Here is a 57,671-nt window from a genome sequence, read left to right as displayed (position 1 = left end):
ATCCTCACTCGACCAGCGGTGGAAGCAGGAGAAAGTCTTGGTTTCTTACCAGGCGATCTCAAGGAGAAGGTGGACCCATACTTGCGTCCAGTTTATGATGCTCTCTACCAGATTTTGGGTAAGGAACAAACCACTCGACTTATGGAGCGTGAAATCATAGAAATTGCGCCGCTAGCTTACATGCGTGGTCGCACTTTGGAGGATGCCTTTGTTATCTTAGATGAGGCACAAAATACAACCATCATGCAGATGAAGATGTTCTTGACGCGTCTGGGCTTCAATTCTAAAATGATTGTCAATGGTGATATTAGCCAGATTGACCTACCGCGCAATGTCAAATCAGGTCTGATTGATGCCAAAGAGAAATTGCAAAAAATCCAGCAAATTGATTTTGTCTATCTGTCAGCTAAGGATGTGGTCCGTCATCCAGTAGTCGCTGAGATTATCAATGCCTATGAGAAAGAAGAAAACTAGCTCTGGTTCAGGGCTCTTTTTGTAGTTTTTTTAGATAGAGTTGCTTTAGATAAAGTCGAATGAATTAGTATATTTAGACTAGGAATGGAGATACAGGAGGCTAGGCAAAAAGTTCAGATCTCTAAGGTAGAATTCGGTATAATACCGAAACCTAGAAATTGGGACATGAGAAGAACTCTTTTGATTTGTCGAGTGCTGTCCACTCCTAAGTAGAAAACGAGGACGTATCAAATGACCATAATAGGAGAAAAGAGATGTTTGCCTTAACTGAATCGCAGTTGGATCATGCCCGGATCCTGACAAGAGAGGATATACCACTAGTCCTAAAATTATATGAGTCTAATCCCTTGTACTTCTACTATTGTCCACCTACTCCTAGCGGAGTCGAGGTGTGGGAAGATATGACTCGTCTACCTCCAGGGAAAAGTTCGGAAGACAAATTTTTCCTTGGTTTTTGGAAAGGAAGAGACCTGGTAGCGGTCATGGATTTTGTATATGGCTACCCAGATAAGGAGACTGTCTTTATTGGTTTGTTTATGGTAGACAGTTCCTGGCAAGATCGAGGAGTGGGAAGTCGTCTCATCGTGGATAGTTTGACCTTCTTTTCTAAGAAATATCATAAGGTTCGCTTGGCCTGTGTGAAGGGGAACCCGCAGTCAGAGAATTTCTGGAAAAAACAGGGCTTTTTGCTAACAGGAGAAGAGGGTCAGGAGTCAACGTATTCTGTTTATTTAATGGAAAAATTCCTGAAATGAAAACATTATTTTCAGGAATTGATGAAAGTCTATGAATATTCTGTAAATGCTTTCAATCAATCTGAAGATATGCTAAAATGTTGATAATAGATTAACGTTGGGGAGGCTTTTATGGCAGATTTGGCTAAATTGCAAAATGGTTCAGACATTCGGGGAATTGCGATTGCAACGGATGAATGGCAAGTAAATTTGACAGCAGAGGCAGTCAAACGCATCACATCTGGGATCATCAAATGGTTGCGTCAATCGAATGAAGAGGAGTATCAGGCTGGCCGCTTACGAATCGGGATTGGCCGTGACAGTCGGCTGAGTGGGCCAGATCTAGTTGACAATATGGTGAAGCAAGCACTGGCAGAGGGAGTTGAAGTTCTTGACTTTGGTCTGGCAACAACACCAGCCATGTTTATGGCAACTCAGTATGAGGAATTTGTCTGCCATGCTGGTATCATGATTACAGCTAGTCACCTGCCTTATTATTTCAACGGCATCAAGATTTTTAGTCAAAAAGGCGGAGCTGAGCATGAAGATATTGATTATATCTTAGCTCATACGGAAGCCAATTCAAATGAGAAAAAAGGCTCGGTAACGACTGCTGATATCCTCACTCCTTATTCGGCGGACTTGGTTGAGAAAATTCGTCAAGGATCAGGAGTGGACAGTGATAAGCCACTTGCAGGCATGAAAATCATTGTTGATGCTGGAAATGGAGCTGGTGGCTTCTTTGCAGATTCTGTCCTGGAAGTGCTTGGAGCAGATACGTCAGGGTCTCAATTTTTGGAACCAGATGGTAGCTTTCCAAATCATATTCCAAATCCTGACAATAAAGAAGCTATGGCCAGCATCCAGTCAGCTGTTTTAGAACATAAAGCAGATATGGGGATTATCTTTGACACGGATGTGGATCGCTCTGCAGTCGTGACCAGTAAGGGCGAGATCCTGAACCGCAATAACTTGATCGCCATCCTTAGCCAAATTGTATTGGCAGAGCATTCTGGCACCAGTATCGTGACCAATTCACCGACATCCGATCATCTTAAGGATTTCATTGAGAAATTGGGAGGTCAGCAGATTCGCTATATTTCAGGTTACCGAAATGTCATTAATCGAGCTATTGCTGCCAATGAGGCTGGTGTAGATTGTCAGTTGGCCATTGAAACCAGTGGGCATGCAGCCTTCAAGGAAAATTATTTCTTGGATGATGGAACCTATGCAGTAGCTAAAATTCTCATGCTTTTGCCACAATTGACTCAAAAAGGCCAAAAAGTGGATGATTTGATTGCAGATTTGAAACAACCCGTGGAAACGCAGGAAGTGCGCTTTAAATTAGAAACGGAAGAATTTAAGGCACTGGGGCGTCAGGTCATTGCTGACTTGGAAGATTATTCAGTGACAGGTTGGACCTTTAATCCAGAAAATGAAGAAGGCATCCGTTTTATTCTCTCTGAACCTTTTGGTAAAGGTTGGTTCTTATTGCGTCTTAGCCTCCATGAACCGTTGCTTGTCTTGCAAGTGGAAAATGACCAAGCAGGACTTATACCAGCTGTCCTCAAGGAAATTAAGACCTTTCTTGACTCTTATCCTGAGGTCAACCAGACGAAATTATTAGAATTAGTGTAAGAAAAAAAGAAGCAATTGAGGTTGCTTCTTTTCAGTTGTTGACGATTAAATCAATTCCAAAATATCCAAATACTCTCTTCCCAGTCCTTCCGCAACCGGTTGGTTGGTGATGTTTCCTTTGTAGGTTGTAACACCTTGAAGCAGGCCTTTGTCTTCTTGGATAGCTTTCTTGAAGCCTTTCTTAGCCAAGTTAAGGATATAAGGGAGAGTGACATTGGTTAGGGCCAAAGTTGATGTACGAGCTACAGCACCAGGGATGTTGGCAACGGCATAGTGCAGAACACCATACTTCTCATAGACAGGTTGATCATGAGTGGTCACCTTATCAGCAGTAGCGATGACACCACCTTGGTCTACTGCCACGTCTACGATAACCGAGCCAGGGCGCATAGATTTCACCATTTCATCTGTTACTAATTTCGGTGCTTTCGCGCCTGGAATGAGAACGGCACCGATGACCAAGTCTGCATCCTTGACAGCTTCAGCGATATTAAAAGGATTGGACATGAGAGTTTGGATTTGATTGCCAAAGATGTCTTCCAATTCAGCCAAACGCTTGGCTGAAATATCTAGGATGGTTACTTTTGCACCGAAACCAAGTGCAACACGCGCAGCCTGTGTTCCAACGACTCCTCCACCGATAATTGTGATATGCCCTTTTTCTACACCTGGTACACCTCCTAGGAGAACACCAGATCCACCTTCTTGTTTGGTTAAGAAGTGAGCCCCAATCTGCACAGACATACGACCAGCTACCTCACTCATCGGAATTAGCAATGACAGTTGGCCAAATGGATTGCGAACAGTTTCATAGGCGATACCTGTTGTTTTTGCTGTCAACATAGCCTCTGCCAATTCTGGAGCTGGAGCCATGTGCAAATAAGTAAAGAGAAGGAGATCATCCCGTAAGTAGCTATATTCAGCTGCCAAAGGCTCCTTCACCTTGACTACCATTTTCGCTGCCCAAGCTTCTGAAGCAGTCGCAACGATTTGAGCCCCTTGCTGACTATAATCAGCATCTGTAAAACCAGAACCGAGTCCTGCATTCGTTTCCACAAGGACGGTATGCTCCTCCTGTACAAGGGCATAGACACCTGCTGGTGTCATGCCAACACGATTCTCGTGGTTCTTAATTTCTTTTGGAATTCCAATAATCATGGAGTCACCTCGACTTTCTATATCTTATATTTTAAAGAAAATGGAATAACAATGCAAGTCAGGGCCTGAAAAACATGCTTTTCAGTAGTTTTACTTGAGAAAAAACCGTTGACAAATACGAATGATATGGTACAATAATATGGTATTGCTGGTTTAGCTCAGTCGGTAGAGCGCATCCATGGTAAGGATGAGGTCGCCGGTTCGATCCCGGCAACTAGCATATCATAACTCTAAAACCCTTGTCATTCAAGGGTTTTTGTTATCGTTGCCCCAAATCTGCTCGTTCAGATTTTTTTCTTTGTAAAATAACTTGACATGAAAGCGTTTTGTGTTAAAATAGACAATAGAAATAACCATTGAACAGGGGCTTTGCCTTTGTATCTTAAAGAAAGGAGAACTGAATAATGAACATGACATTTTTTGTATGCCGTCCATTTATGAATAATCTCCTTTCTAAGAAGCTCCATTAGTCATTTTTTCTGTTTGCTAAAATGAATCAATCAAGCCCATAGTGAGGAGTAGGAACACTATGGGCTTTTTGCGTGCTTTTGAGAGGTAATGAGGAGAGAAAGAGGATTATTTTGTTTAAACTTGTTTTAGATTATGTGAGAAAGAATAAGTGGGTTTATTTGCTGGTAGCAGTGACCCTTATTATCTACGACGCTACCTTGGTCATTCCGACTCAGGTGGTGCAGCGCTTGGTGGATGCTATTACCAAGCAAACCTTAACGGAAAAAGGATTGTTGGCAACGGTTGGATTTTTAGTCCTGGCAACCGTCATCAACTATGGTTCAGCCTTTATTTGGCATTTGAAATTGTTCCAGCAGTCCATTCATTTTAAATTTGATATGCAACAGCGGGCCTTTCATAAGTTAGTCGCTATGCGGACGCCTTTTTATGAGAAATTCCGCTCTGGTGATATGATGACGCGTTTTTCGACAGATGTGGAAATGCTGCAAGACATGGTAGGCTATGGTCTGATGATTATCCTCTATGCAGGCGGTATGATTGCCTTTGTCATCCCAGTCATGTTTCTGATTTCATGGCAAATTGCCCTTTTGGGGATGGTACCTATTGTTCTTATGACCTACGGAACCTATCGGATTTCCCAACCCATGGAAAATATGATTGACGAGGCGCGTGATGCGATTTCGGAACTTAGTAATGAGGTTTTGGAGACGGTGGAAGGGATTCGAGTGACACGCGCTTATAGCAAAAAAGCCAATCAGTCCAGTCGTTTTGCCCAAAAAACAGCTGCTCTAGCAGATCGCTGGAATGCTATTGCTCGTTACCGGGCACTCTATATGCCCATGTATGGGGTGATGCTGGGGCTCAGTACGGTCTTGATTTTGGGGTCGGGTGTTTATTTCATGAAGGCTGGGCAAGTGACCTTGGGGCAGGTGGTCGCCCTGCAACTCTATGTGGTTTCCTTGGTGGAACCCTTTGCCATGCTTTCAGATTTTATCTTGGTCTATCAAACCGGAAAAACTTCCTTTGGGAAACTCCAAGAATTGATTGAAACGGGAGATGATTTGGAAGAAGATGGGAAAATAGAGATTGACCATCTGGAGGATATCTGCCTGAAAGATTATCATTTCGCCTATTCTCAGGCTTCCAAGAAGAGTTTGGAAGGGATTCGTCTGCATCTGACATCCGGTCAGACCCTAGGCATTGTCGGCAAGACTGGTTCTGGGAAGACCAGCTTGATTCGTCAATTTTTGCGCCAATATCCGGTTGGAGAAGGTATTTTTACTATCAATGGATTGCCAGTGACAGCCTATTCTCGTAAATCCCTAGAGGCTTTGATTGGCTATGTGCCACAAGAGCATATCCTTTTTTCACGGACTGTTTGGGAGAATATCGCCATGGGGAAAGTGGATGCCAGTAAGGATGAGATTCATCAGGCGATTGCAACAGCTGCCTTTGAAGAGGATTTGGAGCGGATGTCTGATGGGATAGAAACCACTATTGGCGAGCGTGGAGTGTCTATTTCAGGTGGCCAGAAGCAGCGGATTTCCATTGCGCGTGCCTTTATTGGGGAGCCTGAACTCTTGATTTTAGATGATTCCTTATCGGCTGTCGATGCTAGAACCGAGCGTCAGATTATTCAAAATATCCAAGCGGAGCGAGCAGGGAAAAGCAATATTATCATTACCCATCGTTTGTCTGCAGTGAACCATGCGGATTGGGTCTTGGTACTAGATGACGGTCGAATCGTCGAGGAAGGGACACCCGATCAATTGCTGGCTCAGGAGGGCTGGTACTACGAACAATATCAACGGCAACAAGCCCAAGGAGAGGAGGAATAAGATGCACCTTATTTTATCGTTATTAAAAGAACTAAAGCATGCTAAGGGCATTTTTATAGCCGGCCTATCCCTTCTCTTGCTTGCAACAGCAGGAGGTCAGCTGGCTCCCTTACTGTTAAAAAATATAATTGACCAAGATTTGACAGGCCTATCCAATGGCTTGGTCTTGCATCATGCTGATTTTCTGAGAAAACTAGCTATTTATATGGGGCTCTTGGTCTTTGCGGGACTCTTTCGCTATGGTTCCTTTCGTGTCCTCATTGCTTGTGCTAATCAGGTGGTCACCAATCTGCGTAATCGCGCCTATGAGGTCATGCAACGTCTGCCGATTTCCTATTTTGATGACAAGCCAGCTGGGAAGATTGCGACCCGAATTGTCAACGACACAGAAACCTTGCGCAATCAGTTTTACAATACTCTCCTGTCACAGATTGTCATTACTCTGATTCAAGTGGTCTTCATCTATGGGGTGCTGATGACCTTGGATGTGAAGGTTGGTCTGATCTTGCTCTTGCTCATGCCGATTTTCTATGGTCTTCAGGTTCTGTATAAAAAAGCTACCGATAAGCCTATGAAGGACTTTTATGATGCCAGAAGTGATGTCAATACCTTGGTCAATGAGACCATGAGTGGGGCGAGTATTATCCAACTTTACCATCAGGAAGAAGGGGTGTTGAAGAACTTTGATCAGGTAGCGGGTAAGATGCGTGCCGCAGATGATCGGGTTGTCTTGGTCGACTCGATTGCTTCCTGGACTTTGACGGAGCTCTTGAAATATACAGTCATTGCAGGAATTTTGACCTTTATCGGCTACCAATTTCTGGGTGGCAATCTAGCTGTAACAGCTGGCCAGCTTTTTATCTATATCAATTATATCACCACGCTGTTTGACTTACTGGGCATGTTGGTACGACAGCTACCGAACATTCAGCGGTCTTTAGCGACAGGTCGGAGATTGATGGAGTTGCTCAATGAAGAGCAGGAAGTCGATGCGGATGCAGCATTGGAAGTGACAGATGGAGTGGTTGAATTTGACGACGTTAGTTTTGGCTATGATGGTGAACATCAGGTTCTGAAACATATTTCCATTCATGCCAATCACGGAGAAACAGTAGCCTTGGTTGGGCATACGGGTTCAGGAAAATCTTCCATTATGAACTTGCTCTATCGCTTTTATGATCCTCAAGAAGGCCAGATTACCATCGATGGTCAGAAGATTTCGGACTTTTCTCGAGAAAGCATTCGCAGTCAGATGGGGATTGTTCTTCAAGACCCGTATCTTTTCACAGGCACAATTGCCTCTAACGTAACTATGGATAAGGATGATTATTCGGATGAAGAGGTTGTCCAGGCACTAGAAAAAGTTGGTGCTGGGGCTATGTTGGCACGTTTGGACAAGGGGATTTATGAGCCAGTTGTGGAAAAAGGCTCTGCCTTCTCAAGTGGAGAAAGACAGCTCATCGCCTTTGCGAGAACCCTGATTGCCAATCCTAAGATTCTCATTTTGGACGAGGCAACTTCTCACATTGATACGGAAACAGAAGAAATTATCCAAAAAGCTATGGAAGTGGTCAAGAAAGGACGAACCACCTTTATCATTGCCCACCGACTCTCTACCATCCAAAATGCAGATCAGATTTTGGTACTGGATGCGGGTCAAATCATCGAACGCGGCAATCATGACCAACTCATGCGATTAGGCGGCCGCTATGCAGAAATGCAAAAGATTCAGCAGAAGGTGTAATGCAGGAACTCCCGGGGGAACTCGGGAGTTTTTTAGCACTTACGCAACCTATGTTCCTTATTGTCTTTAGCCGTTACGAACTTGAAAATAACAATTAGGATACAATGAGATTCAAAGAAAACGAAAAAGACAGTCACTTGAATAAAGTTTGATAGATTGTCACTATCGGCAGGCTCTAGTCTAGTTGGGAGAAGCTTGGTTCCTTCTATTTCCAAGTTCAAACAATCTATTCGCAGACGGTTTAAGCTGCCTGAACCTTTGCATCTAGTCTTAAACATACTAATTCATTCCACTATAAAAAGAAAAAGGAATAATCATAGTTTTATAGATGTCATAATTTTCACAGAGTATGAGCCCAGTACTTACTTGGATTATTTTACTCCTCCGGACCATAATTCGCTTCTTCGTTTTCAAGCTCATGAAAAATGGTCTCCCGGAGCCGATTCGCTTCTTCGTTTTCAAGCTCATGAAAAAATGGTCCCCCGGACCATGATTCGCTTCTTCGTTTCCAAGCTCATGAAAAAATGGTCCCCCGGACCATAATTCGCTTCTTCGTTTTCAAGCTCATGAAAAAATGGTCCCCCGGAGCCAATTCGCTTCTTCGATTTCAAGCTTATGAAAAAATGGTCCCCCGGACCATGATTCGCTTCTTCGTTTCCAAGCTCATGAAAAAATGGTCCCCCGGACCATGATTCGCTTCTTCGTTCTCAAGCTCATGAAAAAATGGTCCCCCGGACCATGATTCGCTTCTTCGTTCTCAAGCTCATGAAAAAATGGTCCCCCGGACCATTTTTTTATGCTACAATAGTTTCATGAAAGCCATTATTTTTGATTTAGATGATACTCTTTACAATCAGATTCAGCCATTTGAGCGGGCGGTCAGACAATTTTTGGAAATTCCTGACGAGCTCATGGAGCCTCTTTATATTGCTTTTCGCTATCGAGCTGATGAGGTCTTTGAAGAATCGGTTTCCGGAGAGATGTCTATGAAAGACATGTACACTTATCGAATGAAGGCAGCTTTTGCGGATATAGGGATGAGGGTTTCAAGTGAGACCGCTCTTGAGATTCAGCAAGTCTATGCCTACAATCAGGGACATTTGGAACTGACAGAAGGCGCTCAGGAACTCTTTGCTTTTTGCAAAGAAAAGAATCTCAAAATCGGACTAATTACAAATGGTCCTCATTTGCATCAGCTCAAAAAGATTCAATCTCTAAAATTAAGTCGATGGATTCCTGAAAATTTGATTATCATTTCTGGTCAAGTTGGCATCACTAAGCCTAATATAGAGATTTTCAGACTCATGGAAGGTCGTCTGCACTTGCCGCCTGAGAACGTGGTATATGTTGGTGATTCCTATGAAAATGATGTTATCGGAGCTAAGGCAGCAGGTTGGAAAGTCATCTGGTACAATCATCGTGAGCGGCTAGTCGAAAATCAGGTTTTAACTCCAGATAAAACTGTCAAAGATCTAGCATCCATCAAAGAATGGATTGTGTCTGAATTTTTAGAATAGAAGCTCATATCTAGTATGGATAGTCTCTGAATAATCAATAAGGAGGAAAAGATGGACCAAGCATTGAATAAAAGCAGTATCGAAAAAGAGTTGGAAGCGACCTTATTAGCTGGTCGTCTGCTTATGGAGAGTGGGGCTGAAATTTACCGCATTGAGGAAACCATGTTTCATATCGCTCGAGCTTTCGGATTAGCAAAGTTTGAAGTCTTTGTAATTAGCCGTGGGATTTTTGCATCGGCCTTGAATCAGAATGGTTTTTCAGAAGCTAAAGTTAATACAACTAAAGAAACCTTTGTTAATCTTCGCAAGTTAGAAGAAATCAATCGACTTTCTCGTCGTCTTTCTGCTGAAAAAAATATGTCGGCGGATGATCTTATTGAAGACTTGAATGCTATAGATAATAAAAATGACTACGCAGCCTTGCCTAGACTGTTCGCTTATTTTCTTGGTGCAGGCTCTTTTGCTTTCGCCTTAGGGAGTAGTTGGCAAGACTCTCTGGTATCTGCTGTCACGGGTTTGCTTATTGGAGTCAGTCTACACTTTGTCCATCGGTTCATTAAAACAGATTTGATTCTGACGATTATTGGTAGTATTGTTGCAACCTTATCTGTCAATCTCATGCATTTAGTGGGAATCGGGGAATACCGAGGTCTGATTATTTTAGGAGCTCTCATGGTTCTGGTCCCAGGTGCCTTTTTTGTCAATTCTATACGAGAATTTTCTCAAAATAACTATGCGACAGGCCTATCCTTGATGGTATCTGCTCTCTTAACCTGTATTTCCATTTCAGTTGGAGTAGCAGCAACTATTGAAGCTCTGCCCTTTGCAGACCAGATGACCGGTGTCTTTTCAGTTTCAGCTCCTACAATTGGGATCCTCCTCCAGCGATCACTCATGGCGGGCATAGGAACCATTTCTTTTTCTCTGCTCTACTCAACACCCAAACGTTTCTTTTTAGATTTAGGCTTACTGGGTGGTACTACTTGGATGCTCTATCTCTTATTGCTGGACTGGAGTCATTTTGATGTCGTGGCTATTTTTTTATCTAGTTTACTAGTCATTTTTAGTTCCCGTTTCTTGGCAGTTAAACGAAAATCACCAGCCTCTATCTTTCTATCAACGAGTATGTTTCCCCTTATTCCTGGCATCAGTTTCTACAGAGCAGTCTATTTTCTATTAACGGGGTCGAATGACTTGGCTATGGAATACTTGCGAACCTCTTTTGTAACGGCTTTTACAATTGCCCTAGCCATCATCATTGTGCAACAATTTCCCATGAAATTGTTTCCAAGAAAATCATAAACCAAGGTCAGTAAAGTTGGTTTTTTCTAAAGCTTGCTGTTTCTTGTTGAGCTCTAAAGAATAGAAATTAAAAATAGCGTCAAGGAGATAGGAGTCCTTGACTTTTTTAACTTTCCTTTAGTTTTTATGATATAATGAGGTCAGAGTATGTTAGTGAAAGAAGAACGGAACAATGTATGTAGAAATGGTGGATGAAACTGGTCAAGTTTCTCCAGAAATGATGAAGCAAACCCAAGATTTACTAGATTTTGCAGCAGAAAAATTGGGTAAGGAAAAAAAAGAAATGGCTGTGACCTTTGTGACCAATGAACGCAGTCATCAATTGAATTTGCAGTATCGGGAGACTGACCGTCCTACAGATGTTATCAGCTTAGAGTACAAGCCAGAAATGCCTTTTTATTTTGATGAGGAAGATTTGGTAGAAAATCCAGAGCTGATAGAGATGCTGGATGAATTTGACAGTTTCATCGGTGAGCTTTTCATCTCAGTAGATAAAGCTCGCGAGCAAGCAGAAGATTATGGCCACTCCTTTGAGCGGGAGATGGGCTTCCTAGCAGTACACGGCTTTCTTCACATCAATGGCTACGATCACTATAGCCCAGAGGAAGAAAAAGAAATGTTCACCTTACAGGAAGAGATTTTGACAACTTATGGACTTAAGAGACAATAACCCACAGAAGAAGTGGAAAAACAGAGATTTGGTCACCAGCATGGAGTTTGCCATCACCGGTGTACTGACAGCCTTTAAGGAAGAACGCAACATGCGTAAGCACATGGTTTCAGCTATTTTAGCTATGCTTACCGGACTGATTTTTCAAATCTCTGCTATTGAATGGCTCTTCCTACTCCTGGCCATCTTTTTGGTCGTCATCTTTGAGATTGTCAACTCCGCCATTGAAAATGTAGTGGATTTGGCCAGTGGCTATCACTTTTCTATGTTGGCAAAAAATGCAAAAGACATGGCGGCAGGTGCCGTCCTAGTAGCCTCCGGCTATGCCGTCTTGACTGGCTTGATTATCTTTATTCCAAAGATTTGGCAATTCATTCTAAAATAAAAACAGTAAAAATTGAAAGGGAAGATAGTGAGCTTGCAGTAACAAGACAAGTTTCCTATCATAGAAACATATGACATTTAAATCGGGCTTCGTAGCCATCTTAGGTCGACCAAATGTTGGGAAATCAACATTTTTAAATTATGTAATGGGGCAAAAAATTGCCATCATGTCGGACAAGGCACAAACTACCCGTAATAAAATTATGGGCATCTACACGACAGAGGCAGAACAGATTGTGTTTATTGATACACCTGGTATCCATAAACCCAAAACAGCCCTGGGCGATTATATGGTAGAATCAGCTTATTCCACTTTGCGAGAAGTTGATACAGTACTTTTCATGGTTCCTGCCGACGAAAAACGTGGCAAGGGTGATGATATGATTATTGAACGCCTGAAATCAGCTAAGATTCCAGTTATTTTAGTGGTCAATAAAATTGACAAGGTTCACCCTGACCAACTCTTGGAACAAATTGACGATTTCCGAGGTCAGATGGACTTTAAAGAAATTGTCCCGATATCTGCTACTCAAGGCAATAATGTTAATCGCCTCATGGAGTTGATCAAGGAAAACTTGGAAGAAGGTTTCCAATATTTCCCAGATGACCAGATCACCGACCATCCAGAACGCTTCTTGGTATCCGAGATGATCCGGGAGAAAATCCTCAAGTTGACGGAACAAGAAGTACCCCATTCTGTTGCGGTAGTCGTTGAATCTATGAAACGCGATGAGGAAAGTGATAAGGTCCATATCCGTGCCACTATCATGGTGGAGCGCGATAGCCAAAAAGGCATTATCATCGGTAAACAAGGCGCCATGCTCAAGAAAATTGGAAAAATGGCCCGAAGGGATATCGAGATTATGCTAGGCGATAAAGTCTACCTTGAAACCTGGGTCAAAGTCAAGAAAAAATGGCGCGACAAAAAGCTGGACTTGGCTGACTTTGGCTATAATCCTAAAGAGTATTAAAAATACCTTGATTAAGGTTAGAGGAGGTTATCATCTGACCTTTTTCTTATAGATTTAAAGCTCCCACTTGATAAAAAGCGAGAAATGCAATGGAACTACTTTCCGTTAAAGAATACGGTCAAACCAATACTCAAACCATTCTCTTTTTGCATGCTACTGGTTCCAGCAGTCACATGTGGCAGCACCATATCCGGGCGCTTCAAAGTGATTTTCACTGTATCACAGTTGATTTGCCTGGTCATGGTGACAGTTATGGTCTTGAGTGGACATCATTTGATGATGTGGCCGATTTGCTGGTTCAAATCATTAAGAGCAAGGTGCACGGCAAACCCCATCTTGTAGGACTCTCTTTGGGCGCTTCCCTTATTCTCAAACTCTTGGAGAAGCATAGTCAACTGATAGATAGGGTGATTGTGGATGGAGCCAGCCACCAGCCTATTAAAGGCTATCGCAAAATTATCATTGGTGTCTATCTTGCCTCCCTTTTTAAAAACAGCAAAATGGTTACCAATATGATGGTCAAAATGATGAAAGCAGATGGAGGTCCTCAAGAAGATTATGAGCTCTTCATAAGGGATATGAAAGGCACGACCAGAAAATCTTTTAGAAGAGCCATGTCTCAGGCTATTAGGCTTAGGATAGAAGGAAGTTTTGACAATCCAGTCTTCTTTGTTTCTGGCCAAAAGGAATCAGAAGAAATCCATCAATCACATCGGTTTCTGGTTCAGAAAAACTCGTTTTCAGAGTTTGGAGTCTATCCAAAAAAGGGTCATGCTTGGCTTTTCAGCGATGTGCAAACTCATATTCAATTGGTAAGGTACTTTTTTCAGGGGGCCACATTCCCAGAAAGATTACAGCGATTAATGTAAAATAGTAGGCTTAATCGATTGATTACAAAAAAAGAAAGGTATTTGATTCATGGACTATATTTCCTACATCCGATCTAAAGTCGGGCAGGATAAGGTTATCCTGAATTTTTCAGGTGGTATATTGGCTGACAGTGAGGGAAAAATTCTTCTCCAACTCAGAGGCGATAAGAAAACCTGGGCTATCCCAGGTGGGGCTATGGAACTGGGAGAATCTTCGGTCGATACTTGCAAACGGGAATTTTTTGAGGAAACGGGTATTCAAGTAGAGCCTCTTCGTTTTCTCAATCTCTACAGTAATTTTGAAGAAATCTATCCAAATGGAGACAAGGTTCAAACCATTGTATTTCTCTATGAGGTCAAGGCTGTTGGTAATATTAAGATTGCCGACTTCAAGAATGAAGAAACGCTGAAATTAGGTTTTTGCTCTCAAGAAGAAATTACTCAACTAGATTCAGTCTCCACCAAACATCGCCTTATGTTGGAGGAATACTTTGCCAATCAGTTTGAGATGGGGAGATAGGTAAAGATATGAAGCTTATTTTGATGAGACATGGAGAAACTGATTGGAATGTTGAAAGAAGGATCCAAGGTAGTCAAGATATCGCATTGAATCATAATGGGATTGGGCAAGCTGAGGATGTAGTGGAGCGGCTAATGAAAGATTTTCGGATTACAAAAATTTATTCGAGTGATTTGGTTAGAGCAGTTCAAACAGCAGAGACTATTAATTTACAATTAAATGTTCAAATAATTAAAACATCTAAATTAAGAGAAATAAACTTTGGAGAGTGGGAAGGGAAAACTTGGACGGAAGTTTCAAAAGAGTATGGTACAGAATTTACGGAATGGAAATTAAATAGAAGATATGCAGTACCGCCAAACGGTGAAAGTTACCAAAGTTTACTTGAGAGAACCATTGAAGTTTTAGCGGAGATTACTGGGACTGAAGAAGGAACTAGCGAAGTTTTGATAGTGACACATGGTGCTAATATTATGGTTTTAAAGTCTGCCCTGAATGGTACTGATTTTTCAAAGATGACCAAATATAAAGAAGGGAATGCGTCGTTCACAGTTTTTGATGATAAAGACATTGAAGATATGATTTCCTTATTAACTGTGTAGAAGAATTACGCAACTATCCGCAAATTTTTTGGGGGTGCAATGAAGCACCTAGTTGAACTGGGTAAGTTAATGGAACTTGCCAGATGATTGTTTCAGAAAAAGTCGTTCTTCTCTAAGTTTTTTGTCACCTTCGTCAATGATAAAATAAGTTAGAAAGGAATTGCGAAAGGGTTGTAATTGAACCCGAGCGGAAAAGCTAGTGAAAAAGATGCCGATACTAGAAAATCAGGATTTTCTGTCTCGATCCTATTTTCAAAAAATAATTAGAAAGGATAAGGATGAGTTCGTGTTTGCTTTGAACACGGACTAAAGGCTCTATAAAATAGATAGGTCATTTCAGAAATCAGGATTTCTGATGACCTCCTCATATTGAAAAAATAAGTAGAAAGGAAAAGAGAAAGGGTTATAATTGAACCCGATCGGAAAAGCTAGTGAAAAAGATGCCTGAATTGCCTGAAGTGGAGACGGTGCGGCGTGGATTGGAGCGTTTGGTGGTTGGAAAGACTATTCAAGCGGTAGATGTGCGCGTGCCTAAGATGGTTAAAACAGATAGTGAGACCTTTGCTTTGGACCTAATGGGTTTGACCATCGAGGCTATTCGTCGTCGTGGGAAATACTTGATTTTTGATTTCGGGAAGCAAATTCTTATTTCTCATCTGAGAATGGAGGGTAAGTATCTGCTTTTCTTAGATGAGGTTCCACAAAACAAGCATTTTCATTTTTTCTTTAACTTGGATGATGGATCGACCTTAGTGTATCAGGATGTCCGCAAGTTTGGCACCTTTGAACTGTTGGCCAAATCAGCAGAAGAGACTTATTTCATATCCAAAAAAATAGGACCTGAGCCGACCAAAGAAGACTTCAAATTAGCCCCATTTGAGCGTTCGGTTCTCTTGTCTAAAAAATTCATTAAGCCCCTCTTATTAGAGCAAAAGTTAGTTGCTGGTCTCGGAAACATCTATGTGGATGAAGTGCTATGGGCCGCTAAGGTACATCCTGAGCGAGTCGCTAGCTCACTCAAAAAAGCTGAAATCAAGCGTCTTCGTGATGAGACGATTCGTATCTTGCAACTGGGGATTGAAAAAGGTGGCTCCACCATCCGCACCTATCGCAACGCCCTAGGCTTAGATGGTAGCATGCAAGATTACTTGCAGGTATATGGTAAAGCTGGATTTACTTGTTCCCGTTGTGGAGCTCTTATAAAGAAGATTCAAGTAGGAGGAAGGGGCAGTCATTTCTGTCCTAAGTGTCAAAAAAGATGACAAAAATAATTGGAATTACAGGTGGTATTGCCTCTGGGAAGTCAACAGTTGTTGAGGAAATCCGTCGGTCAGGCTACAAGGTCATTGACGCAGATGCAGTGGTTCATGATTTGCAGGCCAAGGGTGGTAAACTCTATCAGGCTTTGGTTGGCTGGTTCGGTCAGGATATTTTGATGGCAGATGGTCAGTTGGACAGAATCAAACTTTCACAAGAAATTTTTTCTAGTTCTGAAAATTTGGCTAAATCTGCTGATTTGCAGAATCAAATCATCCGGCAAGAATTAGCTGAACAACGGGATTGTTTGGCGGAGACAGAAGAAGTCTTTTTCATGGACATTCCACTCTTAATTGAACTGGATTATCAGGCTTGGTTTGACCAAATTTGGTTAGTTTATGTGGACGAGGATACCCAAATCAAACGCCTTATGGAACGAAATGGATACAACTTGGATCAGGCTCATGCTCGAATTGCTACTCAAATGCCTTTTCCTGAAAAGAAAAAATATGCTAGCTTAGTTTTGGACAACAATGGAAGTCTCGAAGACTTAAAAAAACAAGTCCATACAGCTTTACAAAAAGTATAAGTAAGGAGAAAATACCGTTTTTCTCCTCCTTTTGTGTTATACTATTCACAGATATGTAGGAAAGAAGATGATTGTATTACTGGTAGAATAGATTGGAAACAAAATTTGAGAGTTGCCTGGTTGGGCAACTTTTTGACGGGTGCCTCTTTTTCTCTAGTTATGCCCTTTATGTCCCTTTATGTGGAAGAATTGGGTGTGAGAGGGACAGATATTGAATTTTACGCTGGCCTTGCTGTATCCGTCACAGCCTTAGCTTCGGCTATCATGTCTCCTATATGGGGCAATTTGGCGGATCGTTACGGCAATAAACCCATGATGGTTCGGGCATCAGCTTTTATGCTTTTTACCATGGGTGGTTTAGCCTTCGTACCAAACATTAGCTGGCTCTTGCTTTTACGCTTATTAACTGGGATTTTTGCGGGCTATATCCCAAATTCAACGGCTTTGATTGCTAGTCAAGTTCCCCGTCATCGGGCTGGTTACGCTCTGGGAACACTCTCGACAGGTCTAGTCTCTGGAAATCTTATGGGCCCTCTCTTTGGAGGATTCTTGGCAGACAGCTTTGGTATGCGAAATGTCTTTCTCATTGTTGGGTGTCTCTTATTTGTATTGACGATTTTAACCATCTTTTTGGTTAGGGAGGAATTTACCCCCATTGAGGTTGGTCAAGAAGTACCCATGAAGGATATACTGGCTCGGATCAGAGATCGAAAAGTTTTGTTGGGCCTCTTTGTAACGAGCATGATTATTCAGGCTTCTGCTCAATCCATTCTTCCTATTATGGCTCTTTACATTCGTCATTTGGGGCAGACAGATAATCTGATGTTTGTCGCAGGTATCATCACCTCAGCTATGGGGATTTCCTCTATTCTCAGTTCAGGTTTTTTGGGTAAACTCGGTGATCGCCTTGGTAATCATAGACTTTTACTCTTAGCTTTGTTCTACAGTTTTATCATGTACTTCCTTTCTGCACATGCCCAAACTCCATTCCAGCTAGGCTTGATTCGTTTCCTCTATGGCTTTGGAACTGGTGCATTGTTGCCGTCTATCAATTCTCTCTTGACAAAGTTGACACCCAGAGAAGGAATAGCCCGGATTTTTTCCTATAATCAGACCTTTACTTACATGGGAAGTGTCTTAGGACCGCTCTTGGGTTCTAGTGTAGCAGCCTACCTAGGATATCGTTGGGTCTTTTATGTTACATCAGGACTAGTTTTCATCAATTTTATCTGGTCTATGATTATTTTTAGAAATTATGTGAAAGTTAAGGAAATCGCGTGAGAGTCAAAATCAATTTGCAGTGCTCCCAGTGTGGAAGCAAAAACTATCTGACCAGCAAGAACAGTAAGACTCATCCAGACAAGATTGAGGTCCTGAAATATTGCCCTAAAGAAAGAAAAGTAACCCTTCATATTGAAAGCAAATAAAGTTTGTGGTATACTGATATGAGTTATCAAAGAAAGTGAAAGAAAAATGTATCAAGTTCTATTAACAAGCCTATTAATTTTATCAGTCATCCTTGTTGTAGTGATTTTCATGCAACCAGCAAAAAACCAATCCAGCAATGTTTTTGATGCGGCAGGCTCAGGTGCCTTATTTGAACGCACAAAAGCACGTGGCTTTGAAGCAGTTATGCAACGTTTGACCGGCATCTTGGTCTTCGCATGGTTAGTGATTGCATTTGCCTTAGTCATTATTTCAAGTAGATAAACAGTGGGCTGAGACTTGTTCTTGGCTCTTTTTTATAGTAAAGGAAAATATGAAAAACGAAATTAAAAATGTATTAGAAAGCACCGGTCCACTCCCAATGGATCAATTGGCAGATCGCCTTGGTTTCTTAAAAGCAAAAGATTTTACCAGTCTGGTAAAAGTCATTTCCAAGATGGAAAGTCACAAAGAATTAATTTTCACGCGTGATGGTAAGGTTGATTTGCCACCCAAAAAAGAAAAAAACAGTCCTACCATAAAGGGTATTTTTCGTGCCCATAAAAATGGTTTTGGTTTTGTCACAGTCGATGCAGAAGAGGATGATCTCTTTGTCGGTCGCAATGATGTCAACCACGCCATTGAAGGAGATACGGTAGAAGTCACCATCAAAAAGGTGGCGGACCGTATGAAGGGAACGGCTGCAGAAGCCAAGGTGATTGATATCTTGGAGCATGCCCTGAAAACAGCGGTCGGTCTTCTTATCTTGGATGAAGAAAAACCAAAATATGCAGGTTACATCAAGTCAAAAAATCAGAAAATCAGCCAGCCCATCTATGTCAAAAAATCGCCATTGGTCTTGACTGGAACAGAAATCATCAAGGTGGATATCGAGAAATACCCAAGTAAAAAGCATGATTTCTTTGTGGCAACTCTGCGAGAAGTGGTTGGTCACAAAGATGATGCTGGTATCGATGTCCTGGAAGTCTTGGAATCCATGGATATTGTCTCTGAATTTCCAGAGGCAGTTTTGGCAGAGGCCAATCGTGTACCTGAAGTTCCATCTGAAGAAGACATGCAGGGGCGTCTGGATTTGCGTCAAGAAATCACCTTCACCATTGATGGGGCGGATGCCAAGGACTTGGATGATGCTGTTCACATCAAGCAATTGAAAAATGGGAACATAGAGTTGGGTGTCCATATCGCAGACGTATCCTACTATGTAAGAGAGAGTTCTGCCTTGGACAAAGAAGCCCTTAGCCGTGGAACCTCTGTCTATGTAACAGATCGTGTGGTGCCCATGTTGCCAGAACGCTTATCAAACGGTATTTGTTCTCTGAATCCAAATGTGGACCGTCTGACTCAGTCAGCCATCATGGAGATTGACCAAAAAGGGCGCGTGGTTAAGTCTTGGATTGGTCAATCTGTCATCAAGACCACCTTCCGCATGACCTACTCGGATGTCAATGACATGTTGGCGGGAGATAGTGAGAAGATTGCTGACTTCAAGGCAATCATGCCCAGTGTTGAATTGATGGCGAAACTCCATGCCACTTTGGAATCCATGCGGATTCGTCGCGGGGCCCTTAATTTTGATACCAGTGAAGCCAAAATTTTGGTCAATAAGGATGGTCTACCAGTGGATATCGTCCTGCGTCAGCGGGGGATTGCTGAGCGGATGATTGAGTCCTTTATGTTAGCAGCCAACGAGACAGTTGCAGAACACTTTGCCAAGTTGGAATTGCCTTTTATCTACCGGATCCATGAAGAACCAAAATCGGAGAAACTCCAGAAATTTATCGATTACGCAACTAGTTTTGGTTTGACCGTTTATGGAACGGCGAATTCGATTAGCCAAGAGGCACTACAAGACCTGATGGAGCGAGTTAAGGATGAACCTTATGCGGAAGTCCTCAGCATGATGCTCTTGCGCTCTATGCAACAGGCGCGATATTCGGAGCACAATCATGGCCACTATGGACTGGGTGCGGAGTTCTATACTCACTTTACCAGTCCGATCCGCCGTTATCCAGACCTTCTGGTCCACCGTATGGTCCGCGAATATGGCAACAAGACAGATGAGAAAGTAGCACATTTCGAGAGTGTCATTCCAGAGATTGCCAAGCAAACATCTAGCCTAGAACGGCGAGCGATCGAGGCCGAACGTGAAGTCGAGTCTATGAAAAAAGCCGAGTTCATGCAGGAATTTGTTGGAGAAGAGTTCGACGGCGTGGTCTCAAGTGTGGTCAAATTTGGACTTTTTGTTGAATTGCCAAATACAGTCGAAGGTCTCATCCATATTACCAACCTACCTGAGTTTTTCCACTATAATGAGCGGACCCTCAGTCTGCATGGGGAAAAATCTGGTTTGGTCTTCCGTGTCGGACAGTCAATTCGTATCAAACTCATGCGTTCAGATAAGATGACTGGGGAGATTGACTTTGCCCATGTAGCATCGGATGTCGATATTTTGGAAAAGCCCATTAAAGGCGAGAAAAACGACAATTTCCGCAGAAATCGGAAATCTTCTGATGATAAGAAGTCTGGATTTACCAGAAAGACGGACAAGAAAACGTCATCTGGCAAGTCGGATAAGAAAAAAGCATTTTACAAGGAAGTAGCCAAAAAAGGAGGCAAGAATGGCAAAGGGCGAAGGACAAGTCGTCGCGCAAAATAAAAAAGCACGTCATGATTACAGTATTGTAGATACAGTAGAGGCAGGCTTGGTCTTGACAGGAACAGAAATCAAGTCGGTTCGTGCAGCCAGAATCAATCTCAAAGATGGTTTTGCTCAGATTAAAAAAGGCGAGGCTTGGTTGGTCAACGTTCATATCGCTCCCTATGATGAGGGCAATATCTGGAACCAAGACCCAACAAGGACAAGAAAACTCTTGTTGCGCAAGAAACAGATTGCTCAACTAGAGGGAGAAGTCAAGGGAACAGGGATGACCCTAGTTCCCCTCAAGGTCTATATCAAGGACGGCTTTGCCAAGGTCTTGATTGGTCTTGCCAAAGGGAAGCACGACTATGACAAACGGGAGTCGATCAAACGGCGCGAGCAAGAGCGTGACCTCAAACGGACCATTAAATCGATGAATAGTCGCTGAGATTTCAGCTATGTAAATGCAAAAAAGGTTGAGAATATCTCAGCCTTTTTGTCTACCGTCAGTATTTAACTATTTGTTTACTTATCTAAATAAATACCATCCAGATAAAAGTGTACTTATTTTCTAATAGATTTATAAAAATTATTTCAAAGATAATTTAGAACTTGCTTAGTAGCTTTCAAAGTGCTAGACTGACACTGTATATTTCATAATTGTAGGAATATTCACCTTACAATCTTAGTGGTGATGAGAAAATTGGGGTAGAAAAGATGCAAGAAGATGTGTTAACAGATGTTTATAACTTGATTTTAAATATTGAAACATCAGAAGACGAGAGGTGACTACTGGTTGATTTTAAGAATGAAGTAGAAAAGGGCGGTGATTTTGAGCGGTCCCTTCAAACTTTGGCAGAGCATTTACGGCAAGAAGCTGTGAAAAATATCAATCACAAGAAAACATTGAGCAAAGAAGTTGGCGATTTCTACAAGAAAATCATGTCAACAGGCCTCTTTGAGAAAAATCTTGCAGCGGGTTTGATAGCCTATGGTGTTATCAGGTAAATCGATAAAAGATTAGGAAACAGGGTTTTTGCTCTACTTATGTAGAGATACTAAGGGAAACCATTTTGGGTTTAAATTTGGAGGAAAAGATGAAAGCATATTACAAGGGCGAAGTGGCTGATGTCTGGGAAATTGGCAAGGATAAGCCACAACCAGATTGGGTGAAAGAAGCATTTCAAAAAAATTATATATCTTGGTTAGATGAACATGTCCGCATTCTAATGACTGGGTTAAATCCGTCTCTCTCAGCAAATTTAAAGATTGGGGCAACAGGAACTGCTGGTGGAGGATTTGCTGGATATGGCATGTATGTTCTGGGCTATCCTGGGGATTATTTAGATAGGACCAACCACCAAGTTGTCTCCTCTAAGAGATTTCAGAGAGACTATGAAATTGTTCAAATTAAGTGAGTGTTTGCTTTGTGACTACTTTTGATGAGGAAAATAATGAAGAATCAAAAACAGGTGATTCATCAATGTAAGAAATTTAGTATTATGATGACCTTTCTAGCTCTACTCTTTTTCTTTGGAGCGCAACGGTATGAGAGTATGTTTTTCAGCTTTGGATTAATGGTCTTAACTCTTATTCATATGTTCTACCTTATCTTAGTTTATTATCTGATTAAAATCAATCAGCTTTCTTTTCAGATTTTCCAGCAAAAAAAGATTGCTGAGCTAATTTTGGCTTCCATAGCTGTCTTCGTGACAGTTTTGGCCTTTCTTACGGAAGGACTGGACGGGAACTTATTTCTTATGCTGGCAAATAGTGTCCTTCTTTTTTTTATCCGGCTGGTATTTCTTATGACTAAATCAGATCCACAATAAACGAAAAACCAACCCCACGACGTGGGCTGGTTTTTCAGGAGATTTATGAAAAATTTTAGGATACACTTATAGTATAAAGGATTTTTCAGCGTTTGCATCAGTCTTGGGACCTATTTTATAAAATTTACAAAAATAAGGAGATATGATATGATGAAGGGAAAATGGAGGCAATTATGGGCATTCGATTAGCAACAGTGGCAGATATTCCTACTCTCAACCAACTTTTACAGGAAATTTTACTGGTTCATCATAAAGCCAGACCAGATATTTTTAGACCAGCAGGTCAGAAGTTTTCTTCGGTAGATTTAGCAGAGATGATGGAAAATCCTGAAACTCCAATCTATGTTTATGAAAAAGAGGGACAGGTCTTAGGTCATATGTTCTGTCAGAAGACCCAGACTCACAGTTCTCTGCTTGAACCATTTAAAAATTTCTTTATCGAGGATCTCTGTGTGGCGGAAAAAGCGCGTGGTCAGAAAATTGGTCAAAAACTCTATGACTTCGCAGTAGAACTAGCCAAGAAAGAAGGCTGCCATAACCTGACACTGGATGTCTGGGATGACAATCAAGCAGCAAAAGCCTTCTATGAAAAACAGGGTTTGCAAGCGCAAAAGACCAGGATGGAATTAAGATTAGACTAAAAGAGAGGCAATCGCCTCTTTTATTGTTCTCTCAATTTAGCTAACAAATGCTGTGCTGTTTCTAGATTGGTGTATTTTTCCTGGCGCAGTTGTTGGGCAATCGGATCCACTTCCGATTCGTTGGCACCTGCTAGGATGGCTAGAGATTTGGCATGGAGTTTCATATGTCCTTGTTGGATGCCGCTTGTGACCAAAGCTCTAAGGGCGGCAAAATTCTGACAGAGACCAGTGGCTACCACTAAGCTGGCTAGAGTTCGTGCATTGGGATGACCGAGTAGGTCAAAGGCTACTTGGACTTTTGGGTTGAGTCCGATAGAGCCGCCGACTGTGGCGATCGGCATAGGGAGGGTCATTTCTCCAATCAAGTACTCGTCTTCTATCTGCCAAGAAGTGAGACCGCGGTATTGCCCATCTTTAGCAGCATAGGCATGGGCCCCGGCTTCAACAGCTCGCCAGTCATTACCAGTTGCAAGAGCTAGGGCATCAATACCATTCAAGATACCCTTGTTATGGGTTGTTGCCCGATAGATATCTACTTGAGCGAATTGACTCGCCAGAGCGATTTTTTCGGCAGTTTCTTGAGCAATAGCAGAGCTAGTTTCCAGGCTTGAGATGGCTATTTTACAGCGGGCTGTAACCAAAGATTCGCTGGCATAGTTGGAAAGAATGGCCATGAGGGATTTACCCTTGCTGATTGCTTCCAGATAATCCGCGATACCTTCTAACATAGTATTGAGAATATTGGCACCCATAGCTTCTTGCACATCAACAGACAGATAGACGATCAGAAATTGGTCCTTGATTTCTGTTCGTACTTTTCTAGCACCTCCACCTCGTTTGACAATAGAGGGATGCGCTTGATTGGCTAGCGCTAGTATGGTATCAGTTTCTTGCATGATTTTTTCTTGTGCCAGTGCAACATCTGCTAGATCATAGAGGGCGACTTGGCCAATCATGAGACGTTCCTTGATTTCTGAGGTAAAACCACCTGAACGCCCGATGAATTTAGCAGCAAAGGAGCAGGCAGCTACAACAGAAGGCTCCTCAGTGACCATAGGCAAACTATATTCGTTTCCGTCCAGCCAAAACTCTGGTACCACAGAGAAAGGAAGGGAAAAGGTACCAAGATGATTTTCTGCCATCTTGCCAGCGATGGCTTCTGGCACATTTTGGTCTTGAAGAAGAATTTTGACCATTTCTGGATGCAAATTTCGTTCTTTCTTTAGAAGTTCAATCCGTTCCTGACGCGTTTTTTTATAAAAGCCTGAAAATGTTGACATGGGACCTCCTATTGATATGAAAAAATCAGTTGACGTCTGCCAACTGATAGCCCTTTGGCCGCTTTAGTTTTTGCGATAAATGCGTTTGAAATCTTGGATATCAATGAGTGCAAAAGCTGCGTCATCTTTTGGCAAGTCGATAGCATTACCTTTTTCGTCCGTCTGGATTTCTTCAAAGAAGATTTTTTCATAGTCTTGGACGGATAGAGGAGTCCGTTGCTTGAGCTTTTCGAGACGATCCGTTTGCAGATGTTCTTTATACCCTGGGACCAAGCGACCAGAGAAAATCTCACAGACCGCACCACTTCCATAACTATAAAAGAGGATGTCATCTCCCGCCTCTATCGTTTGGCTATTTTCAAGAAGTGAGAGCAAAGAGAGGAAAATGGAGCCGGTATAGATATTGCCGACCAGTTTATTATAAACAATGGCTTCTTGGAAACGCTCGGATAAGCGATTTAGGGTTTCTTCATCTTCTGTAGTTAGAGCCTGTATACCTTTCAAGCCTTGTTTTGAGAAAGGAATATGAAGGCAAACTGCTGCAAAATCAGCGAGTTCCTTACCCGTTCTTTTCTTGTATTGATCAAAAGTCGTGGTCAAACAATCTGTATATTGCTCGGTCGAAAACTTACCATCTACGCGTGGATACTTGTCATCATTTGGACGCCAGAAGTCCATGATATCTCGGGTTTGACAAACATTGTCGTCTTGCAAAATCATAATAGCTGGATCAGCTGTCACCAACATAGCAATGGCACCTGCCCCCTGAGTCGGCTCACCGGCAGAAGCGATTCCGTATTTGGCGATATCGCTAGCAATGACCAAGACCTTGGAATTTGGGTGCTGGGCAATATGGCTCATAGCCAGAACTAGACCAGCAGTAGCACCGTAGCAGGCTTCCTTGATTTCGATAGAGCGGGCAAAGGGATTGAGATCCAGTAAACCGTGAATAAAGACAGATGCAGCCTTGCTTTGGTCAATACTAGACTCTGTTCCCACAATCACCATATCTATTTCAGCCTTATCTTCTTCAGATAAAATAGCTTGTGCTGCTTGAGCGCCCAGTGTCACGATATCTTGAGTCACAGGTGATACGGCCATTTGGCTTTGAAGTAAGCCGAGTTTAAATTTATTAGGGTCAATATTTCGAGCCTGGGCCAAATCTGCTAAGTCTAGGACATAGTTTGGGGCCGAAAAGCCAATTTTATCAATACCGATGTTCATATGTAATCCTTTTATATAAAATGCAAAGGCGCATGCAAGATATCTGGTGACGGTCGCCTCGTACCATATCACCAGGGTAAAACTGACTCACTTGATTGTAAAAATAGTTTTAAAATGCAGAGAGAAAGACTGTCAAGTAGTCAGCTGTAACAAAATCTTTCAAGATGAAAGCCATTATCTTTTTTTAGAGCAACTTCTAGTAAAGTCCACTCCAAAAATCTAAGGGTTAAAGTCTTTTTTATTGTTTGGCATTCGAAACAATCATGCTGATGCCTTGTCCCCCTCCGATACAGAGTGAGCAGAGCCCCAGTTGACCGTTTCTCTTTTTTAATTCCTGCACCAAGCTGACTAAGATGCGGGCACCGCTGGCACCGATGGGATGACCTAGGGCAATAGCACCGCCGTTGACATTGACTTTCTCTGGGTCAATGCCTAGTTCAGATAGGACAGGAATGGACTGAGCTGCGAAGGCCTCGTTGATTTCAAAAAGATCTATATCAGCAATAGATTTATCAATTTTTGCCAAGGCTTTTTGAGAAGCTGAAATGGGTCCTAATCCCATAAAGGCTGGGTCAAGCCCCGAACTCGCATACCCTTCGATATAGGCTAGAGGGGTTAGGCCAAGTTCTTGCACCTTTTCTTCAGACATCAGAACTAAAACAGCACAACCGTCGTTAATGCCAGAGGCATTGCCAGCAGTAACCGTTCCATCCTTCTTAAAGGCTGGGCGAAGTCCAGCTAATTTTTCAAGAGAAGTTTGGCGAGGATATTCGTCTGTATCAAAAACGAGCTCGTTGCGACCAATTTTGACAGGAATAGGGACAATTTCATCCACAAAGCGACCTTCTTCGATGGCAGCAAGTGCTTTTTCCTGACTGGAGAGAGCATAGGCATCTTGTTCCTGACGGGTTAGTTGGTACTTTTCAGCAATATTTTCGGCGGTAATACCCATATGTTGATCAGAAAAAGCATCTGTTAAGCCATCTCTTAAGATGCTATCCTCAAGGGAAATACCTCCTAATTTTTTACCGAACCGACTTTCTTTTGATAAATAAGGAGCTTGGCTCATGATTTCGATACCACCAGCTACGACAATGTCTTGATCACCAACTAAAATGGATTGAGCAGCCAGTTGGACAGCCTTGAGTCCTGAACCACAAACCTTGTTGACCACGAAAGCAGAAGAAGTTTCAGGAATACCGGCTTGGATAGCAATTTGGCGGGCAATATTTTGACCTTGTCCTGCAGCTAAGACATTTCCTAAAATTACCTCTTCTACCAAATTGGGAGAAATACTCGCTTTTCTTAGAGCGTAAGTCAAAACGTGAGAACCCAAGTCAGCTATTTTGATATCTTTTAGACTTCCGCCAAAACTACCGATGGCAGAGCGGTAGGCAGAGACTATTGCAACTTTTTTCATGTCAATTTTTAAATCTTTCTTAAAAGTGATTGATTTCAACCTTATCATTATACCATTTTTATAGTAAAAAATGAGAAAATAGTCTCGGTCTGGGGTCTGATTTTCTGTGCATTGTCATGAAAACGCACACAGAATAGAGTAAGACTAGCTTTTTTTACCGTTTTTGGGTAAAATAGTGTTTGTAAGTAAATATTTATAAAGAGGAGTTTTACAATGGTAAAATTGGTTTTTGCTCGCCACGGTGAGTCAGAATGGAATAAAGCCAACCTTTTCACTGGTTGGGCCGATGTTGATTTGTCAGAAAAAGGGACTCAACAAGCAATCGATGCAGGTAAATTAATCAAAGAAGCTGGAATTAAGTTTGACAAAGCTTATACTTCAGTATTGACTCGTGCTATCAAAACAACAAACTTGGCATTGGAATCTTCCAATCAACTTTGGGTACCAGTTGAAAAATCATGGCGTTTGAACGAGCGTCACTATGGTGGTTTGACAGGTAAAGACAAAGCTGAGGCAGCTGCGGAATTTGGTGATGAACAAGTTCACATCTGGCGTCGATCATATGATACATTGCCACCAGAGATGGCTGAAGATGATCAGTATTCTGCTCATACAGACCGTCGTTATGCTCATCTTGATCACTCTGTGATTCCAAATGCAGAGAACTTGAAAGTTACTTTGGAACGCGCTCTTCCTTTCTGGGAAGATAAAATCGGTCCAGACTTGGTGGACGGTAAAGACGTTTTCGTTGGTGCACATGGTAACTCAATCCGTGCTCTTGTAAAACACATCAAAGGCTTGTCAGATGATGAAATCATGGATGTGGAAATTCCAAACTTCCCACCACTTGTTTTCGAATTTGACGAAAAATTAAATGTAACTGCTGAGTACTACCTCGGTGGAGAGTAGTCCAATAGTCCAGCGGACTATTGGAGGCCTCGAGTTGGAAATAAAAAACGAGAGGTAATAGAGCTAGGCAAGTCCTAGCTTTTTTGGTCCAGTAGACGTTTTTTTCATGAGTCCGAAAATAGGAAAACAACTGTTGTTTACTAGACACTCTAGATCCTTGAGTTTGTAATCAAAAACGAGGGATAGAAAGAAGTTACATAAATTGGAGGTTTCTTTCTTTTATCTCCTCTTTTGTTTGTGATATACTTAGACTATCAAGTTCAAGGAGAATAGATATATGGCCAGTTTAAAAATGTTGCATGCCTGTTTGCGAGTTGAAAATTTGCAAGCTTCGCAGAAGTTTTATGAAGAGGCTTTTGGTTTTAAAGTAACTCGTCAGAAGGACTATCCAGAACATAAGTTTACCTTGGTTTATTTGGCCCTTCCTGGTGATGAGTTCGAGATTGAGTTGACCTACAACTATGATCACGGTCCCTATGTCGTGGGCGATGGCTTTTCACATTTGGCTCTCTCTTCTGATGATTTAGAAGGGGACAATGCTAAACATAAGGCTATGGGTTACAAAACAACGGATTTATCTGGTTTACCAGGTAATCCAGGACATTATTATTTTGTAACGGATCCAGACGGATACCGTGTTGAAGTTATTCGAGCTGACTAAAATCCATTTAAAAAAAGGTTGCGAAATCGCTTCCTTTTTTATTGTTCAGAAATACACAAACTTTTCCAAAAAATATTCTCCTTTCAATTGACAGCTTCCTATAAATATACTAGTATAGTCTGAGATAAAGAAAGAATGAGTAGAATGAATGAAGAAAACCCTCTTAATATTGCTAAATGTGGTCCTAGTTGCTTTGATTGGTGTATCCAGTTTTTATTTATATCACGTTCTTCAAAATAGAGAAATTACTAATTTCATCAAAAACAAAGAAGCAGAAGGCAATCGCAAAGAAAATCAGGATATACAGATTGGAAACATTGGCTATTACCATATCACAGCCTATTTTCCTAAAGATTCTGAAGGAAATCGTATTGCAGCTGTAGAAAATTTAATTAACCAAAAAGTGAAAAAAGATTTTGGACAAGAAAAAGCTCTTGGAAATATCCATGAATTAATCTTTATATCTAGTTCTGATAGCTCCACCAATATTCCAAATGTCAGAAAAACGGAGGTTAGCACGGACGCCTACAAAGTATCCGGTCTTAAAATTTCTCATTTAAAAAAGGGAACTTCTCAATCTATTCTTTTAAATGCAAGCAATCAGCGCTTTAGTCTGGCAGATTTATTAACAAATTTAGATAAGGCAAGACATGTTTTGTCAGAGCACTTCAAAAATGAACTCAAAGCTAAAGGAATTTCTGATGATCAGATTGCACAGTATGTGTTGGCTTTTGAAACAGTAGATTTGCAGTCACTTGATTTTACCTATGAGGCTGGTAGAGTAATTTTGCATTTGCCAGAAGGAGAACTGGGGATGACGGACTTATCTGTGGAAATTGCTCACTTATTTGATTTTGTCAATACACAATACTTAATGGAAAGTGATATCCAGGCTTATGAGGCCTATCAAGCAGAGAAAGCCCGCCAAGCTGCACAGAATATGGTGGCTCTGACCTTTGATGATGGTCCCAATCCTAAAACGACTCCACAGGTCCTTGATACCTTAAAGAAATATCATGCCAAAGCAACCTTCTTTATTTTGGGTCAAAATATTGCTGGGAATGAAGAGCTTATCAAGCGGATGGTAGCAGAAGGTCATCAGGTTGCCAATCATTCATGGAGTCATCCTAACTTCGTTAATCTTTCTCCAGAACAGGTCAAACATGAGGTAGAACAAACTCAATCGGCTCTTGAACAAATTACAGGCCATAGACCGCTAATGGTTCGCCCACCTTATGGTTCTGTCAATAAGGCAGTTATGGGAGCTATGGGATTACCAGCCATGTATTGGTCAGTTGATAGTCTAGACTGGAAAAGTAGAAATGCCACTGCAATCCTTGGTGTCATCAAAGCCAATACCCGTCCAGGGTCTATCATACTCATGCACGACATCCATCAACCAACTGCAGATTCTTTAGAGTCAGTTTTGCAGTACTTGCAAGAAAAAGGAATGTCCACAGGCACTCTGTCAGACATGTTAGGGACTAATCTAAATCCTCAAATGATCTACTATGATAGAGATACTGCTAGACCAGCTCAATAATGAAGGTTGATTGTTAGATAAGACCATAAAACAATAAAAGGTTTAGAGTCACCGTCATGAGAACGGAGCTTCTAAACCTTTTTCTTATCACAAATCTATAGACTAATTACCAAGAATTACTTTCTTGTACTCTTTGAGAATCAAAACTATGTTTTTTAAAAGCATTTTACCTATCACTAGATATTTCTCCGTCCTTTTGACTGATTGGCTTTAGATTTTCGTTGAGTATTCGTTTGCTATTAAACTTTATAGAGTTGTTGGTTTTTAAGGATTACTTCTGTAACAGAAGCATATTTTTTCAAAGTCTTTAAGTCCATAGGATTGGAGATAAGGGTAATAACCAGTCCATCTTTGCCCATTCGTCCTGTTCGACCAGCTCGATGGGTATAAGCTTCTTTGTCACGCGGCAATTCAAAATTGAGGACACATTCCAGATTATCAATATCAATACCACGAGCTACTAAATCGGTAGCCAGAAGTAGGGCAAGCTCCTTATTTTTAAAGCGGTCAATGATAACCTTACGAAATTTGACATTGACATCAGATGCTAAGGAGACGACGTTTGATTGATTGTAGGTCAACTTATCCTCACTAGCTCCCAAGTCCGATAAGCTATTGAAGAAGGTCAAGGCACGGAAATCTGGAATGTTGGAAAACTTCCGAAGTAAATCGATTCGGTCACGCTTATCAACCATCAGATAGCAGTGCTGAATATTGTCCAGAGTTTGATCGGTCAAATCAATGGTTTCAAGATCCTCCGCTATTTTTTCCAGATCGAACTTAGCAGTGGCACTCATATAGACTAGCTGATGGTCACGTGGGACGTGATGGATAATCTTGTCCACAAAATGATACTGAGAATCACTGAATAGTTCATCAAATTCATCGAGAATGATGGTATTGACATTCATCATTTTGATTTTTTTCAGTTTAATGAGTTCAAAAATTCGTCCAGGAGTTCCAATAAGGATTTCTGGACCTTTTTTCAAGCGTTCAACTTGGCGTTTTTGACTAGAACCAGAGAGGAAGAGCTGAGTATTCAAACCCAGTGGTTCCGCCCAAGTCTTGCAGACTTCGAAAATCTGGCCAGCTAATTCTGTATTGGGAGATAGAATCAGCAATTGCTGTGATTTTTTGGGGGTCAATTTTAAGAGGCTTGGCCAGAGATAGGCTAAAGTCTTGCCAGTTCCTGTTGGACTGATTCCTAGGAGATTTCGACCCTTGGAAATCGGTTCAAAAGCTTGCTCTTGAATAGGTGTTGCTTGAGAGAAGCCGAGGGATTCAAGCTGGTCTTGCCAACTTTTTGGGAAATTTTGGTACATGTTTGCTTCCTTTGCAGAAATTATGAATTTTTTACTTGCTTTTTAATCATCCATCTTTGATTATAGCATATTTCATGGTAAAATGGTTGAAGTACGAAAGAGGAGAATTCAATGACAAAAAAACCAATCATTATTGGCGTAACTGGTGGTTCAGGTGGCGGAAAAACAAGTGTTTCTCGTGCGATTTTAGACAGTTTCCCTGATGCCCGTATTTCTATGATTGAACACGATTCCTATTATAAAAATCAGGATAATCTTACTTTTGAAGAACGAGTTTTGACCAACTATGATCATCCTTTAGCCTTTGATACAGACTTGATGATTTATCACTTAAGTGAGCTCTTAGCAGGTCGTTCGGTTGACATTCCTATCTATGATTATACTCAGCATACCCGTAGCCATAAGACCTATCATCAGGAACCTCAGGATGTTTTTATTGTAGAGGGCATTTTGGTTTTGGAAGATAAACGCTTGCGAGACTTGATGGATATCAAGCTTTTTGTGGATACAGACGACGACATTCGCATTATCCGACGGATTAAACGCGATATGGAAGAACGTGGGCGTAGTTTGGATAGCATTATCGAACAATATACTTCAGTTGTCAAACCCATGTATCACCAATTTATCGAGCCAACGAAACGCTACGCGGACATTGTCATTCCAGAAGGTGTTTCTAATGTTGTCGCCATTGATCTGATCAATACAAAAGTAGAGAGTATTTTAAGAGAGAGAAGCTAATATGCCAAAACAAAGAATCTTACCTCATATTATTTTAGGTGTACTTGCTGCCAGTGAAGATCGCCTTTCGGGAAAACAAATTACAGACTATGTATACCGTGAAATCGGAGAATTTTGGCAAGTAGCCCATAGTCAGGTTTATCCCGAACTCAAACGTATGGTAAAAGAAGGCCTGATTGAGCAATATGCAGTAGCGGGCAATGATAAGGAAAAACATTATGCCATGACTAAGGCAGGTCAAGACAAGTTGGAAGACTGGTTGACGGTTCCAAGTGAAGAAACACCACAGCAGAAAGATATTTTTTCCTTGAAAATGTTCTTTATCCGCACCATGGATGATGAGCGCATTGTGGATCATTTGCGTGGACAAATCAAACTCTTGGAAAAACACTTGCAACACCTGATCAATCGCAAGGAAAGCCTCTTTACTCCCGATTATATTGCCAATAATTATGGTCATTACTTGGTCTTGGAACGAGCTATCGCTCGCAATACCGCACAATTAGATTGGCTTCATACTACTTTAGCAAATCATAAAGATTGATGAGGATCAATCTTTTTTTGAAATAAATTATCAGACAATTAAAACAATACAGAAAATTCTTGACAATTTAAAATAAATACGCTAAACTATATCTATTCACATTTCAAAGGAGTTCCCTATGTCACAGGTTACAAAACAAAACGTGTTATTGCGACCCAAGGGCTAGTGCAGATTTGCATTAGTCCTGTTTGGCTGACCAAGCGGGAAGAAAGACATCTCGCTGGTTAAAGTGGGGTGTTTTATTTTACAGTTTTTAGTGAGGAGTGTTTATGCGTACAGTTGAATTTTTAGATACAAGCCTTCGTGATGGGGAACAGACACCAGGGGTTAATTTTTCCATTAAAGAAAAAGTAGCCATTGCCAAACAGCTGGAGAAATGGGGGATTTCAGCCATTGAAGCTGGTTTTCCAGCTGCCAGTCCGGATTCATTTGCAGCCGTCCAAGCGATTGCTAAAGCTATGACCAAGACAGCTGTGACAGGCTTGGCGCGCTCGGTTAAGGAAGATATCGATGCTTGCTATCAAGCCTTAAAAGATGCCAAGTATCCGCAAATCCATGTCTTTATCGCAACCAGCCCAATCCACCGAGAGTTCAAGCTCCAAAAAAGTAAAGAAGAAATTTTGCTTGCAATTAAGGAGCATGTCGCTTATGCTAGAAGTAAATTTGAAGTGGTCGAATTTTCACCAGAGGATGCGACTAGGACAGAGTTGGACTTTCTTTTGGAAGTGGTACAGACTGCTGTCGACGCAGGAGCCAGCTACATCAACATCCCTGATACCGTTGGATTTACGACACCGGATGAGTATGGTTCTATCTTCAAGTATTTGATTGAACATGTCAAAACAGACCGAGACATTCGTTACAGCCCACATTGCCACAATGATTTAGGCATGGCAGTTGCCAATACTCTTTCTGCCATTAAAAATGGTGCGGGACGGGTCGAAGGAACCATCAACGGTATCGGAGAACGAGCTGGAAATGCAGCCTTGGAGGAAGTAGCGGTTGCCCTCACTATTCGCCAGGAATTTTATCAGGTGGAGAGCCCCATCCTCCTTAAGGAAACCATTAACACTTCTGAGATGGTTTCACGATTCTCTGGCTTACCCTTGCCAAAAAACAAGGCAATTGTCGGTGGGAATGCCTTCTCCCATGAGTCCGGTATCCATCAGGATGGGGTCCTTAAAAATCCCCTTACCTATGAAATCATCACGCCTGAACTGGTGGGTGTCCGGTCTAATTCGCTGCCTCTTGGTAAACTATCAGGTCGCCATGCCTTTCTTGAAAAACTGAAAGAATTGCAGCTGGACTTTGATGAGTCAGAAATCCAGACACTCTTTACCAAGTTCAAGAATCTAGCAGATAAAAAACATGATATTACGGATGCGGACATTCGTGCCCTTGTCGCTGGAACTACCGTCGAAAATGTAGAAGGATTCCACTTTGGCAATCTTAAGTTGAGTTCAAATGCAGACGAGACCGTTACAACTACTGTAAGCATGGTCAACCAAGATGGGGAAGTGGTGGATTTGATGGCTCATGGGCAAGGATCTGTTGAGGCTATCTTTAATGCCATTGATACCTTCTTCCATCAGTCGGTGCAGTTGGATAGCTTTAATATTGATGCCGTTACAGAAGGAATCGATGCCCAAGCCTCTGTCAATGTTACTGTAGAAAATGTGGATACTGAAACGGTTTTCAACGCAACCGGTATCGACTTTGATGTTCTCAAAGCAGCTGCTATTGCCTATATCAATGCCAATATCATGGTACAAAAAGAAAATGAAGGCCAGCTTGCTCGACTGTCCGAAAAAGATAGTCCCAAATAAGAAAGTTTTGCACATATGACAAAAAAAATTGTAGCTCTGGCTGGTGATGGCATCGGGCCAGAAATTATGGCAGCTAGCCTACAAGTTCTAGCAGCGGTGGCTGAAAAGCATGGTTTTGACTATCAAGTAGAAGAAAAAGCCTTCGGTGGTGCAGGGATTGATGCCCTAGGTCATCCCCTACCTGCGGATACCCTTGCAGCAGCTAAGGAGGCAGATGCCATTTTGTTGGCAGCTATCGGCGGTCCCCAGTATGACAAGGCAACTGTTCGCCCGGAAGAGGGGCTATTAGCTCTGCGAAAAGAACTAGGTCTCTTTGCCAATATTCGTCCTGTCCGGATTTTTGATGCCTTGAAGCATCTCTCTCCCCTGAAAGCAGAGCGGATTGCTGGGGTAGATTTTGTTGTGGTTCGTGAATTGACAGGTGGCATCTACTTTGGTGACCATATTTTGGAAGAAAGGTCTGCACGGGATACCAATGCCTATTCGGCTGAGGAAATCGACCGCATCGTTCGGAAAGCTTTTGACATTGCTAAAGGCCGTAGGAAATTAGTGACCAGCATTGACAAGCAAAATGTCCTAGCAACTTCCAAACTCTGGCGAACAGTAGCGGATCAGGTGGCCAAAGATTACCCAGATGTGACCTTGGAGCATCAATTGGTAGATAGTGCGGCTATGCTCATGATCACCAAGCCGGCCCACTTTGATGTCATCGTAACGGAAAATCTTTTTGGGGATATCTTATCGGATGAAGCCAGTGTCTTACCTGGTAGTTTAGGTGTCATGCCATCGGCTTCTCACTCTGTCAATGGTCCCAGTCTCTACGAGCCCATCCATGGATCAGCACCAGATATTGCTGGAAAGGGAATCGCCAATCCCATCAGTATGATTTTATCAGTGGCTATGATGTTGCGGGAGTCCTTTGACATGGTAGAGGCGGCAGAACAAATAGAAAGAGCTGTTGAGAGGACCTTGCAAGCTTCTATTTTAACAGCTGATTTAGGAGGAAAAGCTTCAACGCAGGAGATGACGGAAGCTATTATGAATTACTTATGAATATACAACAACTATTGACCCTTGCTATTTTGATTTGGAACTTCATTGTTTTCATCGTTTATGGTTTGGATAAGGGCAAAGCCCAGAAGGGCCATTATCGGATTCCTGAGAAAGTTCTTTTAAGTTTGACTCTTTGTTTGGGAGGTTTGGGTGCAGCTTTTGGAGGATATTTCTTTCATCATAAAACCAGAAAATGGCTATTTAAATTAACTTGGATGCTTGGAAGCATCATCAATGCAGGAGTATTTTACTGGATTTGGAGGTAACCGATGGCTGGACAATCCATTTTTGATAAACTTTGGGATCGTCATGTTGTGACGGGGCAGGAAGGCAAGCCCCAACTCATGTATGTGGATCAACATTATATCCATGAGGTGACTAGCCCTCAGGCCTTTCAAGGGCTCAGAGAGAAGAAGCGCCAACTTCGTAGACCAGAATTAACCTATGGGACCTATGACCACAACGTCCCAACGGTTAATATTTATGATATTCGGGATGTCATTTCCAAGGCTCAAATGGACAAATTGGCTGAAAATCTGCAAGAGTTTGGGATTGAACATGCAGCCCACGGTTCAGAAAATCAGGGCATTGTTCATATGATTGGTCCTGAGACTGGACGGACTCAGCCTGGCAAATTCATCGTTTGTGGGGATAGTCACACGGCTACTCACGGTGCATTTGGGGCGCTGGCTTTCGGGATTGGAACGTCTGAAGTGGAGCATGTTTTTGCCACCCAGACCATTTGGCAGGTCAAGCCCAAAAAACTCTTGGTTCGCTTTCTTGGTCAGGCTCCAAAGGGGATTTATGCTAAGGATTATATCCTAGCTCTCATTGCTAAACATGGAGTAGCTTTGGGAGTGGGTTATGCAGTTGAGTTTGCTGGAGAAGCGGTCGATGCACTATCCATGGAAGAACGCATGACCATCTGTAACATGTCTATTGAATTTGGTTCTAAAATTGGCATGATGAATCCGGATCAAAAAACCTTTGACTATTTGAAAGATAAGGCCTATGTACCAAAAGATTTTGAAGCGGCAGTAGCTGATTGGAAGACCTTGGTTTCAGATGAGGATGCCCAATATGACAAAATCATTAGTCTTGATGTGTCGCATTTGGCACCTATGGTGACCTGGGGGACCAATCCATCTATGGGAGTATCTTTTGACGAGTCTTTTCCAGCCATTGGGGATATGAACGACGAGAGAGCCTATGCTTATATGGGGTTAGAGCCGGGTCAAAAGGCTTCTGATATCGAGCTGGGTTATATTTTTATCGGTTCCTGTACCAATGCTCGACTGAGCGATTTGGCCTTGGCAGCCAAATTTGTGGAAGGCAAGAACATTGCTCCCAATCTGACAGCTATTGTGGTACCAGGCTCTCGTCCAGTTAAGCGGGCTGCTGAAAACTTAGGTTTGGATAAGATTTTCATGGATGCTGGCTTTGAGTGGCGGGATCCAGGTTGCTCTATGTGTCTGGGCATGAATCCAGATAAGGTGCCGGATGGGGTCCATTGTGCCTCGACCAGTAATCGAAATTTTGAGGATCGCCAAGGTTTTGGTGCGAAGACCCATCTTTGTAGTCCAGCCATGGCAGCGGCAGCAGCTATTCATGGTCGCTTTGTCGACGTCCGAAAAGAGTTAGAAGGGATGGGATAGATATGGAAGCATTCACTAGTTACAAAGGAACCACCGTTCCTCTCATGAATGACAATATCGATACGGACCAGATTTTGCCCAAGCAGTTCTTGAAACTCATTGATAAAAAAGGGTTTGGCAAGTATCTCATGTATGCCTGGCGCTACTTGGACCACCTCTACACGGAAAATCCTGACTTTATCTTCAACAAGGAGGAGTATTGTAAGGCTAGCATCTTGATTACAGGTGATAATTTCGGAGCGGGTTCTTCACGGGAACATGCGGCTTGGGCGCTGGCTGACTATGGTTTTAAGGTGGTGATTGCAGGTTCTTTCGGAGATATTCATTACAATAATGAGCTCAATAACGGCATGCTACCCATTGTTCAACCCAGAGAGGTTCGGGAAAAATTAGCTCAGCTATATCCGACTGATGATATAATAGTGGATTTGCCCAATCAGAAAATCATTTCTCCAGTCGGAACCTTTGATTTTGAGATTGATGGTGAATGGAAACACAAGCTCATCAATGGTTTGGATGACATTGGGATTACCCTTCAATATGAAGACTTGATTGCAGCATATGAAAAAAACCGCCCAGCTTACTGGCAAACATAGGATCGAATCGGAAGTCTCTCTGGCTTTCGGTTTTTTCTGTATTTTATGCTATAATGGTATCTATGACACATTCCGAAAAAATATCACATTATCAATTACTCATTGCTCAAATCGACGCCCTTCTGGAGGGAGAAAGCAATGCCTTAGCTAACCTTTCAAACGCTTCAGCCTTGCTCAATCAGGCTCTACCCAATTCGGTTTTTACAGGATTTTACCTCTTTGATGGAACTGAATTGATTTTGGGCCCTTTTCAAGGTGGCGTTTCCTGTGTCCATATCGCCCTTGGTAAGGGAGTTTGTGGGGAATCAGCCCAAACGCAGAAAACGATTATTGTAGACGATGTGACCAGTCATGCCAACTACATTTCTTGTGATGCGGCAGCCATGTCTGAGATTGTTCTTCCCATGGTGAAAAATGGGCAACTCTTGGGTGTTTTGGACTTGGATTCACACCTAAAAGCAGATTATGATGCCATTGACCAAGAATATTTGGAAAAATTTGTCGCTATTTTAGTGGAAAAAACGGACTGGAATTTTGCTATGTTTGGAGAGAAAAACTAATGTACCAAGCCCTTTATCGCAAGTATCGGAGCCAAACCTTTGAAGAAATGGTGGGGCAAGAAGTGGTGGCGACCACTCTGCGCCAGGCTATTGAACAAGGGAAAATCAGCCATGCCTATCTTTTTTCTGGACCTCGTGGAACAGGAAAAACTTCTGCAGCGAAGATTTTTGCCAAGGCGATGAACTGTCCCAATCAGGTTGCTGGAGAGCCCTGCAATGACTGTTATATTTGTCAGGCCATTACAGAAGGTAGCTTGGAAGATGTGATTGAGATTGATGCGGCCTCTAATAATGGTGTGGATGAGATCCGCGACATTCGTGACAAATCCACCTATGCACCAAGTCTAGCTCAGTACAAGGTCTACATTATTGACGAGGTCCATATGTTATCCATGGGTGCCTTTAATGCTCTACTCAAGACCTTGGAGGAACCAAGTGAAAATGTGGTCTTTATTCTAGCAACGACAGAGTTGCACAAGATTCCAGCTACTATCCTCTCACGTGTCCAACGCTTTGAATTTAAGTCTATCAAAGTGGTAGATATTGAACGTCACCTCATGACTATCTTGGATAAGGAAGGGATTACTTACGATAGTCAAGCCATCAGTATGATTGCCCGTCGGGCAGAAGGTGGGATGCGGGATGCCTTGTCTATCTTGGACCAAGCCATTAGTCTTAGTTCGGACCAGGCAGTTAGTTTGGAAATCGCAGAGGAAATCACAGGCTCGATTAGCCTAAGAGCCTTGGATGATTATCTAGCTCATATTCGTCAAGGTCACGTTACAGAGGCTCTCAACCAGCTGCAAATTATCTTTGACAATGGCAAGAGCATGAACCGTTTTGCGACAGACCTGCTTCATTACCTCAGGGATTTGCTGATTGTGCAGACAGGTGGGGAGAATACCCATAACAGTGCAGGATTTGAAGACAATCTAGCCTTCTCACGTGAGCAGATTTTTGCTATGATTGAGCGGGTGACAAATGGATTGCAGGATATCAAAGCCAGTCCACAACCTAAAATCTATGCTGAAATGATGACCATTCGCCTAGCCGATGCACCAGAAAGTCCATCTGGCTCTAGCAGCATTCCTGCTAATCTTCTAGCAGAAATGGCCCAGTTGAAGACCCAAGTGGCCCAACTTCAGGAACAGGTTGCCAACACTCCCGCTAAACCTTTTGAAGCCAAGGCGGTATCCCGCCAGCCACAACAGCCTAAGAAATATCGTTTGGACACCAACCGGGTTCATGGCATTCTCCAAGAAGCTATGGAAAATCCAAACCAGGCAAGGGAAAATCTGACGCGCCTACAAAACGCTTGGAGTGAAGTCATTGAAAGTCTATCAGGTGCTGATAAAGCCCTGCTCAGTGGTTCTCAACCGGTTGCCGCCAATGAAAATCATGCTATTTTGGCTTTTGATTCGCCCTTTAATGCAGAGCAAACCATGAAACGGGAAAATCTGAATCTCATGTTTGGCAATATTCTCAGCCAGGCAGCTGGATTTTCACCACAAATTTTAGCCATTGCCCAAGAGGACTGGATGCATATTCGAGCAGAATTTTCTGCCAAAGCACGAGGCCCCAAGGAAGAAGACTCAGTAGTCGAAGCCAGTCCTACCAAGGAAATTCCTGACGCATTTCAATTTTTAGCAGAGGATGCGACCATTCTGGATGATTAAAGAAAAGCAAAAATCAGCCCACCAGCTGATTTTTTGTTATACTAGACGTATGAGAATACCAGAATTTGTTTTTCTAGCCTTGATGACATCTTTATCCACCTATTGGATGAACCAATCCTTCTTGACGGGTTCCTATTTTTGGGCGGGTGTATTTGCCTTCATTGTTCTTCGCAATCTCTATTTTTCCTACAAAGTCAGTCGATTCATTCGAGTGGTTGAAACCATCACCAAGAAGAAAGGCTGATTTCGCCACTGTTGAGTGTTTTTTCCTGACCGTCTTCTAGTTTGACCACCAGATGCCCTACATCGGTAATTCGGATGGCTAGACCACTATATACTTTTTCCTGTCGAACAAAGCTCACTTGTTTTCCCAAAACTAGTGAGTTTTCTTTGTAGATAGCCATTAATTCATCTTCAGAAGTTTCAAAGAAATTTTTCCAAACGCCTCTGATCAATTCTTGGCGAGTGAGTTTGGGATTTTCTTCGAAAAGATTCCCTGCTTTCCCTGCTAGTTCCTTAGGAAAACCTGGTAGGTGGAAGTTGATGCCGACTCCAATGATGACATCAGTGACTGTCTGAGCCTCCATAGAGGAAATCGCCTCCGTCAAAACACCCGCAATTTTTTTCCCATTTAGATAGATATCATTGACCCACTTGATTTGAACCGGAAGTTGGGTCAATTCCTGCATGGTCTTGACAATCGCCGCTGCCATCAGAATGGTATAGGGTTTGAACGCAGTCAGGGCAACATGTGGAGCCAGATGTAAGCTCATGTAGATACCACCTGTCTTGGAAGCAAAAAATGGCTTGCCGTAGCGTCCCTTGGCCGCTTGCTGATGAGGAGCTAAATAGAGAGCAGGACTGGGATGATTGTGGTCAATCCCCATCTTTGCATCCATCTGGGTAGACTGGCTTTCTTCGTGGAAAAAGACAGGCATATCTAAGTCCTGGCTGAGCTGGCTGGGAACCAGTAAATCGCCCTCAATCAATTTATAACCAAGGTGTCTGGCTGAATCAATGACTAGTCCTTTTTTCTCTAAAGTCTGTATTCCTTTCCAGATAGAGGTACGAGACAAATTCAATTGACTGGCCAGGTCTTCACCACTCAGGTAGTCTCCTTTTTCCAGAAGGCTGTAATAGATTTTTTCGTAGGTTTTCATAGGTCTATTATAGCAAAATTCCCCTTAGAAATGGTAGAATAGGAACTGATAGAAAATGGAAGAAGGCAAACATCAGACTAAGGAGAAGAAATGATCAATTTCGCTTTATCCTGACTCGGGCCCGAGCATTTTCATAAAGGAGGAAACATGAATACACTTGATTACATCATCAAATTAACCAATACACCATCCCCAACTGGATTTACAAGAGAGATTATGGACTATGTCCAACAGGAAGTTCAGTCTTTTGGCTATCAAACCACTATGACACCAAAGGGTGGCGTCATGGTGAGCGTTTCTGGTGCAAATAATTCTAAGCACCGTATGGTGACGGCGCACTTAGATACTCTGGGTGCCATGGTTCGGGCCATTAAAGCGGATGGTCGTATCAAGATGGATTTAGTCGGTGGTTTTGGCTACCCATCCATTGAAGGGGAAAATTGCCAGGTACATGTGGCGAAAAATGGAAAGACCTATACAGGGACTATCCTCATGCACCAGACATCTGTTCATGTCTATAAGGATGCGAGCACCGCTGAACGTAACCAGACCAATATGGAAATCCGCCTGGATGAAAAAGTTAAATCAGCCGAAGAGACAAAGGCCTTAGGCATCCAAGTCGGAGATTTTATCTCCTTTGAACCACGTACTACTGTGACAGAGTCTGGCTTTATAAAGAGTCGTCATTTGGATGATAAGGTGTCAGCTGCCATCCTGATTAAGCTCCTTAAAAGCTATAAGGAAGAAAATATTGACTTACCCTATACCACCCACTTTTATTTCTCGAATAATGAAGAAATTGGCTACGGTGCCAACTCTAGCATTCCCAGTCAGGTTGTCGAATATCTGGCAGTGGATATGGGTGCCATGGGCGATGATCAAGAGACGGATGAATATACGGTTTCTATCTGTGTCAAGGATGCTTCAGGACCTTACCATTACCAACTGCGCCAACACATGGTAGACTTGGCTGAAAAGCATGCCATTCCTTACAAACTAGATATTTATCCCTACTATGGTAGCGATGCCTCCGCTGCCATGCATGCAGGAGCAGATGTTCGTCATGCTCTTCTCGGTGCGGGTATTGAGTCCAGTCATTCCTATGAACGCACCCACATGGACTCAGTTGTAGCCACTGAGAAAATGGTAGATACCTACTTAAAATCAGAGATGCTTGAGTAAAGCAAGTTTATAACTCCCCGAAAATCAGGGAGTTTTTTTTGCAGAAAAAACTCCAGAAATCATTTCTAGAGCTTTTTTTCAACTTATTTTAAGAACTTCTACATTCAAGACAAAGCATATGTGTTAAGTAGTTGTAATTTTTCCATTTATACTTGCTTGGAGAGGAAAGATGTGCCTTTGAACTTTTTTCAGTTTCGGATAAGAATGCAGACAGATTGATTGATTACTGATGGAGCTAAATGTTGGCATATCTTTGGCTAGCAAGAGAATGTCACCAGAGATCAATCTTTTGTTACTGTATTCAGGACGAGTCCTAATATACTGCTTCCTAAATATTAGCTGAGAAGGTATCGCCATGGCGGATATCACCGTATTGGAAACCACGCATGAACCAGCTTTGCCGTTGTTCGGATGTTCCGTGAGTAAAGCTATCAGGCATTACTTGACCATAAGCAGCCTCTTGTAGGGTATCGTCTCCGACTGCATGTGCGGCATTCATGGCTTCTTCAATATCACCAGCTTCCAACAAGTTCTGTCCCTCTACATGCTTGGCCCAAGCCCCAGCGTAGTAGTCTGCTTGCAATTCCAAACGAACAGTGAGTGCATTGGCTGCTTTTTCAGATATGGATTGGCGTTTTTGATTGAAAGACTTCATTGTACCCAGTTCATTTTGAACATGGTGACCAACCTCATGAGCAATAACATAAGCCATAGCGAAGTCGCCGGCCGCCTTGTATTTATTCGTCAATTCTTGATAGAAAGTCAAGTCGATATAGACCTTGCTATCGCCTGGACAGTAGAAAGGACCTGCACTTGCTGAACCTACTCCACAACCACCAGTCTGTGTTTGTCGATCATAAATAACAAGTTTGGGTGGATTGTAAACGAGTCCTTCTTTTTTAAATTCTTGGGTCCAAAATTCTTCAGTGGAAGCAAAGACTTTACTGATGAAAATAGCATCCTCATCTGAAACTTCTGAGGGGGTATAAGTATTCTCATAGGCTGTTTGAGAACTATTGAGTCCAATTAAATCGCCAATATTTCCTCCACCTGCAAAGAGACCAAAGAGAATGATAGCAATAATGAACCATTTTCCCTTACCTCTAGAGAAGAGTAGCTGGAGCAAGAGACCACCCATGCCTGAGTCACCATAAGAGCTACCACCGAAAGAAGGTCCTGATTGACCACGGCGATCTTCAACACGATTGCTTTGTTTTAAATCATCAATTTTCATAGTTGAACCTGACTTTCTATTTCTTCCTCTATTATAATAGAAGAAGCAGGAAAAAGAAAGAAGGATTGCTTATATTTCTTAAATTTTATAGTGAGAAATAGAGGTTTATCTTTTTTTATAGGCAGAGAAATTGTATAATAATCAAAAAGGACTATGAGAGGTAGATTATGTCAAAAAATCGTTTAGCCTGGGATGAATATTTTGCGGCCCAAGCCTTACTGATTGCTAATCGAGCAACTTGTAAAAGAGCTAAGGTGGGTGTAGTGCTAGTGAAGGATAATAAGGTTATTGCGACGGGTTATAATGGATCGGTGTCAGGAACGGAGCATTGTCTAGATCAAGAATGCCTCATGGTAGATGGACACTGTGTGAGAACCATCCATGCCGAGGTCAATGCCATACTGCAAGGTGCTGAACGGGGTATCTCTAAAGGATTTACAGCCTATGTGACACATTTTCCTTGCCTCAATTGCTCCAAACAACTACTTCAGGTTGGATGCAAGCGGGTTGTCTATATCAATGAATATCGTATGGACGATTATGCTAAGTATCTCTATGATGTCAAAGAATGTGAGTTAGTCCATCTTCCTCTGGAAAAAGTCAAACAGGCTATTTTGGATGCGGAATTTATTTAATACTCAATGAAAGTCATCAGCTTAAGAATTATTTCTGATGATTGCATAGAAAAAGAACTAGGTTAGTCTTCTGTTGGACAGAAGCTAACCTAGTTCTCTTTTTTATCCTATAAACTCATTTAATGTTGATTTTCAAAGAGTATTAGTAGCGTGGACGCGCAAATCCTCGAATATTGCCATGGCCAACTCGGTATTTTCTACGGACGACTTGATTGTTTCCATTTCCCTCGATGGTATAGATATAACCAGCATCAACGTACTCCACAATACCAATGTGATCAGCAAAGCCGTCGTTGGGTTGGACGATGGAATCCCAATTGAAGGTAATGATATCTCCCTGCTTTGGTGTAATGTTCCCATCCTCAATCCAGATACCGAGTGTTTTGAAAATTTGAATATGGCGTTCCACCCCAACTTCGCGACCAATCAATACACTGAGTCCAGCTCTTTGGAAGATAGTTGTGATGAAAAGATCACACCAATCGTCACTATAACTAGCCAGATAACCAACGGGTCTAGGAGTGATGCTATTATAATCGTCTACAAGTTTTCTGTGTTCTGGACTGCCGCCAACAACTCCTATCATATCAGAAGCAAGTCGGAGGACCTTTGGTAGATTTCCAATTGGTCCTTGGAGATAATAACTACCAAGATTAAAACCAGTGACGCTGCCATCAAGATAGGTAATATAGGCATGAACTGTATAATTCCCTGTTTGGAAATAATGACGAGAAACATTAATCGTCGTATTTGTCAGACTGTCCGTCGGCGTAGTGACATACCAAGAAAGATTGCTCTGGTTACTTTCTGACCAAGCCGCTATGCGAATTTCTTTAATTTTCTTGGAATTGAGGGGTTCATTGACGGCGACATTAAGAATTCCTTGCTGAGGACTGACTGATAAGACATTGACAGTCGTTGACTCAAGTGCTGAAATGGTTTCAATGGCAAAACCGGACTGACCAAGGTAATTCGGTTGATTCTGAGTACCACCATAGAGATGGGCATTATATTGACCTTTTTCAAAGTTATGATTTTTAAGTGGAACAACTACTTGGTAGCTTCCATTTTCCTGTCTGATAGCATCATACCAAGTTAAATCGTCTTGACCTTTTGAGCTGGTCCATACGGCTAATTGGAGCTTTTCTACCTTAGAATCGATATTTGAAATAGTGAAGATTTGTTGATTATTTTGGCTCTTTGTCAACTGTAGTGGGTTGCTGAAAAGTCATAACCTGGAGAGGACCAACTTGGTTCTCTTCTTTTTGATGTTCAAAGCGATGAGAATTCTTAATTTAAAGTTGTCAAAGTTCCGGAAACCAAAGGCATTACGCTTAATGACTTTGATGAGGTTGTTAGTAGCGTCTAGTTTGGCGTTTGAATAGGGGAGTTCTAATGCGTTAATGATCTTGTCCTTATCCTTCAAAAAGGTTTTAAAAATAGTTTGAAAGATGGGATTTACGCTGGGAAGCAGCTCCTCAATGAGGTCAAAGAAATGTTCAGCTTGCTTCTTTTGAAAATGAAAAAGCAATAGTTGGTAAAGTTCATAGTGTTCTCGAAGTTCCTGCGAGTAAGAAAGTAGTTTTTTAAGAATCTCTTTGTTGGTTAAATGCATCCGAAAAGTAGGGCGATAAAAGCGTTTATCGCTGAGTTTACTTCTATCCTGTTGAATGAGTTTCCAGTAGCTTTTTAGCGCCTTGTATTCATGAGATTTTCTGTCAAACTGCTTCATGATTTGGATGCGCAGATGGTTCATGGCCCGACTCATATGTTGGACGATATGAAAGCGATCGAGGACAATTTTAGCGTTTGGAAATAATTTTTTAGCGATATCGTAGTAAGGACTAAACATGTCCATAGTGATGACTTTGACTCGGTTTCTCACCTGTCTGGAATAGCGGAGGAAGTGATTGCGAATGGTCGTTTGTGTTCGTCCATCTAGAATAGCTAAGATAGTAAGCGATGAGAATTCTTAATTTAAAGTTGTCAAAGTTCCGGAAACCAAAGGCATTACGCTTAATGACTTTGATGAGGTTGTTAGTAGCGTCTAGTTTGGCGTTTGAATAGGGGAGTTCTAATGCGTTAATGATCTTGTCCTTATCCTTCAAAAAGGTTTTAAAAATAGTTTGAAAGATGGGATTTACGCTGGGAAGCAGCTCCTCAATGAGGTCAAAGAAATGTTCAGCTTGCTTCTTTTGAAAATGAAAAAGCAATAGTTGGTAAAGTTCATAGTGTTCTCGAAGTTCCTGCGAGTAAGAAAGTAGTTTTTTAAGAATCTCTTTGTTGGTTAAATGCATCCGAAAAGTAGGGCGATAAAAGCGTTTATCGCTGAGTTTACGGCTATCCTGTTGAATGAGTTTCCAGTAGCTTTTTAGCGCCTTGTATTCATGAGATTTTCTGTCAAACTGCTTCATGATTTGGATGCGCAGATGGTTCATGGCCCGACTCATATGTTGGACGATATGAAAGCGATCGAGGACAATTTTAGCGTTTGGAAATAATTTTTTAGCGATATCGTAGTAAGGACTAAACATGTCCATAGTGATGACTTTGACTCGGTTTCTCACCTGTCTGGAATAGCGGAGGAAGTGATTGCGAATGGTCGTTTGTGTTCGTCCATCTAGAATAGCTAAGATAGTAAGCGAGTCAAAATCTTGTGCGATGAAGCTCATTTTGCCCTTCTTGAAACTATATTCATCCCAGCTCATGTGAGCTGGGAGCCAAGTTAGGTCAGTCTTGAATTGGAACTCCTTGAGTTTGCGAATGACTGTTGAAGTGGATACGGCCAAGCATTCAGCGATGTCTGTCATAGAAGCTTTCTCAATCAGCTTTTGAGCAATCTTATGGTTAACAATAGCTGGTATTTGATGATTCTTCTTGACCAGAGAAGTTTCTGCGACAGCTATTTTTCCGCAATCCTGACAACGAAAACGACGTTTCCTTAAACGAATTAAGGTCTTATATCCAGCACATTCCAGATAGGGGATTTTAGATTCTTTTTGGAGGTCATATTTAGCCATCTGACCATGACAGTTGTGGCATTTAGGAGCCGGATAGTCAAGTTTAGCGATGACTTCTTTATGAGTTCCAGCGTCCACATAATCTGAAATGGTGATATTAGGGTCTTTTATTCCAAGTAAGTTTGTGATAAAATCAAATTGTTCCATATGAGTCTTTCTAAAATGATGGTTTTGTCGCTTTTCATTATAGGTCATATGGGACTTTTTGTATACACTCAAAAAGGCTCCATAACCTCCATAGTGGTCTTACCCACTACAGAAATTATAGAGCCATTATTTTCTGTCGACTTAGAGTTGATGATTGCTTTCTGCTGATTGAGTATGACAGTGGTTTCGGTAACTCCAAACATCTGACCGTTTGACAAGCGATAGTAGCTGTGGATTTTATACGGTCCATAACTATTTTTATGTTGAGAAATTTGAACGGTGGTCTTATAAGTACCATCCGCTTGTTTATCCGCTTTATACCATTTTATATCGTCCTGACCATTTTCCTCGGTCCAAATTGGGAGATAAACTTGATCAATCGCTAGTGCAGCAGAAACATCACTGAGGACCACCTCAAAACTTCCTAACTGTGAACTTTGCTTCTGAATGTTGAGTTTACCACTCGGTTTTGGGAAATCTATGTTTGTTTTGGTAGAGGAAACACCAACGGTTTGTCCGTTTTCTTGCTCATAGTATAGATGTACATGATAATTGCCGAAATAGGATTTATGGTCTTTAACAAAAACGCGTAATTGATAGTTACCATCTGCTTGTTTATCAGCTCTATACCATTTTATATCATCTTGCCCATTTTCTTCCGACCAAATCGGGACTTTAACGGTTTTTACACCTGCTGGACTGGAAACATTAGAAATGATGACATCGAAGTAATCATTTTGGCTATTTTCTTTGCGTTCAATCCGTAATTCTCCACTTGGTTTTGGAATGATTACATTTGTGCTAGTAGCTAAGATACCGATTGTCTTGCCATCACTCTGCTGATAATAAAGGTGAATATTGTATTTGCCAGTTGAAAAATTGTGCTGGCTTACCTTAACGCTGACTTTGTAAGTTCCATCTGCTTGTTTTTCAGCCCGATACCATCTGATATCATCCTGTCCCTTATCTTCTGACCAAACCGGAACTTGTACGGATTGAATTCCAGATTTTGGTACGTTGGCAATGGTGATATCAAAATCACCGTTTTGACCTAGGGATTGACTGGAAAGACTTGCTTGAAGACTTGTGTTCTCTTCTTTTTTGTTTGCAGGACTTTGTGGAGTCTCTGTGCTTGTTTCTGCTCTAGTGCTTGATGCTTCTTCATTACTGGTAGAGGCAGGACTAGTAGTTTCAGCTGAAGTTGTCGTATTTTCAAGAGTGTTTTGGACCGTTGAAGTCAGATCCTCAATAATACTTGTTTGATTTGAGATTTCTCCATCCACTTGCTCGCTAGAAAAACTGCCTTGATCTTGACTATCTAAAGACAGATTTTTAAATTGAAAGACTTCTTTCAGTTTTGTTTCTAAAAGAATGTCTAAAGTGTCTTGTGGAGAAACTTGATCAACCGGAAGTCTTAGTTCATAGAGACCGCTGGCAACCTCAGTAAGATTTAGGTTTTTCTGATGGCCACTTTGATTTAAGTGTGCTGAGATTTTTTCAGTACTTAATTGACTATCAGGTTGGAAATGAAGAACCATTTCTTCTTTATCCAAATGTGTGTGGTATTCTGCCTTGATATTGGTATTCTCAGAGGCAGTGATGGTAGGACTAGTTTGACTAGGTGTTTCCGCAAAAACTAGGCTGACCCCTTGCATATCCATCCATAGAAGAGTGAGGATGGTAAGAAGGTTTAGCATTCGTTTCAATTTCATATTTTTCTCCTAATTTCTAAAAATACATACCTTTACATTTTAACATTTTTGGGATAGAAAAATCATCTATTTCTTATGATGATTTATAAAAAATAGTTCTCATACTTTGTGAAAATCAAATCCTTACTTCTTTGCCTTCCCATGATGAACTTTGGATGTGACCTGTCTGATGTCGGAGTTTATTGCTAGCCTCCAATAGTCTTTCATCAGACTCTTGAATCTATCTCTGCTTTGCTCACCTATCCATCTTTTGATTTCCTTTGATCACCAGCTGAATGAATTGAAGTAAGTAGCTATTCCTGTTTTTTATTTTTAGTAACTTATGGTACAATGAAGGAGTTATTGAGTCCCGATAAGACAATCTGGCTTGTTAGTAACTGGCTATTCGTCGTTAGCTCATCTTGATATATTCTAGTATTATCTGCGATTTCGCTGCCTCGACTAGCAAGCTACTACCAGCGCCATCTCCAATCCCTGGAGGTGTGGATTGGTACTTTGTAACTCACTAGAAATGTCTGCTACTGAAAGCAGCTAGTAACTCTCTTACCGAAAGGCTAGTTTCTATCTGTAGAGATATTTCATGAAATAGAATTCCAACATTTTGACACAATAGGGTGTTAAAATATACTTTTAAAAATGGGGGGACATTTTTATGTCAGAACGTAAACTTTTCACGTCTGAATCGGTTTCGGAGGGACATCCGGATAAGATTGCAGACCAGATTTCCGATGCCATCTTGGATGCTATTTTAGCCCAAGATCCGGATGCACACGTGGCAGCTGAAACGGCTGTCTATACGGGTTCGGTCCATGTTTTTGGAGAGATATCTACCAATGCTTATGTGGACATCAACCGCGTGGTTCGCGATACTATTGCTGAAATTGGCTATACTAAAGGTGAATACGGTTTTGCCGCTGAGTCAGTAGGAGTTCATCCGTCGCTAGTAGAGCAATCGCCAGATATCGCTCAAGGGGTCAATGAATCGCTTGAAGTGCGTGACCATGGTGATACGGATCCACTTGATTTGATTGGTGCAGGGGACCAGGGACTTATGTTCGGTTTTGCGATTGATGAAACGCCAGAACTCATGCCTTTACCAGTATCGCTTTCTCATAAATTGGTGAAAAAATTGGCAGATTTGCGGAAGTCAGGAGCTATTTCTTACCTACGCCCAGATGCTAAATCTCAGGTAACAGTCGAATATGATGAAAATGACAAACCTACGCGTGTAGATACAGTGGTTATCTCCACTCAACATGACCCAGATGTGACCAACGAACAAATTCACAAAGATGTCATTGAACAGATTATTAAAACGGTTATTCCAGAAAAGTATCTAGATGACAAAACCAAGTTCTTTATCAATCCGACGGGTCGCTTTGTTATCGGTGGACCTCAAGGGGATTCTGGCTTGACGGGACGTAAGATTATTGTGGATACCTACGGAGGTTATTCTCGTCACGGTGGCGGTGCCTTCTCCGGTAAGGACGCTACTAAGGTGGACCGTTCGGCTTCTTACGCCGCTCGTTACATCGCTAAAAATATTGTGGCAGCAGGCTTTGCAAGCAAGGCAGAAGTGCAGTTGGCCTATGCCATCGGTGTGGCTCATCCTGTTTCTGTCCGTGTGGATACTTTTGGCACCAACACAGTAGCCGAAAGTAAGATTGAAACTGCAGTTCGCAACATCTTTGATTTGCGCCCAGCAGGAATCATCCAAATGCTTGACCTCAAACGTCCGATTTATCGTCAAACAGCAGCCTATGGGCACATGGGCCGTACCGATATCGACCTGCCTTGGGAAAAATTGGATAAGGTTGAGGAACTGAAAAAAGTACTTTCTTAATCTCGAATGTCAGCATATCTATGGTATGTTGTCATTTTTTGCATGCAGAAAATGACCCCATTAACTTTGTCTAAAAATTCTAGGACAAGTTCAAGTCGTTTTTGATATACTTTTGATAAGAGATGAAGAAAGGAACTGAACCCGAAGGGAAAGCTTGGAATTTAGATAACTTACCTACGAAATCAGGATTTCATCTTGAGTTCCTAACATTCATTTTCCTTTCTCGGTGTTCTTGGTATCTTAATGAATGATGCATCAATTTAACCAAACCATGAAATACTTAGAAACTGTGCTGGATACGGAAATTGATTCCAAGAAAGTTCAGCAGTTATCAGGCTATTCCTATGCCATGTTTAGCCTGCTCTTTTCAATCTTAGCTGACATGAGTTTGGCAGAGTACCTGAGAAATCGCAGGTTAACGCAAGCTGTTGATGACTTGAAAGCAACTTCTGATAAAATGATCGACATAGCTCTGAAATATGGCTATGATTCAGCGGATGCCTTTGGTGCAGCTTTCAAGAAATTTCATGGTACTACCCCTTCGCAAGTACGCTCTGGAAGTGCCTATAAGGTCTTCCCATCGGTCCAATTATCGCTTAAAATAACAGGAGGAAAAGATATGGCTATCAAGATTGAAAAGAAAGATGCCTTGGTTGTAGCAGGTGTCTTGCTAGAAGAAATTGACAACAGTCTCTGCTCCTCTGCCTGGGATCAGCTTTTTGAGAAAACTTCTTTTGAGAGTTTGGAAAGTCTGGGGAATGGCCAATCTTTTGGAGTCTGCACATCTGGCAAAGAAGCTCATCTCATCAACTACATGGCTGGATATGATGTGACCGACCAGAAAAAAGCCAAAGACTTGGGGCTATCTATCATGGAAATTGAACCAGCTGAATACGCCATTATTCCAGTCAAAGGTCCGATTCCCGGCTCCATCCACAAAGCTTGGAAGTATGTCTTGGAAGTCTTCTTCCCAGAAACCGGCTATAGCCATTCTGGTGCTCCAGATTTTGAGGTTTATTCAGAAGATGATATGTATGCTGATGACTACGAAATGGAACTTTGGGTGCCGATTAGCAAACTGGTTATTAGAAATTTCTAAACTAAATCACAATTTAAAGAAATGTGTATTCAGTACAAAGGAGAATAAAAGATGGATAAAACAATTAAAACCGAATTAGGAAATATTCAAAAAGTTAAGGTAGAAAAGATGTACTTTCTATATACGGAAGTTGCCAATGACCCAGAAAGCCAGCAGGCGGCATGGCCTCAGTTTGAAGCTAGTTTCCCATCCCTAACCGGACGAAAAATGTTTGGTTTGGATTATGATGACCGCAAAGCATACCGAGTTTGTTCGCTTGTCTTGGATCAAGATGAAGGGGAAACTTACGGACTGGATCAATTCGAGTTTGAAGGTGGAGATTACATGAGGCTACGTCTTAACTTTGAACCACCAAAACTTTACGAAATGATAGGACCAGCTTATGGTCTTCTCATTGGACAATACGAAGATAGCATTGACTGGTCCCTTCCCTTCATAGAACAGTATAAAGCACACAATATTTTAGATATTATGGTACCTGTAAAGGGTGAAGAATAACAAACTGTTCAATATTAGGCAGGTATTGCAAAATAAAAAAGGTTTGAGGAAGTCCTCAAACTTTTTTTATTAATGTGCTTGTTCATCTTTAGCAACAACATCTTGGAAGAGGCTGTTGTAGTTGTCTTCGTCTTCTTGGTTGTCACGGACAACTTTTGAAACGGTGAAAGATGATGAGATGAGGCCTACAGAACCCATCAAGTAGTAGCCCTTAACCATCAAATGTAGAGACCAATTAAAATCAAGGCTACGAAGAAGATAAATGAGCCCCAAGCCATCATGGTAAATGCAGGTGTGTTACGGTAGATTTTCTTTTTAACTTTGTTCATTTGAGAACTTCTATTTCATTTTATTTTTATGCTAATATATCATACTGAACACCTGTTAACAAGTCATTATTCATCAAAAAATGTTACATCGGAATAGTTGCTAAGAAAAAAAATTTAAAAAAACACTATTTAATTTCAAGAAAAAAATCTGTCAGTTCTTCCTGATGCATTTGTGGAATTTTTTACAATGAAGACTACTAGCTATTTTTTGTCCAATATGATACAATGAGCTGTATGCCTTAATGGCTAAAATGAGAAAGAGAAACCTTTGTATGAGAAAAATTGTCATTAATGGTGGCCGATCGTTAGCTGGTAAAGTCACGGTCAGTGGGGCTAAAAATTCAGTTGTTGCCCTGATTCCAGCCATTATCCTAGCGGATGGTATCGTTACACTTGATGGGGTACCAGCCATTTCAGACGTCGATAGTTTGATTGATATTATGGAAACGATGGGAGCAAAAGTCCGTCGAACTGGGGATAGTCTTGAAATCGACCCACGTGGTGTTAAAGATATGCCCATGCCTTTTGGGAAGATTAACAGTCTTCGCGCTTCTTATTATTTCTATGGTTCTCTCTTAGGTCGTTATGGTCAGGCTATCGTTGGCCTGCCTGGTGGTTGTGATTTGGGTCCTCGTCCCATTGACCTACATATCAAAGCCTTTGAAGCCATGGGAGCGAGTATGACCTATGAAGGGTCAAATATGCACTTAGTGGCGAATGAAAAGAAAATGCACGGTGCTCACATCTTTATGGATACAGTAAGTGTCGGAGCAACCATCAATACCATGTTTGCGGCTGTTAAGGCAAAGGGGCGTACGGTCATTGAAAATGCGGCGCGTGAGCCAGAAATCATTGATGTAGCAACTCTGCTCAATAATATGGGAGCCCATGTTCGTGGGGCTGGTACGGATGTGATTACCATTGATGGAGTGGAACAACTTCATGGAACACGTCACCAAGTCATTCCTGACCGAATTGAAGCGGGAACTTACATTGCCCTTGCAGCAGCTGTCGGTCAAGGTATTCAGATTGATAATGTTCTCTATGAACACTTGGAATCTTACATTGCAAAGTTGGAAGAGATGGGGGTTCGTATGACTATCTCAGAGGATTCAATCTTTGTTGAAAAACAAGATAGACTGAAAGCAGTCTCTGTAAAAACATCTCCTTATCCAGGTTTAGCGACCGACCTCCAACAACCCTTGACGCCACTTTTGCTGATGGCTGAAGGAAGTGGTCGTATCATTGATACAATCTATGAAAAACGAGTGGGTCATGTAGCAGAATTGGCTAGAATGGGTGCTCATATCACAACACGTAGCAATTATATTGCTTACACGGGTCCAAATAAGTTGACTGGGGCAGTTGTTAAAGCCACCGATTTGCGTGGTGGTGCAGCCATGGTCATCGCTGGTCTTATGGCTGAGGGCCAAACTGAAATTACTAATATTGAATTTATTCTCCGTGGCTATTCCAACATCATTGAAAAATTAAGAGAATTGGGTGCAGATATTCAGTTGATGGAAGACTAAGTCATGCAAACTTGGGTGAGAACATTCCGGTCTTTCTGGACATTCTCACTCTTTTTTCATAAAGGAAAACAATGACTATTTGGACCAAACTGGCTGCTTTTGCCTATCTGGAGACAGAAAACCTGCTTTTGAGACCTTTTTCCTATAATGATGGTCAAGCTTTTTATAGGATTGTCTCCCATCCTGAAAACCTCAGTTTTATTTTTCCCTTTAAAGCTAAGAAAGAGGAAGCGCTAGACTTGATGGTGGAGATGTTTCTCAAAAATCCGCTGGGAAAATGGGCCATCGAAGACAAGGTCAATCACCAATTGATTGGGGCAATTAGCTTTGAAAACTGGCAGGAACAAAAAAACCAGGTTGAACTGGGTTATTTCATTCGAAAAGACTATTGGGGCCAAGGATTAGCTACAGAGGCTGTCAAAAACATTACTTGGCTAGGTCTTTACCAAATGGGATTGAGTCGTATCTCCATTATCGCTCATCTTGAAAATAGGGCTAGTCAACGGGTAGCAGAAAAATCAGATTATGTCCTTTTGAAGCAGTATAAAGGAAGTGATCGGTATAGCCACCAGATGCGGCAATACCGACACTACTATGTGACCAAACAAATGTTAAAAGAAGTAGAAAGAGAAAAGAGAAAGAATGATTACCATTAAATCACAAAGAGAAATCGAAGCTATGGATCGTGCGGGGGATTTCCTAGCTAGCATCCATATTGGACTCCGTGACATGATTAAACCAGGTATGGACATGTGGGAAGTTGAAGAATATGTTCGCAAGCGTTGTAAGGAGGAGAATGTTCTTCCGCTTCAAATTGGTGTAGATGGTCATCTGATGGATTATCCCTATGCAACTTGTTGTGGTCTCAATGATGAAGTAGCTCACGCCTTTCCACGGCACTATCTCCTCAAAGAAGGTGATTTGCTCAAGGTAGACATGGTTTTAAGTGAGCCTCTGGACAAATCAGTCCTTGATGTTTCAAAGCTTGATTTCAATAACATTGAACTCATGAAAAAATATACGGTTGATTATACAGGTGGTTTGGCAGATTCTTGCTGGGCTTATGCAGTTGGTCAGGTCTCACAAGAAGTGACGGATCTCATGAACGTCACTAAGGAATGCCTCTATGTCGGTATCCAGCAAGCTCAAGTTGGTAACCGTATCGGGGACATTGGTGCTGCTATCCAAGAATATGCTGAAAAGCGTGGCTACGGCGTGGTTCGTGATTTAGTGGGTCACGGAGTTGGGCCAACTATGCATGAAGAGCCAATGGTGCCACATTTTGGTCGTGCAGGTCGCGGTCTCCGTCTCAAAGAGGGCATGGTCTTGACTATTGAGCCAATGATCAACACTGGTACTTGGGAAATTGATACCGATCTAAAAACTGGCTGGGCCCATAAAACCCTCGACGGTGGTCTCTCTTGCCAATACGAACACCAATTTGTGATTACCAAGGACGGTCCACGGATTTTGACAAGCCAAGGTGAAGAGGGCTCTTACTAAAAATATCAGGAAATGTGAAATGAAAAAGAAATTAACTCTCTCTCAATGCAGGGAATTTGTAAAAAAGTTCCTTGCTTTGTACAAATCAGCAGAGCTAAATATTACTAGCGTAGCCGTAGCTTATTATATTTTGGTTTCCATTTTTCCAATGTTGCTGCTTTTAGCCAATCTATTGCCCTATTTTCAATTTGACATTGATCAAATTCTAAGTCTTTTGAAAGATTTCCTACCAAGTCAACTCTATCCAACTGTTGCTAGTATGGTTTCTGCTATATTGACCAAACCTTCTAATACTTGGTTGGGAATTTCGATAGCGACGACTTTATGGTCTATTTCAGCCAGTATGTCAGTTCTTCAAATAGCGGTAAATAAAGCTTATGGAGTCTTGGAACATAGAGATTTTATCATCAGTCGTATTGTAGGGATTTTTTTGGGAATTGGTTTACAAGTCATTATTACAGTAGGAGTATTAGCCATTACTTTTGGAAAAACTCTGCTACTGACCCTAGGACATTTTCTAGATTTTGATCATGGCTTTTTTGAAAATTTGGCCAATCAAACAGTCCCTATGGTTTATGTCCTCCTTTTCTTGGGTCTAATGATGCTTTACTATTTCTTGCCAAATGTTAGAATTCGCAAAATAAAGTTTGTATTACCAGGAGCACTTTTTGTCATTGTCGTCATGAGCACAGTTGGTCGTTTCTTTGCCTTATATGTTGAATCTTATGCTGCTCGGTGGATGGATTTTCGTCTGGTGACCTTTATTATCATATTAGTTTTGATGTTGTGGTTTGTCTTTATGGCCAATATTTTAATAACGGGAGCAGTCTTAAATGCTACCTATCAAAGTATGGTCGTTGAGGAATTTAGCACCCGACCAGGCGACATTGGAGCAGTCTTGGATCGTATCAAGACACGCTTTAAAAATTTAAATACAAAGGATGATGACGAAAATAAATCGGAATCTGACTAGCATCATTGATGAGCAAGCTTTCGGGCTTGTTTTTTATTTTAACTTGAAAAAGATAGGAATAAGGATTAAAATAAAAGAATAGAAGAATACTCTATGAAAATCAAAACCTTACTTCCATGCCTTGATCTGATGAAATTTGAATGTGAACTGTTATACTCTTTGAATAGCAAAAGGATAGTTTGTTAAAGGTTCTTTACTAGCACTAGGTATGTCTGCGTTGCTTTGCCTCCTCTATTTTTGGCTTTCTTTGAGCAATAGTGGCAGTTTTTATTTCTATTTTCCAAGAGTTTATCTAGACTCTTGGCCCTATCTCTGGTTCGGTCTCCTAGTCATCTTTTGATTTTCCATCTGATTTATCGCATGAATGAAAGGAATATTATGAACGTAATTGTTGATGAAAATTTTTGGCAGGTTTTTCCAGAAGCCCAGATTTCGATTTTGGTTGTTAAAGGGTTGAATAATGAAGTGGATGAGAGTAAGGATCCTTATTTTCAGAAAT

General features: G+C 41.6%; 55 protein-coding genes, 1 tRNA gene and 5 pseudogenes (2 of these 61 running past the window's edge). 48 read left to right on the top strand and 13 right to left on the bottom strand.

All coding sequences use genetic code 11. The features are described from left to right. From BN1356_RS10045 to BN1356_RS10035, 3 genes are all read left to right on the top strand, one after another. Positions 1 to 474, top strand: partial view of a PhoH family protein gene (locus BN1356_RS10045; RefSeq protein ID WP_093651253.1) — the 3' end only. Its footprint begins 486 nt before the window's first position; 474 of the gene's 960 nt are visible here — the last part of the coding sequence; the start codon falls outside the window, past its left edge; the stop codon is at positions 472 to 474. Between the two features lie 254 nt (positions 475 to 728). Continuing rightward, positions 729 to 1,229: a GNAT family N-acetyltransferase gene (locus BN1356_RS10040; RefSeq protein ID WP_093651252.1), complete on the top strand. Its 501-nt coding sequence runs from the start codon at positions 729 to 731 to the stop codon at positions 1,227 to 1,229. A gap of 111 nt (positions 1,230 to 1,340) precedes the next feature. Next, positions 1,341 to 2,846 (top strand): phosphohexomutase domain-containing protein, encoded by a 1,506-nt coding sequence (locus BN1356_RS10035; protein ID WP_093651251.1) that lies wholly within the window; start codon positions 1,341 to 1,343, stop codon positions 2,844 to 2,846. Positions 2,847 to 2,891: 45 nt separating this feature from the next. On the opposite strand, the gene ald is transcribed toward BN1356_RS10035, so the two are convergent. After that, positions 2,892 to 4,004 carry an alanine dehydrogenase gene (gene ald, locus BN1356_RS10030; RefSeq protein WP_093651250.1) on the bottom strand — a complete coding sequence of 371 codons (1,113 nt, stop codon included), beginning with the start codon at positions 4,002 to 4,004 and terminating at the stop codon, positions 2,892 to 2,894. Between the two features lie 147 nt (positions 4,005 to 4,151). Here ald and BN1356_RS10025 point away from each other — a divergent pair. The 22 genes from BN1356_RS10025 to BN1356_RS09915 all read left to right on the top strand — a co-directional run bounded on the left by BN1356_RS10025 (position 4,152) and on the right by BN1356_RS09915 (position 23,295). Then, positions 4,152 to 4,224, top strand: a tRNA-Thr gene (locus BN1356_RS10025). Between the two features lie 361 nt (positions 4,225 to 4,585). Continuing rightward, complete coding sequence (locus BN1356_RS10015; protein WP_093651248.1) at positions 4,586 to 6,313, top strand: ABC transporter ATP-binding protein; 1,728 nt, start codon at positions 4,586 to 4,588, stop codon at positions 6,311 to 6,313. Between the two features lies 1 nt (position 6,314). Next, entirely contained in the window at positions 6,315 to 8,057 is a 1,743-nt protein-coding gene (locus BN1356_RS10010; RefSeq protein WP_093651247.1) for an ABC transporter ATP-binding protein, read from the top strand. Between the two features lie 812 nt (positions 8,058 to 8,869). After that, entirely contained in the window at positions 8,870 to 9,574 is a 705-nt protein-coding gene (locus BN1356_RS10005) for an HAD family hydrolase (protein WP_093651405.1), read from the top strand. Between the two features lie 78 nt (positions 9,575 to 9,652). Beyond that, positions 9,653 to 10,876, top strand: coding sequence for a threonine/serine exporter family protein (locus tag BN1356_RS10000; protein WP_176694271.1), 1,224 nt, complete (start codon positions 9,653 to 9,655; stop codon positions 10,874 to 10,876). Between the two features lie 172 nt (positions 10,877 to 11,048). Beyond that, positions 11,049 to 11,546, top strand: a complete 498-nt coding sequence (ybeY, locus tag BN1356_RS09995; protein WP_093651245.1) for an rRNA maturation RNase YbeY — start codon at positions 11,049 to 11,051, stop codon at positions 11,544 to 11,546. Then, positions 11,527 to 11,931 carry a diacylglycerol kinase family protein gene (locus BN1356_RS09990; RefSeq protein WP_093651244.1) on the top strand — a complete coding sequence of 135 codons (405 nt, stop codon included), beginning with the start codon at positions 11,527 to 11,529 and terminating at the stop codon, positions 11,929 to 11,931. The genes ybeY and BN1356_RS09990 overlap by 20 nt, the downstream gene beginning before the upstream one ends. A 70-nt stretch (positions 11,932 to 12,001) precedes the next feature. Then, a complete protein-coding gene (gene era, locus BN1356_RS09985) occupies positions 12,002 to 12,901 on the top strand; it encodes a GTPase Era (protein ID WP_093651243.1) in 900 nt (299 codons plus the stop codon). Between the two features lie 89 nt (positions 12,902 to 12,990). Continuing rightward, positions 12,991 to 13,770 carry an alpha/beta fold hydrolase gene (locus BN1356_RS09980; protein ID WP_093651242.1) on the top strand — a complete coding sequence of 260 codons (780 nt, stop codon included), beginning with the start codon at positions 12,991 to 12,993 and terminating at the stop codon, positions 13,768 to 13,770. A gap of 49 nt (positions 13,771 to 13,819) precedes the next feature. Then, complete coding sequence (locus tag BN1356_RS09975) at positions 13,820 to 14,290, top strand: NUDIX hydrolase (protein ID WP_093651241.1); 471 nt, start codon at positions 13,820 to 13,822, stop codon at positions 14,288 to 14,290. 8 nt (positions 14,291 to 14,298) lie between these two features. Next, the gene (locus BN1356_RS09970) at positions 14,299 to 14,892 is read left to right on the top strand and encodes a histidine phosphatase family protein (RefSeq protein WP_093651240.1); all 594 of its coding nucleotides are present in this window, start codon (positions 14,299 to 14,301) and stop codon (positions 14,890 to 14,892) included. Positions 14,893 to 15,332: 440 nt separating this feature from the next. Further along, positions 15,333 to 16,154: a DNA-formamidopyrimidine glycosylase gene (gene mutM / locus BN1356_RS09965; protein WP_093651404.1), complete on the top strand. Its 822-nt coding sequence runs from the start codon at positions 15,333 to 15,335 to the stop codon at positions 16,152 to 16,154. After that, entirely contained in the window at positions 16,151 to 16,738 is a 588-nt protein-coding gene (gene coaE, locus BN1356_RS09960) for a dephospho-CoA kinase (protein WP_093651239.1), read from the top strand. Before mutM ends, coaE begins: the two co-directional genes overlap by 4 nt. A gap of 87 nt (positions 16,739 to 16,825) precedes the next feature. Continuing rightward, positions 16,826 to 18,019 carry a multidrug efflux MFS transporter gene (locus BN1356_RS09955; RefSeq protein WP_483855123.1) on the top strand — a complete coding sequence of 398 codons (1,194 nt, stop codon included), beginning with the start codon at positions 16,826 to 16,828 and terminating at the stop codon, positions 18,017 to 18,019. Continuing rightward, positions 18,016 to 18,165, top strand: a complete 150-nt coding sequence (gene rpmG, locus BN1356_RS09950; protein ID WP_093651237.1) for a 50S ribosomal protein L33 — start codon at positions 18,016 to 18,018, stop codon at positions 18,163 to 18,165. The genes BN1356_RS09955 and rpmG overlap by 4 nt, the downstream gene beginning before the upstream one ends. A 46-nt stretch (positions 18,166 to 18,211) precedes the next feature. Next, entirely contained in the window at positions 18,212 to 18,448 is a 237-nt protein-coding gene (secG, locus tag BN1356_RS09945) for a preprotein translocase subunit SecG (protein WP_093651236.1), read from the top strand. Between the two features lie 49 nt (positions 18,449 to 18,497). Continuing rightward, positions 18,498 to 20,840 carry a ribonuclease R gene (gene rnr / locus BN1356_RS09940; protein WP_093651235.1) on the top strand — a complete coding sequence of 781 codons (2,343 nt, stop codon included), beginning with the start codon at positions 18,498 to 18,500 and terminating at the stop codon, positions 20,838 to 20,840. Next, positions 20,803 to 21,270, top strand: coding sequence for an SsrA-binding protein SmpB (smpB, locus tag BN1356_RS09935; RefSeq protein ID WP_093651234.1), 468 nt, complete (start codon positions 20,803 to 20,805; stop codon positions 21,268 to 21,270). The genes rnr and smpB overlap by 38 nt, the downstream gene beginning before the upstream one ends. A gap of 344 nt (positions 21,271 to 21,614) precedes the next feature. Further along, on the top strand, positions 21,615 to 21,830 hold the full coding sequence (locus BN1356_RS12910) for a bacteriocin immunity family protein (RefSeq protein WP_281175844.1): 216 nt from the start codon (positions 21,615 to 21,617) through the stop codon (positions 21,828 to 21,830). 89 nt (positions 21,831 to 21,919) lie between these two features. Next, complete coding sequence (locus BN1356_RS09925; RefSeq protein ID WP_093651233.1) at positions 21,920 to 22,240, top strand: role in replication; 321 nt, start codon at positions 21,920 to 21,922, stop codon at positions 22,238 to 22,240. A gap of 36 nt (positions 22,241 to 22,276) precedes the next feature. Then, complete coding sequence (locus BN1356_RS09920) at positions 22,277 to 22,654, top strand: hypothetical protein (RefSeq protein WP_093651232.1); 378 nt, start codon at positions 22,277 to 22,279, stop codon at positions 22,652 to 22,654. 173 nt (positions 22,655 to 22,827) lie between these two features. Then, entirely contained in the window at positions 22,828 to 23,295 is a 468-nt protein-coding gene (locus tag BN1356_RS09915) for a GNAT family N-acetyltransferase (RefSeq protein ID WP_093651231.1), read from the top strand. Positions 23,296 to 23,315: 20 nt separating this feature from the next. On the opposite strand, the gene BN1356_RS09910 is transcribed toward BN1356_RS09915, so the two are convergent. The 3 genes from BN1356_RS09910 to BN1356_RS09900 form a co-directional block, all read right to left on the bottom strand. After that, the gene (locus BN1356_RS09910) at positions 23,316 to 24,575 is read right to left on the bottom strand and encodes a hydroxymethylglutaryl-CoA reductase, degradative (protein ID WP_093651230.1); all 1,260 of its coding nucleotides are present in this window, start codon (positions 24,573 to 24,575) and stop codon (positions 23,316 to 23,318) included. 63 nt (positions 24,576 to 24,638) lie between these two features. Beyond that, positions 24,639 to 25,799 carry a hydroxymethylglutaryl-CoA synthase gene (locus tag BN1356_RS09905; protein WP_093651229.1) on the bottom strand — a complete coding sequence of 387 codons (1,161 nt, stop codon included), beginning with the start codon at positions 25,797 to 25,799 and terminating at the stop codon, positions 24,639 to 24,641. A 238-nt stretch (positions 25,800 to 26,037) separates the two neighbouring features. After that, entirely contained in the window at positions 26,038 to 27,219 is a 1,182-nt protein-coding gene (locus tag BN1356_RS09900; RefSeq protein WP_093651228.1) for an acetyl-CoA C-acetyltransferase, read from the bottom strand. A gap of 213 nt (positions 27,220 to 27,432) precedes the next feature. Between BN1356_RS09900 and BN1356_RS09895 the strand changes: the two genes are divergently transcribed. The 3 genes from BN1356_RS09895 to BN1356_RS09885 all read left to right on the top strand — a co-directional run bounded on the left by BN1356_RS09895 (position 27,433) and on the right by BN1356_RS09885 (position 30,332). Next, positions 27,433 to 28,128 (top strand): phosphoglycerate mutase, encoded by a 696-nt coding sequence (locus BN1356_RS09895; protein ID WP_093651227.1) that lies wholly within the window; start codon positions 27,433 to 27,435, stop codon positions 28,126 to 28,128. A gap of 277 nt (positions 28,129 to 28,405) precedes the next feature. Further along, entirely contained in the window at positions 28,406 to 28,789 is a 384-nt protein-coding gene (gene gloA / locus BN1356_RS09890; RefSeq protein ID WP_093651226.1) for a lactoylglutathione lyase, read from the top strand. Between the two features lie 148 nt (positions 28,790 to 28,937). Beyond that, positions 28,938 to 30,332 (top strand): polysaccharide deacetylase family protein, encoded by a 1,395-nt coding sequence (locus tag BN1356_RS09885; RefSeq protein ID WP_093651225.1) that lies wholly within the window; start codon positions 28,938 to 28,940, stop codon positions 30,330 to 30,332. A gap of 239 nt (positions 30,333 to 30,571) precedes the next feature. Here BN1356_RS09885 and BN1356_RS09880 read toward each other — a convergent pair whose 3' ends face one another. Continuing rightward, positions 30,572 to 31,654 (bottom strand): DEAD/DEAH box helicase, encoded by a 1,083-nt coding sequence (locus BN1356_RS09880; RefSeq protein WP_093651224.1) that lies wholly within the window; start codon positions 31,652 to 31,654, stop codon positions 30,572 to 30,574. A 111-nt stretch (positions 31,655 to 31,765) separates the two neighbouring features. Here BN1356_RS09880 and udk point away from each other — a divergent pair, with 111 nt between their 5' ends. From udk to BN1356_RS09830, 10 genes are all read left to right on the top strand, one after another. Continuing rightward, positions 31,766 to 32,395, top strand: a complete 630-nt coding sequence (udk, locus tag BN1356_RS09875; RefSeq protein WP_093651223.1) for a uridine kinase — start codon at positions 31,766 to 31,768, stop codon at positions 32,393 to 32,395. A gap of 1 nt (position 32,396) precedes the next feature. Continuing rightward, the gene (locus BN1356_RS09870; RefSeq protein ID WP_093651222.1) at positions 32,397 to 32,939 is read left to right on the top strand and encodes a PadR family transcriptional regulator; all 543 of its coding nucleotides are present in this window, start codon (positions 32,397 to 32,399) and stop codon (positions 32,937 to 32,939) included. 269 nt (positions 32,940 to 33,208) lie between these two features. Beyond that, positions 33,209 to 34,765, top strand: coding sequence for a 2-isopropylmalate synthase (locus BN1356_RS09865; RefSeq protein ID WP_093651221.1), 1,557 nt, complete (start codon positions 33,209 to 33,211; stop codon positions 34,763 to 34,765). A gap of 15 nt (positions 34,766 to 34,780) precedes the next feature. Further along, on the top strand, positions 34,781 to 35,818 hold the full coding sequence (gene leuB / locus BN1356_RS09860; RefSeq protein WP_093651220.1) for a 3-isopropylmalate dehydrogenase: 1,038 nt from the start codon (positions 34,781 to 34,783) through the stop codon (positions 35,816 to 35,818). Beyond that, the gene (locus tag BN1356_RS09855; protein WP_093651219.1) at positions 35,815 to 36,084 is read left to right on the top strand and encodes a DUF1294 domain-containing protein; all 270 of its coding nucleotides are present in this window, start codon (positions 35,815 to 35,817) and stop codon (positions 36,082 to 36,084) included. Before leuB ends, BN1356_RS09855 begins: the two co-directional genes overlap by 4 nt. Before the next feature lie 3 nt (positions 36,085 to 36,087). Beyond that, positions 36,088 to 37,473 (top strand): 3-isopropylmalate dehydratase large subunit, encoded by a 1,386-nt coding sequence (leuC, locus tag BN1356_RS09850; RefSeq protein ID WP_093651218.1) that lies wholly within the window; start codon positions 36,088 to 36,090, stop codon positions 37,471 to 37,473. A 2-nt stretch (positions 37,474 to 37,475) separates the two neighbouring features. Beyond that, positions 37,476 to 38,069, top strand: a complete 594-nt coding sequence (gene leuD / locus BN1356_RS09845; RefSeq protein ID WP_093651217.1) for a 3-isopropylmalate dehydratase small subunit — start codon at positions 37,476 to 37,478, stop codon at positions 38,067 to 38,069. Positions 38,070 to 38,131: 62 nt separating this feature from the next. Next, on the top strand, positions 38,132 to 38,629 hold the full coding sequence (locus tag BN1356_RS09840) for a GAF domain-containing protein (protein WP_093651216.1): 498 nt from the start codon (positions 38,132 to 38,134) through the stop codon (positions 38,627 to 38,629). Continuing rightward, positions 38,629 to 40,305 carry a DNA polymerase III subunit gamma/tau gene (dnaX, locus tag BN1356_RS09835; protein ID WP_093651215.1) on the top strand — a complete coding sequence of 559 codons (1,677 nt, stop codon included), beginning with the start codon at positions 38,629 to 38,631 and terminating at the stop codon, positions 40,303 to 40,305. Before BN1356_RS09840 ends, dnaX begins: the two co-directional genes overlap by 1 nt. Further along, complete coding sequence (locus BN1356_RS09830; RefSeq protein WP_245620332.1) at positions 40,298 to 40,549, top strand: DUF3272 family protein; 252 nt, start codon at positions 40,298 to 40,300, stop codon at positions 40,547 to 40,549. The genes dnaX and BN1356_RS09830 overlap by 8 nt, the downstream gene beginning before the upstream one ends. Here the strand turns inward: BN1356_RS09830 and birA are convergent. Next, the gene (gene birA, locus BN1356_RS09825) at positions 40,530 to 41,465 is read right to left on the bottom strand and encodes a bifunctional biotin--[acetyl-CoA-carboxylase] ligase/biotin operon repressor BirA (protein WP_093651214.1); all 936 of its coding nucleotides are present in this window, start codon (positions 41,463 to 41,465) and stop codon (positions 40,530 to 40,532) included. The genes BN1356_RS09830 and birA overlap by 20 nt on opposite strands. Positions 41,466 to 41,612: 147 nt before the next feature. On the opposite strand from birA, the gene BN1356_RS09820 reads away from it, so the two are divergent. Then, entirely contained in the window at positions 41,613 to 42,647 is a 1,035-nt protein-coding gene (locus tag BN1356_RS09820) for a M42 family metallopeptidase (RefSeq protein WP_093651213.1), read from the top strand. A 328-nt stretch (positions 42,648 to 42,975) separates the two neighbouring features. Here the strand turns inward: BN1356_RS09820 and ypfJ are convergent, their stop codons facing one another. Further along, entirely contained in the window at positions 42,976 to 43,881 is a 906-nt protein-coding gene (gene ypfJ / locus BN1356_RS09815; RefSeq protein WP_093651212.1) for a KPN_02809 family neutral zinc metallopeptidase, read from the bottom strand. Between the two features lie 167 nt (positions 43,882 to 44,048). Between ypfJ and BN1356_RS09810 the strand changes: the two genes are divergently transcribed. Continuing rightward, entirely contained in the window at positions 44,049 to 44,516 is a 468-nt protein-coding gene (locus tag BN1356_RS09810; protein WP_093651211.1) for a deoxycytidylate deaminase, read from the top strand. Between the two features lie 142 nt (positions 44,517 to 44,658). Here BN1356_RS09810 and BN1356_RS13130 read toward each other — a convergent pair. From BN1356_RS13130 to BN1356_RS09790, 5 genes and pseudogenes are all read right to left on the bottom strand, one after another. Continuing rightward, positions 44,659 to 45,105: pseudogene (locus tag BN1356_RS13130) on the bottom strand (CHAP domain-containing protein); the annotation flags it as partial. Positions 45,106 to 45,171: 66 nt separating this feature from the next. Further along, positions 45,172 to 45,723, bottom strand: a pseudogene (locus BN1356_RS13125) (GBS Bsp-like repeat-containing protein); the annotation flags it as partial. Positions 45,724 to 45,744: 21 nt separating this feature from the next. Next, positions 45,745 to 46,470, bottom strand: a pseudogene (locus tag BN1356_RS12755) (ISL3 family transposase); the annotation flags it as partial. After that, a pseudogene (locus tag BN1356_RS09795) lies at positions 46,454 to 47,683 on the bottom strand (ISL3 family transposase); the annotation flags it as partial. The pseudogenes BN1356_RS12755 and BN1356_RS09795, both read right to left, overlap by 17 nt. Positions 47,684 to 47,751: 68 nt before the next feature. Further along, on the bottom strand, positions 47,752 to 49,395 hold the full coding sequence (locus BN1356_RS09790; protein WP_093651209.1) for a GBS Bsp-like repeat-containing protein: 1,644 nt from the start codon (positions 49,393 to 49,395) through the stop codon (positions 47,752 to 47,754). Between the two features lie 652 nt (positions 49,396 to 50,047). On the opposite strand from BN1356_RS09790, the gene metK reads away from it, so the two are divergent. From metK to BN1356_RS09775, 3 genes are all read left to right on the top strand, one after another. Beyond that, positions 50,048 to 51,238, top strand: a complete 1,191-nt coding sequence (gene metK / locus BN1356_RS09785) for a methionine adenosyltransferase (protein WP_093651208.1) — start codon at positions 50,048 to 50,050, stop codon at positions 51,236 to 51,238. A gap of 247 nt (positions 51,239 to 51,485) precedes the next feature. After that, positions 51,486 to 52,337, top strand: a complete 852-nt coding sequence (locus BN1356_RS09780) for an AraC family transcriptional regulator (protein ID WP_093651207.1) — start codon at positions 51,486 to 51,488, stop codon at positions 52,335 to 52,337. A gap of 51 nt (positions 52,338 to 52,388) precedes the next feature. Continuing rightward, positions 52,389 to 52,835: a hypothetical protein gene (locus BN1356_RS09775; RefSeq protein ID WP_093651206.1), complete on the top strand. Its 447-nt coding sequence runs from the start codon at positions 52,389 to 52,391 to the stop codon at positions 52,833 to 52,835. A gap of 69 nt (positions 52,836 to 52,904) precedes the next feature. Here the strand turns inward: BN1356_RS09775 and BN1356_RS09770 are convergent. Continuing rightward, a pseudogene (locus BN1356_RS09770) lies at positions 52,905 to 53,164 on the bottom strand (YiaA/YiaB family inner membrane protein). A gap of 272 nt (positions 53,165 to 53,436) precedes the next feature. Between BN1356_RS09770 and BN1356_RS09765 the strand changes: the two are divergent. The 5 genes from BN1356_RS09765 to BN1356_RS09745 form a co-directional block, all read left to right on the top strand. Further along, positions 53,437 to 54,696 (top strand): UDP-N-acetylglucosamine 1-carboxyvinyltransferase, encoded by a 1,260-nt coding sequence (locus BN1356_RS09765; protein WP_093651205.1) that lies wholly within the window; start codon positions 53,437 to 53,439, stop codon positions 54,694 to 54,696. 71 nt (positions 54,697 to 54,767) lie between these two features. Then, positions 54,768 to 55,352 (top strand): GNAT family N-acetyltransferase, encoded by a 585-nt coding sequence (locus BN1356_RS09760; RefSeq protein WP_093651204.1) that lies wholly within the window; start codon positions 54,768 to 54,770, stop codon positions 55,350 to 55,352. Next, the gene (locus BN1356_RS09755) at positions 55,339 to 56,199 is read left to right on the top strand and encodes a methionyl aminopeptidase (RefSeq protein WP_093651203.1); all 861 of its coding nucleotides are present in this window, start codon (positions 55,339 to 55,341) and stop codon (positions 56,197 to 56,199) included. The genes BN1356_RS09760 and BN1356_RS09755 overlap by 14 nt, the downstream gene beginning before the upstream one ends. A gap of 19 nt (positions 56,200 to 56,218) precedes the next feature. Then, complete coding sequence (locus tag BN1356_RS09750) at positions 56,219 to 57,172, top strand: YihY/virulence factor BrkB family protein (protein WP_093651202.1); 954 nt, start codon at positions 56,219 to 56,221, stop codon at positions 57,170 to 57,172. 378 nt (positions 57,173 to 57,550) lie between these two features. Continuing rightward, positions 57,551 to 57,671, top strand: the beginning of a protein-coding gene (locus BN1356_RS09745) for a B3/B4 domain-containing protein (RefSeq protein WP_093651201.1). The gene runs 587 nt beyond the window's last position; 121 of the gene's 708 nt are visible here — the first part of the coding sequence; its start codon is at positions 57,551 to 57,553; its stop codon lies beyond the right edge, outside the window.

Source organism: Streptococcus varani, from assembly GCF_001375655.1.
In the GTDB taxonomy this organism is placed as follows: Bacteria; Bacillota; Bacilli; order Lactobacillales; family Streptococcaceae; genus Streptococcus; species Streptococcus varani.
Note: the sequence above shows the minus strand (reverse complement) of the source record. Positions and strands in the feature narration are given on the sequence as shown.

Coding starts and splice junctions, on each gene's coding strand:
- BN1356_RS10040 (WP_093651252.1), top strand. CDS start 729: ATGTTTGCCTTAACTGAATCGCAGTTGGATCATGCCCGGATCCTGACA.
- BN1356_RS10035 (WP_093651251.1), top strand. CDS start 1,341: ATGGCAGATTTGGCTAAATTGCAAAATGGTTCAGACATTCGGGGAATT.
- ald (WP_093651250.1), bottom strand. CDS start 4,004: ATGATTATTGGAATTCCAAAAGAAATTAAGAACCACGAGAATCGTGTT.
- BN1356_RS10010 (WP_093651247.1), top strand. CDS start 6,315: ATGCACCTTATTTTATCGTTATTAAAAGAACTAAAGCATGCTAAGGGC.
- BN1356_RS10005 (WP_093651405.1), top strand. CDS start 8,870: ATGAAAGCCATTATTTTTGATTTAGATGATACTCTTTACAATCAGATT.
- ybeY (WP_093651245.1), top strand. CDS start 11,049: ATGTATGTAGAAATGGTGGATGAAACTGGTCAAGTTTCTCCAGAAATG.
- BN1356_RS09990 (WP_093651244.1), top strand. CDS start 11,527: ATGGACTTAAGAGACAATAACCCACAGAAGAAGTGGAAAAACAGAGAT.
- era (WP_093651243.1), top strand. CDS start 12,002: ATGACATTTAAATCGGGCTTCGTAGCCATCTTAGGTCGACCAAATGTT.
- BN1356_RS09980 (WP_093651242.1), top strand. CDS start 12,991: ATGGAACTACTTTCCGTTAAAGAATACGGTCAAACCAATACTCAAACC.
- BN1356_RS09975 (WP_093651241.1), top strand. CDS start 13,820: ATGGACTATATTTCCTACATCCGATCTAAAGTCGGGCAGGATAAGGTT.
- BN1356_RS09970 (WP_093651240.1), top strand. CDS start 14,299: ATGAAGCTTATTTTGATGAGACATGGAGAAACTGATTGGAATGTTGAA.
- mutM (WP_093651404.1), top strand. CDS start 15,333: ATGCCTGAATTGCCTGAAGTGGAGACGGTGCGGCGTGGATTGGAGCGT.
- coaE (WP_093651239.1), top strand. CDS start 16,151: ATGACAAAAATAATTGGAATTACAGGTGGTATTGCCTCTGGGAAGTCA.
- secG (WP_093651236.1), top strand. CDS start 18,212: ATGTATCAAGTTCTATTAACAAGCCTATTAATTTTATCAGTCATCCTT.
- rnr (WP_093651235.1), top strand. CDS start 18,498: ATGAAAAACGAAATTAAAAATGTATTAGAAAGCACCGGTCCACTCCCA.
- smpB (WP_093651234.1), top strand. CDS start 20,803: ATGGCAAAGGGCGAAGGACAAGTCGTCGCGCAAAATAAAAAAGCACGT.
- BN1356_RS09925 (WP_093651233.1), top strand. CDS start 21,920: ATGAAAGCATATTACAAGGGCGAAGTGGCTGATGTCTGGGAAATTGGC.
- BN1356_RS09920 (WP_093651232.1), top strand. CDS start 22,277: ATGAAGAATCAAAAACAGGTGATTCATCAATGTAAGAAATTTAGTATT.
- BN1356_RS09915 (WP_093651231.1), top strand. CDS start 22,828: ATGGGCATTCGATTAGCAACAGTGGCAGATATTCCTACTCTCAACCAA.
- BN1356_RS09910 (WP_093651230.1), bottom strand. CDS start 24,575: ATGTCAACATTTTCAGGCTTTTATAAAAAAACGCGTCAGGAACGGATT.
- BN1356_RS09905 (WP_093651229.1), bottom strand. CDS start 25,799: ATGAACATCGGTATTGATAAAATTGGCTTTTCGGCCCCAAACTATGTC.
- BN1356_RS09900 (WP_093651228.1), bottom strand. CDS start 27,219: ATGAAAAAAGTTGCAATAGTCTCTGCCTACCGCTCTGCCATCGGTAGT.
- BN1356_RS09895 (WP_093651227.1), top strand. CDS start 27,433: ATGGTAAAATTGGTTTTTGCTCGCCACGGTGAGTCAGAATGGAATAAA.
- gloA (WP_093651226.1), top strand. CDS start 28,406: ATGGCCAGTTTAAAAATGTTGCATGCCTGTTTGCGAGTTGAAAATTTG.
- BN1356_RS09885 (WP_093651225.1), top strand. CDS start 28,938: ATGAAGAAAACCCTCTTAATATTGCTAAATGTGGTCCTAGTTGCTTTG.
- BN1356_RS09880 (WP_093651224.1), bottom strand. CDS start 31,654: ATGTACCAAAATTTCCCAAAAAGTTGGCAAGACCAGCTTGAATCCCTC.
- udk (WP_093651223.1), top strand. CDS start 31,766: ATGACAAAAAAACCAATCATTATTGGCGTAACTGGTGGTTCAGGTGGC.
- BN1356_RS09870 (WP_093651222.1), top strand. CDS start 32,397: ATGCCAAAACAAAGAATCTTACCTCATATTATTTTAGGTGTACTTGCT.
- BN1356_RS09865 (WP_093651221.1), top strand. CDS start 33,209: ATGCGTACAGTTGAATTTTTAGATACAAGCCTTCGTGATGGGGAACAG.
- leuB (WP_093651220.1), top strand. CDS start 34,781: ATGACAAAAAAAATTGTAGCTCTGGCTGGTGATGGCATCGGGCCAGAA.
- BN1356_RS09855 (WP_093651219.1), top strand. CDS start 35,815: ATGAATATACAACAACTATTGACCCTTGCTATTTTGATTTGGAACTTC.
- leuC (WP_093651218.1), top strand. CDS start 36,088: ATGGCTGGACAATCCATTTTTGATAAACTTTGGGATCGTCATGTTGTG.
- leuD (WP_093651217.1), top strand. CDS start 37,476: ATGGAAGCATTCACTAGTTACAAAGGAACCACCGTTCCTCTCATGAAT.
- BN1356_RS09840 (WP_093651216.1), top strand. CDS start 38,132: ATGACACATTCCGAAAAAATATCACATTATCAATTACTCATTGCTCAA.
- dnaX (WP_093651215.1), top strand. CDS start 38,629: ATGTACCAAGCCCTTTATCGCAAGTATCGGAGCCAAACCTTTGAAGAA.
- BN1356_RS09830 (WP_245620332.1), top strand. CDS start 40,298: ATGATTAAAGAAAAGCAAAAATCAGCCCACCAGCTGATTTTTTGTTAT.
- birA (WP_093651214.1), bottom strand. CDS start 41,465: ATGAAAACCTACGAAAAAATCTATTACAGCCTTCTGGAAAAAGGAGAC.
- BN1356_RS09820 (WP_093651213.1), top strand. CDS start 41,613: ATGAATACACTTGATTACATCATCAAATTAACCAATACACCATCCCCA.
- ypfJ (WP_093651212.1), bottom strand. CDS start 43,881: ATGAAAATTGATGATTTAAAACAAAGCAATCGTGTTGAAGATCGCCGT.
- BN1356_RS09810 (WP_093651211.1), top strand. CDS start 44,049: ATGTCAAAAAATCGTTTAGCCTGGGATGAATATTTTGCGGCCCAAGCC.
- BN1356_RS09790 (WP_093651209.1), bottom strand. CDS start 49,395: ATGAAATTGAAACGAATGCTAAACCTTCTTACCATCCTCACTCTTCTA.
- metK (WP_093651208.1), top strand. CDS start 50,048: ATGTCAGAACGTAAACTTTTCACGTCTGAATCGGTTTCGGAGGGACAT.
- BN1356_RS09780 (WP_093651207.1), top strand. CDS start 51,486: ATGATGCATCAATTTAACCAAACCATGAAATACTTAGAAACTGTGCTG.
- BN1356_RS09775 (WP_093651206.1), top strand. CDS start 52,389: ATGGATAAAACAATTAAAACCGAATTAGGAAATATTCAAAAAGTTAAG.
- BN1356_RS09765 (WP_093651205.1), top strand. CDS start 53,437: ATGAGAAAAATTGTCATTAATGGTGGCCGATCGTTAGCTGGTAAAGTC.
- BN1356_RS09760 (WP_093651204.1), top strand. CDS start 54,768: ATGACTATTTGGACCAAACTGGCTGCTTTTGCCTATCTGGAGACAGAA.
- BN1356_RS09755 (WP_093651203.1), top strand. CDS start 55,339: ATGATTACCATTAAATCACAAAGAGAAATCGAAGCTATGGATCGTGCG.
- BN1356_RS09750 (WP_093651202.1), top strand. CDS start 56,219: ATGAAAAAGAAATTAACTCTCTCTCAATGCAGGGAATTTGTAAAAAAG.